The organism is Flavobacteriales bacterium, from assembly GCA_016779995.1.
GTDB lineage: Bacteria > Bacteroidota > Bacteroidia > Flavobacteriales > UBA7312 > UBA8444.
Genome location: JADHMO010000001.1, coordinates 346,029 through 403,699 on the forward strand (window position 1 = coordinate 346,029; position 57,671 = coordinate 403,699).

60 protein-coding genes and 1 other RNA gene (2 of these 61 cut by a window edge) are annotated in these 57,671 nt (G+C 34.4%); 34 read left to right on the plus strand and 27 right to left on the minus strand.

The window, feature by feature from the left end; translation table 11 throughout:
• From ISP71_01575 to ISP71_01605, 7 genes are all read left to right on the plus strand, one after another.
• Window positions 1-751, plus strand: the 3' portion of a protein-coding gene (locus tag ISP71_01575; GenBank protein ID MBL6662767.1) for a polysaccharide biosynthesis/export family protein. 5 nt of this gene lie to the left of the window's left edge; only the last 751 of its 756 coding nucleotides appear in the window; the start codon falls outside the window, past its left edge; it ends in the stop codon at window positions 749-751.
• A gap of 9 nt (window positions 752-760) precedes the next feature.
• Window positions 761-3,181 carry a polysaccharide biosynthesis tyrosine autokinase gene (locus ISP71_01580; protein MBL6662768.1) on the plus strand — a complete coding sequence of 807 codons (2,421 nt, stop codon included), beginning with the start codon at window positions 761-763 and terminating at the stop codon, window positions 3,179-3,181.
• Between the two features lie 15 nt (window positions 3,182-3,196).
• Complete coding sequence (locus ISP71_01585; protein ID MBL6662769.1) at window positions 3,197-4,402, plus strand: aminotransferase class I/II-fold pyridoxal phosphate-dependent enzyme; 1,206 nt, start codon at window positions 3,197-3,199, stop codon at window positions 4,400-4,402.
• Between the two features lie 63 nt (window positions 4,403-4,465).
• Window positions 4,466-5,890: a Na+/H+ antiporter NhaC gene (nhaC, locus tag ISP71_01590; protein MBL6662770.1), complete on the plus strand. Its 1,425-nt coding sequence runs from the start codon at window positions 4,466-4,468 to the stop codon at window positions 5,888-5,890.
• A 1-nt stretch (window position 5,891) separates the two neighbouring features.
• Window positions 5,892-7,037 carry a glycosyltransferase gene (locus ISP71_01595; GenBank protein MBL6662771.1) on the plus strand — a complete coding sequence of 382 codons (1,146 nt, stop codon included), beginning with the start codon at window positions 5,892-5,894 and terminating at the stop codon, window positions 7,035-7,037.
• Window positions 7,034-7,612, plus strand: a complete 579-nt coding sequence (locus ISP71_01600) for a D-sedoheptulose 7-phosphate isomerase (GenBank protein ID MBL6662772.1) — start codon at window positions 7,034-7,036, stop codon at window positions 7,610-7,612. The genes ISP71_01595 and ISP71_01600 overlap by 4 nt, the downstream gene beginning before the upstream one ends.
• A 3-nt stretch (window positions 7,613-7,615) precedes the next feature.
• The gene (locus tag ISP71_01605) at window positions 7,616-8,143 is read left to right on the plus strand and encodes an HAD family hydrolase (GenBank protein MBL6662773.1); all 528 of its coding nucleotides are present in this window, start codon (window positions 7,616-7,618) and stop codon (window positions 8,141-8,143) included.
• A gap of 2 nt (window positions 8,144-8,145) precedes the next feature.
• Here the strand turns inward: ISP71_01605 and ISP71_01610 are convergent, their stop codons facing one another.
• Window positions 8,146-9,093, minus strand: a complete 948-nt coding sequence (locus ISP71_01610; GenBank protein ID MBL6662774.1) for a glycosyltransferase family 2 protein — start codon at window positions 9,091-9,093, stop codon at window positions 8,146-8,148.
• A 1-nt stretch (window position 9,094) separates the two neighbouring features.
• Window positions 9,095-9,628 carry a DUF4199 domain-containing protein gene (locus ISP71_01615; GenBank protein MBL6662775.1) on the minus strand — a complete coding sequence of 178 codons (534 nt, stop codon included), beginning with the start codon at window positions 9,626-9,628 and terminating at the stop codon, window positions 9,095-9,097.
• 99 nt (window positions 9,629-9,727) lie between these two features.
• Here ISP71_01615 and ffs point away from each other — a divergent pair.
• The 3 genes from ffs to ISP71_01630 all read left to right on the plus strand — a co-directional run bounded on the left by ffs (window position 9,728) and on the right by ISP71_01630 (window position 11,140).
• An RNA gene (gene ffs, locus ISP71_01620) (signal recognition particle sRNA small type) lies at window positions 9,728-9,826 on the plus strand.
• A 35-nt stretch (window positions 9,827-9,861) separates the two neighbouring features.
• A complete protein-coding gene (fsa, locus tag ISP71_01625) occupies window positions 9,862-10,515 on the plus strand; it encodes a fructose-6-phosphate aldolase (protein ID MBL6662776.1) in 654 nt (217 codons plus the stop codon).
• 4 nt (window positions 10,516-10,519) lie between these two features.
• Entirely contained in the window at window positions 10,520-11,140 is a 621-nt protein-coding gene (locus ISP71_01630) for a threonylcarbamoyl-AMP synthase (protein MBL6662777.1), read from the plus strand.
• Here the strand turns inward: ISP71_01630 and ISP71_01635 are convergent.
• The 6 genes from ISP71_01635 to ISP71_01660 are packed head-to-tail and all read right to left on the minus strand — an operon-like array spanning window position 11,132 to window position 15,590.
• Window positions 11,132-11,707: a dephospho-CoA kinase gene (locus ISP71_01635; GenBank protein MBL6662778.1), complete on the minus strand. Its 576-nt coding sequence runs from the start codon at window positions 11,705-11,707 to the stop codon at window positions 11,132-11,134. The two genes, ISP71_01630 and ISP71_01635, sit on opposite strands and share 9 nt — an antisense overlap.
• A 1-nt stretch (window position 11,708) precedes the next feature.
• Window positions 11,709-12,692 (minus strand): hypothetical protein, encoded by a 984-nt coding sequence (locus ISP71_01640; protein ID MBL6662779.1) that lies wholly within the window; start codon window positions 12,690-12,692, stop codon window positions 11,709-11,711.
• A 28-nt stretch (window positions 12,693-12,720) separates the two neighbouring features.
• Entirely contained in the window at window positions 12,721-13,020 is a 300-nt protein-coding gene (gene yajC, locus ISP71_01645) for a preprotein translocase subunit YajC (protein MBL6662780.1), read from the minus strand.
• Window positions 13,021-13,512, minus strand: coding sequence for a DUF1573 domain-containing protein (locus tag ISP71_01650; protein MBL6662781.1), 492 nt, complete (start codon window positions 13,510-13,512; stop codon window positions 13,021-13,023). It abuts the gene before it with no gap.
• 36 nt (window positions 13,513-13,548) lie between these two features.
• Window positions 13,549-14,484 (minus strand): transcription antitermination factor NusB, encoded by a 936-nt coding sequence (nusB, locus tag ISP71_01655; GenBank protein MBL6662782.1) that lies wholly within the window; start codon window positions 14,482-14,484, stop codon window positions 13,549-13,551.
• Between the two features lie 17 nt (window positions 14,485-14,501).
• On the minus strand, window positions 14,502-15,590 hold the full coding sequence (locus ISP71_01660) for a Glu/Leu/Phe/Val dehydrogenase (GenBank protein ID MBL6662783.1): 1,089 nt from the start codon (window positions 15,588-15,590) through the stop codon (window positions 14,502-14,504).
• 135 nt (window positions 15,591-15,725) lie between these two features.
• On the opposite strand from ISP71_01660, the gene ISP71_01665 reads away from it, so the two are divergent.
• Window positions 15,726-17,483 (plus strand): ABC transporter ATP-binding protein, encoded by a 1,758-nt coding sequence (locus ISP71_01665; GenBank protein MBL6662784.1) that lies wholly within the window; start codon window positions 15,726-15,728, stop codon window positions 17,481-17,483.
• 59 nt (window positions 17,484-17,542) lie between these two features.
• Window positions 17,543-17,875, plus strand: coding sequence for a PUR family DNA/RNA-binding protein (locus ISP71_01670; GenBank protein MBL6662785.1), 333 nt, complete (start codon window positions 17,543-17,545; stop codon window positions 17,873-17,875).
• A gap of 3 nt (window positions 17,876-17,878) precedes the next feature.
• Here ISP71_01670 and ISP71_01675 read toward each other — a convergent pair whose 3' ends face one another.
• Entirely contained in the window at window positions 17,879-18,301 is a 423-nt protein-coding gene (locus ISP71_01675; GenBank protein MBL6662786.1) for a DoxX family protein, read from the minus strand.
• 195 nt (window positions 18,302-18,496) lie between these two features.
• On the opposite strand from ISP71_01675, the gene ISP71_01680 reads away from it, so the two are divergent.
• From ISP71_01680 to ISP71_01735, 12 genes are all read left to right on the plus strand, one after another.
• Window positions 18,497-19,279, plus strand: a complete 783-nt coding sequence (locus ISP71_01680) for a ParA family protein (GenBank protein MBL6662787.1) — start codon at window positions 18,497-18,499, stop codon at window positions 19,277-19,279.
• A 1-nt stretch (window position 19,280) separates the two neighbouring features.
• Window positions 19,281-20,180 (plus strand): ParB/RepB/Spo0J family partition protein, encoded by a 900-nt coding sequence (locus tag ISP71_01685; GenBank protein MBL6662788.1) that lies wholly within the window; start codon window positions 19,281-19,283, stop codon window positions 20,178-20,180.
• On the plus strand, window positions 20,181-20,693 hold the full coding sequence (locus tag ISP71_01690; GenBank protein MBL6662789.1) for a hypothetical protein: 513 nt from the start codon (window positions 20,181-20,183) through the stop codon (window positions 20,691-20,693). It abuts the gene before it with no gap.
• A gap of 10 nt (window positions 20,694-20,703) precedes the next feature.
• Window positions 20,704-21,366, plus strand: a complete 663-nt coding sequence (locus ISP71_01695; protein MBL6662790.1) for a 4-hydroxy-tetrahydrodipicolinate reductase — start codon at window positions 20,704-20,706, stop codon at window positions 21,364-21,366.
• A 155-nt stretch (window positions 21,367-21,521) separates the two neighbouring features.
• On the plus strand, window positions 21,522-22,646 hold the full coding sequence (lepB, locus tag ISP71_01700; protein ID MBL6662791.1) for a signal peptidase I: 1,125 nt from the start codon (window positions 21,522-21,524) through the stop codon (window positions 22,644-22,646).
• A complete protein-coding gene (locus tag ISP71_01705) occupies window positions 22,633-23,241 on the plus strand; it encodes a WbqC family protein (protein ID MBL6662792.1) in 609 nt (202 codons plus the stop codon). Before lepB ends, ISP71_01705 begins: the two co-directional genes overlap by 14 nt.
• 17 nt (window positions 23,242-23,258) lie before the next feature.
• Window positions 23,259-24,887 carry an acyl-CoA carboxylase subunit beta gene (locus tag ISP71_01710; protein ID MBL6662793.1) on the plus strand — a complete coding sequence of 543 codons (1,629 nt, stop codon included), beginning with the start codon at window positions 23,259-23,261 and terminating at the stop codon, window positions 24,885-24,887.
• 75 nt (window positions 24,888-24,962) lie between these two features.
• Window positions 24,963-26,906, plus strand: a complete 1,944-nt coding sequence (thrS, locus tag ISP71_01715) for a threonine--tRNA ligase (protein MBL6662794.1) — start codon at window positions 24,963-24,965, stop codon at window positions 26,904-26,906.
• 24 nt (window positions 26,907-26,930) lie between these two features.
• Complete coding sequence (locus ISP71_01720) at window positions 26,931-27,482, plus strand: translation initiation factor IF-3 (protein MBL6662795.1); 552 nt, start codon at window positions 26,931-26,933, stop codon at window positions 27,480-27,482.
• 22 nt (window positions 27,483-27,504) lie between these two features.
• Window positions 27,505-27,699: a 50S ribosomal protein L35 gene (rpmI, locus tag ISP71_01725; protein ID MBL6662796.1), complete on the plus strand. Its 195-nt coding sequence runs from the start codon at window positions 27,505-27,507 to the stop codon at window positions 27,697-27,699.
• Between the two features lie 72 nt (window positions 27,700-27,771).
• The gene (gene rplT, locus ISP71_01730) at window positions 27,772-28,119 is read left to right on the plus strand and encodes a 50S ribosomal protein L20 (protein ID MBL6662797.1); all 348 of its coding nucleotides are present in this window, start codon (window positions 27,772-27,774) and stop codon (window positions 28,117-28,119) included.
• Window positions 28,120-28,204: 85 nt separating this feature from the next.
• Window positions 28,205-28,396 (plus strand): cold shock domain-containing protein, encoded by a 192-nt coding sequence (locus ISP71_01735; protein ID MBL6662798.1) that lies wholly within the window; start codon window positions 28,205-28,207, stop codon window positions 28,394-28,396.
• A gap of 48 nt (window positions 28,397-28,444) precedes the next feature.
• On the opposite strand, the gene ISP71_01740 is transcribed toward ISP71_01735, so the two are convergent.
• The 5 genes from ISP71_01740 to ISP71_01760 all read right to left on the minus strand — a co-directional run bounded on the left by ISP71_01740 (window position 28,445) and on the right by ISP71_01760 (window position 32,625).
• Complete coding sequence (locus ISP71_01740; protein MBL6662799.1) at window positions 28,445-29,425, minus strand: tetratricopeptide repeat protein; 981 nt, start codon at window positions 29,423-29,425, stop codon at window positions 28,445-28,447.
• A 19-nt stretch (window positions 29,426-29,444) separates the two neighbouring features.
• The gene (gene recA, locus ISP71_01745; protein ID MBL6662800.1) at window positions 29,445-30,443 is read right to left on the minus strand and encodes a recombinase RecA; all 999 of its coding nucleotides are present in this window, start codon (window positions 30,441-30,443) and stop codon (window positions 29,445-29,447) included.
• A gap of 6 nt (window positions 30,444-30,449) precedes the next feature.
• Window positions 30,450-30,911, minus strand: a complete 462-nt coding sequence (gene bcp, locus ISP71_01750) for a thioredoxin-dependent thiol peroxidase (GenBank protein ID MBL6662801.1) — start codon at window positions 30,909-30,911, stop codon at window positions 30,450-30,452.
• A gap of 78 nt (window positions 30,912-30,989) precedes the next feature.
• Window positions 30,990-31,628: an endonuclease III gene (nth, locus tag ISP71_01755; protein MBL6662802.1), complete on the minus strand. Its 639-nt coding sequence runs from the start codon at window positions 31,626-31,628 to the stop codon at window positions 30,990-30,992.
• A gap of 400 nt (window positions 31,629-32,028) precedes the next feature.
• Window positions 32,029-32,625, minus strand: coding sequence for a sigma-70 family RNA polymerase sigma factor (locus tag ISP71_01760; GenBank protein MBL6662803.1), 597 nt, complete (start codon window positions 32,623-32,625; stop codon window positions 32,029-32,031).
• A 245-nt stretch (window positions 32,626-32,870) separates the two neighbouring features.
• Here ISP71_01760 and uvrA point away from each other — a divergent pair, with 245 nt between their 5' ends.
• Window positions 32,871-35,618, plus strand: a complete 2,748-nt coding sequence (gene uvrA / locus ISP71_01765; GenBank protein ID MBL6662804.1) for an excinuclease ABC subunit UvrA — start codon at window positions 32,871-32,873, stop codon at window positions 35,616-35,618.
• Here the strand turns inward: uvrA and ruvX are convergent.
• Window positions 35,595-36,008 (minus strand): Holliday junction resolvase RuvX, encoded by a 414-nt coding sequence (gene ruvX / locus ISP71_01770; protein MBL6662805.1) that lies wholly within the window; start codon window positions 36,006-36,008, stop codon window positions 35,595-35,597. The genes uvrA and ruvX overlap by 24 nt on opposite strands.
• A gap of 36 nt (window positions 36,009-36,044) precedes the next feature.
• On the opposite strand from ruvX, the gene ISP71_01775 reads away from it, so the two are divergent.
• The 6 genes from ISP71_01775 to miaA are packed head-to-tail and all read left to right on the plus strand — an operon-like array spanning window position 36,045 to window position 41,311.
• Window positions 36,045-36,863 carry a 2,3,4,5-tetrahydropyridine-2,6-dicarboxylate N-succinyltransferase gene (locus ISP71_01775; protein MBL6662806.1) on the plus strand — a complete coding sequence of 273 codons (819 nt, stop codon included), beginning with the start codon at window positions 36,045-36,047 and terminating at the stop codon, window positions 36,861-36,863.
• Entirely contained in the window at window positions 36,863-37,984 is a 1,122-nt protein-coding gene (locus tag ISP71_01780) for a glycosyltransferase family 4 protein (GenBank protein MBL6662807.1), read from the plus strand. The genes ISP71_01775 and ISP71_01780 overlap by 1 nt, the downstream gene beginning before the upstream one ends.
• Window positions 37,984-38,544, plus strand: a complete 561-nt coding sequence (locus ISP71_01785) for a threonylcarbamoyl-AMP synthase (GenBank protein ID MBL6662808.1) — start codon at window positions 37,984-37,986, stop codon at window positions 38,542-38,544. Before ISP71_01780 ends, ISP71_01785 begins: the two co-directional genes overlap by 1 nt.
• Window positions 38,545-39,963 (plus strand): HD domain-containing protein, encoded by a 1,419-nt coding sequence (locus ISP71_01790; GenBank protein ID MBL6662809.1) that lies wholly within the window; start codon window positions 38,545-38,547, stop codon window positions 39,961-39,963.
• Between the two features lie 3 nt (window positions 39,964-39,966).
• The gene (locus tag ISP71_01795) at window positions 39,967-40,461 is read left to right on the plus strand and encodes a hypothetical protein (protein ID MBL6662810.1); all 495 of its coding nucleotides are present in this window, start codon (window positions 39,967-39,969) and stop codon (window positions 40,459-40,461) included.
• Window positions 40,451-41,311, plus strand: coding sequence for a tRNA (adenosine(37)-N6)-dimethylallyltransferase MiaA (gene miaA, locus ISP71_01800; protein MBL6662811.1), 861 nt, complete (start codon window positions 40,451-40,453; stop codon window positions 41,309-41,311). Before ISP71_01795 ends, miaA begins: the two co-directional genes overlap by 11 nt.
• Here miaA and ISP71_01805 read toward each other — a convergent pair.
• The 9 genes from ISP71_01805 to ISP71_01845 all read right to left on the minus strand — a co-directional run bounded on the left by ISP71_01805 (window position 41,305) and on the right by ISP71_01845 (window position 50,295).
• Window positions 41,305-42,852 (minus strand): gliding motility-associated C-terminal domain-containing protein, encoded by a 1,548-nt coding sequence (locus tag ISP71_01805; protein ID MBL6662812.1) that lies wholly within the window; start codon window positions 42,850-42,852, stop codon window positions 41,305-41,307. The two genes, miaA and ISP71_01805, sit on opposite strands and share 7 nt — an antisense overlap.
• Window positions 42,853-42,875: 23 nt before the next feature.
• On the minus strand, window positions 42,876-43,688 hold the full coding sequence (locus ISP71_01810) for a hypothetical protein (protein ID MBL6662813.1): 813 nt from the start codon (window positions 43,686-43,688) through the stop codon (window positions 42,876-42,878).
• Window positions 43,672-44,607 carry a ribonuclease Z gene (locus tag ISP71_01815; GenBank protein MBL6662814.1) on the minus strand — a complete coding sequence of 312 codons (936 nt, stop codon included), beginning with the start codon at window positions 44,605-44,607 and terminating at the stop codon, window positions 43,672-43,674. Before ISP71_01815 ends, ISP71_01810 begins: the two co-directional genes overlap by 17 nt.
• The gene (locus ISP71_01820) at window positions 44,607-45,431 is read right to left on the minus strand and encodes a T9SS type A sorting domain-containing protein (protein ID MBL6662815.1); all 825 of its coding nucleotides are present in this window, start codon (window positions 45,429-45,431) and stop codon (window positions 44,607-44,609) included. The genes ISP71_01815 and ISP71_01820 overlap by 1 nt, the downstream gene beginning before the upstream one ends.
• 6 nt (window positions 45,432-45,437) lie before the next feature.
• The gene (locus tag ISP71_01825; protein ID MBL6662816.1) at window positions 45,438-45,752 is read right to left on the minus strand and encodes a hypothetical protein; all 315 of its coding nucleotides are present in this window, start codon (window positions 45,750-45,752) and stop codon (window positions 45,438-45,440) included.
• A 1-nt stretch (window position 45,753) separates the two neighbouring features.
• The gene (locus ISP71_01830) at window positions 45,754-46,683 is read right to left on the minus strand and encodes an aspartate carbamoyltransferase catalytic subunit (GenBank protein MBL6662817.1); all 930 of its coding nucleotides are present in this window, start codon (window positions 46,681-46,683) and stop codon (window positions 45,754-45,756) included.
• Window positions 46,680-47,213 carry a bifunctional pyr operon transcriptional regulator/uracil phosphoribosyltransferase PyrR gene (pyrR, locus tag ISP71_01835; protein ID MBL6662818.1) on the minus strand — a complete coding sequence of 178 codons (534 nt, stop codon included), beginning with the start codon at window positions 47,211-47,213 and terminating at the stop codon, window positions 46,680-46,682. Before pyrR ends, ISP71_01830 begins: the two co-directional genes overlap by 4 nt.
• 90 nt (window positions 47,214-47,303) lie before the next feature.
• Complete coding sequence (gene rpsA, locus ISP71_01840) at window positions 47,304-49,244, minus strand: 30S ribosomal protein S1 (GenBank protein MBL6662819.1); 1,941 nt, start codon at window positions 49,242-49,244, stop codon at window positions 47,304-47,306.
• Between the two features lie 262 nt (window positions 49,245-49,506).
• A complete protein-coding gene (locus ISP71_01845) occupies window positions 49,507-50,295 on the minus strand; it encodes a 4-(cytidine 5'-diphospho)-2-C-methyl-D-erythritol kinase (protein ID MBL6662820.1) in 789 nt (262 codons plus the stop codon).
• 102 nt (window positions 50,296-50,397) lie between these two features.
• Between ISP71_01845 and ISP71_01850 the strand changes: the two genes are divergently transcribed.
• From ISP71_01850 to ISP71_01860, 3 genes are read left to right on the plus strand one after another with little or no spacing between them, the layout of a single operon-like run.
• Window positions 50,398-51,354 (plus strand): acetyl-CoA carboxylase carboxyltransferase subunit alpha, encoded by a 957-nt coding sequence (locus ISP71_01850; protein ID MBL6662821.1) that lies wholly within the window; start codon window positions 50,398-50,400, stop codon window positions 51,352-51,354.
• Between the two features lie 2 nt (window positions 51,355-51,356).
• Window positions 51,357-52,832 carry a replicative DNA helicase gene (dnaB, locus tag ISP71_01855; protein MBL6662822.1) on the plus strand — a complete coding sequence of 492 codons (1,476 nt, stop codon included), beginning with the start codon at window positions 51,357-51,359 and terminating at the stop codon, window positions 52,830-52,832.
• 2 nt (window positions 52,833-52,834) lie between these two features.
• Window positions 52,835-54,091, plus strand: a complete 1,257-nt coding sequence (locus ISP71_01860) for an asparagine synthetase B (protein MBL6662823.1) — start codon at window positions 52,835-52,837, stop codon at window positions 54,089-54,091.
• A gap of 118 nt (window positions 54,092-54,209) precedes the next feature.
• Here ISP71_01860 and ISP71_01865 read toward each other — a convergent pair whose 3' ends face one another.
• The 3 genes from ISP71_01865 to ISP71_01875 form a co-directional block, all read right to left on the minus strand.
• Window positions 54,210-54,722 carry an ORF6N domain-containing protein gene (locus tag ISP71_01865; protein ID MBL6662824.1) on the minus strand — a complete coding sequence of 171 codons (513 nt, stop codon included), beginning with the start codon at window positions 54,720-54,722 and terminating at the stop codon, window positions 54,210-54,212.
• 116 nt (window positions 54,723-54,838) lie between these two features.
• A complete protein-coding gene (locus ISP71_01870; GenBank protein MBL6662825.1) occupies window positions 54,839-55,399 on the minus strand; it encodes an ORF6N domain-containing protein in 561 nt (186 codons plus the stop codon).
• A gap of 4 nt (window positions 55,400-55,403) precedes the next feature.
• Window positions 55,404-57,671, minus strand: part of the annotated coding region (locus tag ISP71_01875) for a hypothetical protein (GenBank protein ID MBL6662826.1) (this coding region is incomplete at its 5' end). 4,849 nt of the annotated region lie beyond the right edge of the window; 2,268 of its 7,117 annotated nt are in view.

A 57,671-nucleotide genomic window follows, 5' to 3' on the forward strand; every position in this document is an offset into this window, starting at 1 on the left:
ATTTCCTTTATACATATCAATCATTTCAATGTTACTTGTATCGTGTTCGTCAATGAATAAAGTCGTATTACTTGACCAAGACTTGGATAAAAATTCAAAAATCACAACTGCCAATTATCCAAAGCATAAACTACAAGAAGGAGATATCTTACATGTTAAAATTATAGGAGTTCAAGAAGAATCTTTTAATATTTTCAATATTGAAAATAACGCTAACAATAGTCAAACCACCTCAGCAAACCTTTTTCTTAATGGTTTTACTATGGATAGCCAAGGCAATATTGAAATTCCAATTCTTGGAAAAATTAATCTCAAAAACTTAACTGTTGAAGAAGCGAAAGAAAAGATTCAAACAAGAGCTAATGATTTTTTAGTTAACTCAACGGTGATAGTCAAGCATATCAATTTTGAAATTACCATACTAGGAGAAGTCAATCGCCCTGGAACTTATACGGTTTACAAAGATAACATCACAATACTAGAAGCTTTGGGACTTTCTGGGGATTTATCAGATTATGCCAATAGAAAGAAAATCAAACTCATAAGAGACAACAATATTATCTATGTAGATTTAACCAAAATAGAGACGCTATATTCACAAAATTTTGTGTTAAAATCTGATGATGTCATTTATGTCGAACCATTGAGAAATGTTCGTATGAGAAGCTCAAATGCTCAAATATATATTTCTGCTATATCTAGTATTGCTCTTGTTGCAAACATTGTTTTTGGTATTTTAAACTCTAACTAAAAGTTGTTCATGAATCATTCGCAAGCAAATAACGAAGAGAAAATAGACCTTAAAATTTTCATAGAAAGGTACCTTATTTTCTGGAAACAAATTCTCCTTTCCATTGTGATGTTTCTTATTGTTGGATTTATATACAATAGGTATTCAACAAAAATCTATAAATCTTCAACAACACTACTTATTAAGGAAGAAAGTAACGCCAGTCTAGGCTCAGATGATGTTTTTGAAGGTTTAGATTTATTCGGGGGACAAAAGAACATTAAAAATGAAATAGGTATTTTAGAATCTTTTTCATTAACAAAAAAGACATTAGAAAAACTCAATTTTAGAATTTCATACTTTCACTCTGGTAGTTTTAAATCGGATGATATTTATAAAAAAACACCATTTATTATTACCATTGATGAATATCAACCTCAATCAATAAATCAAAAGTTCTTTATTAAGCTAATCTCTGATAACGAGTTCATCTTAACCGCAAAATTCAATAATACTAAACTATTTGATGTAAGTACAGAGACATTTATTTCAAATAAAGAGTATGATTTTAACTACGAGGGTTCACACAAGTTTGATGAAAAAATAAACACTGACTTCTTCAGTTTTACCATTTCTAAAAATGACTTATCGCTTTTTAAAGAAGAAGATTGGGTAAACTATTTCTTTGTAGTTTCAAGCTACAACGACTTGACCGAAAATTATCTCAAAAGCTTAGAAGTTATAGAAATAGAAAAAGATGCCTCTATTTTAAAAATCTCTTTAGAAGGTTCAAATCCTGAAAAGATAAATGACTTCCTTAATAAATTTACCGAACTTTATTTAGCTACAGATTTAGATGAAAAAAATCAAATTACATCTAATACTATAGAGTTTATAAACGAACAACTAATTTCTATTTCAGACTCTTTATCTGATGTTGAAAGTAGCCTAGAAACTTTTAAAGAAAGAAATCCAAAAATAGAACTGTCGCAAAAAGAATACGGTGCTTTTTATCAAGTAGAAAAGCTAGAACAAGAAAAAGCTATTTTGGAGCTAAACAACAAGTATTATATCTCACTCGAAGAGTACTTGATTGAAAATAACAATGTTGATAATATTGTTGCCCCTTCTACTATGGGAATTGATGATCCGCTACTAAACAGCCATATTGTTGAATTAACTAAATTATATTCTCAACTTGATGTAGTGAGTGTAAATTCAAAACAAGAGCATCCGCTTGTTATATCTATAAAAAAGCAAATCAAAAGCACTAAGGAAAAATTAATTGAGAATATTGAAAATATCATCAGTAGTTCAGAGCTTACTCTTAAAGACATAAACTCAAGAATTGCTGAAATTGAAAATTTAATTGGTGATCTTCCACAAAATGAAAGAATACTTTTAAAAATTCAAAGAAAATTTAACCTCAACGAAAATATCTACAACTACCTACTAGAGAAAAGAGCTGAAGCATCTATAACAAAAGCAAGTAACATATCTGACCATAAAGTCATTGATATGCCACGATTAGAGTCTAACTTGCCAATTAAACCTAACACAACATTCATCTATATTTTTTCTATTTTACTTGGTGTTTTTCTACCAACTATAAGCATTAGTTTATACTTTTTATTTAACAACAAAATCATAGATAAAAAAGATATAGACCAAATAACCTCCATTCCACTAATTGGTAAAATTATGCATAATGATAGTGCTTATAACTTAGTTAATATCAATAGTCCAAAATCAGGAATAGCAGAGTCATTCAGATCTATAAGAACTAATATACAGTATTTGGCATCTGACAAAAAAGAGAAAGTCATTTGTATTACTTCAAGCGTTGGTGGTGAAGGAAAAACTTTTGTTGCTATGAATTTGGCCTCAATTTTTAGTATTACTCGTGGAAAAACAATTCTAATTGGCGCAGATATGAGAAAGCCAAAGATTTTTAATGACTTTAACCTATCCAATGACAAAGGGTTAAGCTCTTATCTAAGTAATCAAAACACCAAAGATGAAGTTATTCAAAAAACAGAATTTGAAAACTTAGACATCATTCTATCTGGACCAATACCCCCTAACCCGTCTGAATTATTAAGTTTAGATAAAATGAAAGACTTTATTGAAGAGCTAAAGAAAACATACCAACATATTATCATAGACACTCCTCCTATTGGATTAGTAACTGATGGACTAATTTTGATGAAGCATTCTGATGTAAACATTTATGTAGTAAGACAAAATTTCACAACAAAAGATATGCTACATAACTTTAACGAAACTGTCATTAAGAATAATGTAGTCAATATTAACCTCATAATAAATGATATTTCTAACGATAAATCATCTTATGGGTACGGATATGGATATGGAAATACCTATGGTTATGGTTATTATGCTGAGGATAAAATCCAAGAGAAAAAGCCATGGTGGAAAAAAAGTAACTAACACAAAACACATCACATGAAAAAGCACAAACCAGCTGACAGTATTCAAGACATTCAATACTTTGGTGAATATGGAGGTGTTAATCCATCTATTGCCGATTCTTCTACTTTTACATACTTGGCAGGTAAAACTATGGAAATGGTATTCGGAGGAGAACGTGAAGGCTGTTATTTGTATTCAAGACACATGAACCCTAGCACAGGATATCTTGCTGAAGCCATTGCTAATATGGAAAATACAGATGCAGCACATGTATCAGCATCAGGAATGGGTTCAATTAGTAGTACTATAATGCAATTGTGTAAAAGTGGTGATCATATTGTAAGTAGTCGAACTATATATGGTGGAACTTATGCCTTTATGAAAAACTTTTTGCCAAGACTACAAATTAGTACATCTTTTGTTGATACCACTAATCTAGACGCTGTTAAATCTGCTATTTGTGCCGATACTAAAATTTTATATTGCGAAACAATGAGCAACCCTTTGTTAGAAATTTCTGACATTAAAAAATTAGCTGAACTGGCTCATGCAAACAATTTAAAACTAGTAGTAGACAACACCTTTACCCCCCTCATTTTTTCTCCTGCTGAGCTAGGGGCTGATATAGTAATTCACTCACTAACGAAATTCATTAATGGAGCTAGTGATACAGTTGGAGGGGTTATTTGTTCTACCAAAGAGTTTGTAGGAGACCTCATAGACGTCAATGAAGGTGCAGCAATGCTTTTTGGTCCAACTATGGATGCTATACGAGCTAATGGTATCCTCAAAAACTTGCGAACACTACCAATAAGAATAAAACAACACAGTAATAACGCACTATTTCTTGCTAAAAAATTTAAAGAGCTAGGTTTAAATGTTCACTATCCTGGTCTTGAAAGCCATCCTCAACATGAGTTGATGAAGAAAAGCATGAATGCCGAATTTGGTTTTGGTGGTATGCTAGTATTAGACGTTGGTAGCATGAAAAATGCTTATCAAGTCATGGAGGAAATGCAAAATAATAACATAGGTTATTTGGCAGTAAGTTTAGGCTTTTACAAAACCCTATTCTCTGCACCTGGCGCAAGCACATCTTCAGAAATACCACAAGATGAACAAGATGAAATGGGTATTTCAGAAGGAATGATTCGAATGTCTATTGGCTTAGATAATGATATTGAACGTACCTTTCAAAAGATGAAAAAGTGTTTGATTAAGACTAATATTCTGAAATAAGACTAGAGGCAATAGTTGTTTCATACAATAGGATTATTATATTTACAGAAATAATTTCCCCTTATGAATCAATCTTTTTTTAGTGCGCTACTTCCCATTATTTTTTTAATAGCCTTACTTTCTTTTAATGTCTATCTATACGGTGATGATAGTTTAGGTGGTGCAAATCAATTAGCACTTTTGTTATCTGCCGCTTTTGCTGCCATAATGGGGCTAAAAAGTGGCACCTCTTGGACAAGTATTCTAAAAGGGGTTAGTAACAGTATAGCTTCAACTACACCAGCAATCATTATACTTTTACTCATAGGCTCACTAGCAGGAACTTGGCTAATAAGCGGTATTGTCCCTACTATGATTTATTATGGATTACAAATACTAAATCCCAAAATTTTTCTCGTAGCTGCAGCTATCATATGTGCTATAGTTTCACTAGCCTCAGGAAGTTCTTGGTCAACTATCGCTACTATAGGAATTGCTCTATTGGGAATAGGTAATGCTCTGGATATTTCAAACGGTCTTACAGCAGGAGCTATAATATCAGGAGCATATTTTGGCGATAAAATGTCACCCTTATCTGATACCACAAATCTCGCTCCAGCAATGGCAGGAACAGACTTATTTACTCATATCAGATACATGATGCACACGACTATTCCTAGCTTTTTAATAACACTTCTCATATTCTTATTCATTGGGCTTTCAATGGATAACACACAAAATTCTGACGATATTACAAACTTGTTAACGGCTATAGAAAGTAGTTTCAACATAAGTCCATGGTTGTTTTTAGTTCCTGTAATCGTACTATTACTTATTGTGAAAAAAGTACCTGCACTACCAGCCTTGTTCGCAGGTACATTATTAGGCGGGATTTTTGCAATTATTTTTCAACCCCATCTAATCGTAGAACTTTCAGGTATAGATACTAATTTCTTTCAAGCCAGTTATGTATCCGTTATCAATGCTATGGGCTCTGAAACAAGCATAAACACCTCTAACGAGATGATAAACGATTTGCTTTCTTCAGGTGGTATGTACGGAATGTTGAATACAATATGGCTAATAATTTGTGCTATGTGTTTTGGTGGGGTGATGGAAACTAGTGGTGCTCTGAAGAAGATTAGCCAATCTATAATAAAATATGCTGAAAGTACAGGCTCAGTCATTGCAACTACTGCTTGTACTTGTTTATTTTTTAATGTCACGGCAAGCGACCAATATTTAAGTATTGTAGTACCAGGAAGAATGTATGCCGATACATTTAAAGATAAAGGTCTAGCACCTGAAAACCTAAGTCGCACATTAGAGGACAGTGGAACTGTAACTTCTGTGCTAGTTCCTTGGAACACCTGTGGAGCAACACAATCTGCAGTTTTAGGAGTAGCTACAATGACCTATTTACCATTCTGTTTTTTTAATATTATTAGTCCATTAATGACAATATTATATGGATATTTAGGTTTTAAAATAAAAAAAATAAAAAGCTAATATGAAAATTGCAATCCTTGGCACAGCATACCCTTACAGAGGCGGAATTGCAGCTTTCAACGAACGCTTAGCCAAAGAGCTTATTGCTGAAGGACATCAATTAACCATACATACTTTTAAATTACAATACCCTAACTTCCTTTTCCCTGGTAAAACACAATTTTCATCAGATAAAAAACCTCAAAACATTAATATAGAAAGGCGAATAAACTCTGTAAATCCTATCAATTGGATTACAACAGGATTATCCCTTAGGAAAGAGAATTACGATGTAGTAATTATCCCCTTTTGGTTGCCGTTTATGGGGGCATCATTGGGCACGGTATCAAGACTTCTAAAATCTGAAAAAACACAACTTTTATGTATTGCCCATAACATAATTCCTCATGAATTACGCTTAGGAGATAAAATGCTTACCCGTTATTTTATAAAAAGAATAGACGGTTTTCTAGCCATGACCCAAAAAGTTTTGGATGACCTAAACGTATTTGATAAAAACAGTCCAAAAGTCCTTACGCCCCACCCTATTTACGATAACTTTGGCGAAATAGAACCTAGAGAAAAAGCGATTGAATCTTTAAAATTAAATCCAGATTATAGATACATATTATTCTTTGGCTTAATACGTGACTACAAAGGCTTAGACCTACTATTGGAAGCTTTTTCTGCCAATGAGATAAGAGAAAAAAATATTAAACTTATTATTGCTGGCGAATACTATTCTGACCAAGCCCCCTACAAAAAACTCATAGAAAAATATAACTTAGAACAGGATATCATTCAAGTCGAACAATTTATTCCTGACTCTGAAGTTCATTTGTATTTTAACGCTTGCGATTTGGTTGTTCAACCCTACAAATCAGCTACCCAAAGTGGCGTGACTCAAATAGCCTATCACTTTAACAAACCTATGATAGTCACAGATGTTGGCGGACTTAAAGAAATGTGTCCTGACGGTAAAGTAGGCTATGTTGTTTCACCACATGCTAATGAAATAAAAAAAGCTATTTTGAAATTCTTTAATGAGACCAACATAAATGAAATGATAGAAAATATTAACCAAATAAAGGAACAATATTCTTGGTCTATCTTTACAAAAAAATTACTTGCTTTAACAAGCTCTAAAAAGAACAACATACCATCATGAAACAAGACCTTATTAGAAGAAATATTAGTGATTCCATTACGGTTAAGCAAGAACTGTTACAAAATGATGCTATAATGGTAGATATTACCAAAGTGGCAGAATTGATTGTAGAAGCTTTCAACAATGGAAACAAGTTATTGTTCTGTGGCAATGGAGGTAGTGCTGCAGATGCTCAACATTTGGCAGCAGAATTTTCAGGCAGATACTACTTAAACAGACCTCCGCTACATGCTGAAGCATTACATACTGACACTTCTTTTATGACTGCAGTTTCTAATGATTTCTCATTTGATGAAGTGTACGCTAGACTTATACAAGGAATAGGCAAACAAGGAGATATTCTAATTGGCATGTCAACATCTGGTAATTCTAAAAATGTCATTAAAGCTTTAGAGGAAGCTAAAAAGAAAAACATAATTACAATAGGGTTCACAGGAAAAGCAAACGGAAATATGAAGCCTTACTGTGATTTTTTAATCAATATTCCCTCCGATGACACGCCAAGAATACAAGAATGTCACCTTATGCTAGGACATGCAATATGTGAATTGGTAGAAAAAGAATTATTTTCATAAAAAATGAATGTAGCAGTCCCCAAAATTGACACAAGCTGGACACTATTTTTAGATAGAGATGGTGTAATTAACAAAAAGTTAGAAGGGGATTACGTCAAATCTGTAGATGAGTTTGAATTTCTGCCAAATGCTCTTGAGGCTATTAAACTATTTTCAAGTCGTTTTCATAGAGTAGTTATAGTCACTAACCAACAAGGAATAAGTAAGCGTTTAATGACAGAAGACGACTTACATAAAGTACATCAATATTTACTTCAAGAAGTTCAAAATTTCGGCGGTAGGATTGATGCTATATATCATGCACCACAATTGGCAGAAGAAAATTCCATTATGAGAAAACCGAATATTGGCATGGCTCTACAAGCCAAAGAGGAATTTCCATCTATAGACTTCAAAAAAAGCATAATGGTAGGTGATTCTATTAGTGATATGGAATTTGCTAAAAACTCCAATATGTTTGCCGTTTTGATTGGTCAATCAGAAAAGTATTTTTGTACAGATTCGCTGATTAGCTTAAGTAAGCTCCTTTAGAACTAAATTTCTTCTTCTACATGATATTGATTTCTATCATGAGCATTTCTAGAAATCATCTCTCCAATAAAACCCGCTAAGAATAATTGTAAACCCATAACCATAGAGGTCAATGCAATATAAAAACCACTCATATCTGCAATATTGGTAGCTTTAACTTCAGAATACATATAGTATAGTTTCTGTCCCCCAAGAAATGAAAAAAGGACAAAACCTAGTACAAACATTAATGTACCCAAAACGCCAAAAAAGTGCATCGGTTTTTTACCAAATCGAGAAACAAAAGTAACGGTCATTAAATCTAGGAAACCGTTAATAAAACGCTCAATACCGAATTTTGTAACTCCATATTTTCTAGCTTGATGCTCTACTACTTTTTCTGTAATTTTTGGAAAACCTGCTCGCTTTGCTAACATCGGAATATAACGATGCATTTCACCATATAATTCAATGTTCTTTATAACATCTTTTTTGTATGACTTAAGGCCACAATTGAAATCATGCAGATATATGCCTGAAGCTTTACGAGCTGCCCAATTGTATAACTTAGTAGGAATCGTCTTTGTTATTGGGTCATATCGTTTCTTTTTCCAACCAGAGACCATATCCCAACCCTCCTCAGTGATTAAGCGATATAATTCAGGAATTTCTTCAGGACTATCTTGTAAATCAGCATCCATGGTAATAACGACATTTCCTTCAGCCTTTGCAAAAGCAATATTTAAGGCCGCTGATTTACCATAATTTCTTCGAAATTTTATGCCTTTAATATTTGAATTGGATTTGGATAAATTTTGAATAACTTCCCAAGAATCATCGGTACTACCATCATCAGCAATGATGATTTCATAAGTAAATGAATTAGAAGTCATCACTTTATCTATCCAAGTGCATAACTCAGGTAAAGATTCAGACTCATTATATGAAGGAACTACAACTGAAATATTCATATTATTCGGACATTTCTATAGGTTTGTCTTTTTTGATAAATAACGCAATAATAACAGATATTACTGAGTAAGAGAATATTTCTTGAATTAATGCTTTCCATTGATTATTAACAGAATATATATTGGTTTTTTCAATCTCATCAATTGAATTTTCAATGTTTTCATAAAAGGCATTACCTTCTGGCATTTGCTCAAGTGACATCATTAACTTTTCAATAGTAGCCTCTTTAATCAAAACAGCAAAATTAGAGTCAATAAAATTGAATAACAAAATAATGAACAGAGTGGAAATAAAAGAACCAGCAGCTGTGATTCCTAAAGAAACGCTAAAAGTGTCTTTGAACGAAATGTAACCACCAATGATTTTTCTAAAGTTTAAAACTAGGAAAATAATAACAGTAACATAAATAACTATCTTGGAAATTAATAAAGCAGGACTCATAAAAAAATCAACACCCAAAGAATAAGCAGCTGAATTTAAAATAATAGAAATAGCACCAAAAACTAAGCCATTTTTAAGGATATAATCTTTCATTATTTTGTTTTAAGGATTCTTGACAAATATAATTATTTTTTTGTGCTATTTTTTAAGGTAAAGTATTCGTAATAGATAGCATTAGTATATATTTGCAACGGGCAAGTCTTACGCAACCAGCTCCTGCTGAACTCCCCCAGGACCGGAAGGTAGCAAGGGTAAGTGGTTGAGCGGTGTGACGTAAGTAGCTTGCCCTTTTTTTATTATCTTTATTGAATATATTCCTTATCAATATGAGATTTTTCATCGACACAGCAAACTTAGACAATATCAAAGAGGCGCAATCCTTAGGTATTCTCAATGGTGTAACAACCAATCCTAGTCTGATGGCTAAAGAGGGGATAAAGGGAAGAGATAATATCTTTAAACATTATAAAACCATTTGTGAAATTGTTGATGGCGATGTTAGTGCTGAAGTGATATCCACTGATTTCGAAGGCATGATTCGAGAAGGTCAAGAATTAGCTCTATTAAACCCTCAAATAGTGGTTAAAATACCTATGATAGAAGAAGGAATAAAAGCTATTCGATATTTTAGTGACAAAGGAATTAAAACCAATTGCACTCTAGTGTTTTCATTAGGACAAGCACTAATAGCAGCGCAAGCTGGCGCAACATACGTTTCACCTTTTATTGGAAGACTAGACGACAATGGACAAGATGGTATTCAAATTGTTAAAAGTATCGTTGATATGTTTGAGAAACAAAATTATCAAACACAAGTTCTTGCCGCTTCTATCAGAAATAAAAACCACATTGAAGAATGCGCTAAAATCGGTGCTCATGTTGTTACGGCTCCCCTATCGGCTATAAAAGATTTAATATCACACAGGCTTACAGATATTGGATTAAAGAAGTTTTTAGACGATTACGCTAAGAATCAATAACAATATGCTCGTTAAAATACACCCCGACAACCCCAACCCTAGAGGTATCGCTCAAATCGTAGAATGTTTGAAAGATGGCGGTATTATAATCTACCCAACAGATACTATTTATGGAATAGGTTGTGATATCTTTCAACAAAAAGCCGTAGAACGCATAGCGAAAATCAAAAATGTAGACCTTAAAAAGCAAAATTTTTCATTTATATGCTCAGATTTGAGCCAACTATCTGACTATACCTTACCCATTAGCAGAAACACTTATAAAAGTATGAAGAGGGTGCTACCCGGTCCATACACTTTTATTCTAAAAGCAAATGGAAGTATTCCAAAGCTGTTTAAAACCAAAAAGAAAACTGTAGGGATTAGAATACCAAACCACAATATTCCCCAAATTCTAGTAAACGAAATTGGCAACCCTATTTTATCCTCTTCAGTTCATGATGAAGATGCAATTATGGAGTATAGTACAGACCCAGAATTGATATACGAAAGGTATTCTAATAAAGTCGATATCGTAATTGATGCGGGAATAGGCTCTTTGACACCATCAACCGTAGTAGATTATTCTTCTGGCAAACTAGAAATTGTTCGTGAAGGGCTAGGAAAAACCGATGAACTATTTTAACGCATTATGAACGCTTAATAGTTGTGGTATTACCAAACAAGAATTGTCATTTGTGATAGTATAATCTGAAAGTGATATTTTCTTCTCTTCAGCCCATTGATTACTCATTCTTTGCCTCACTTCATTTTCTGACAAATCATCTCTTTTTAAAATACGTTTAAGTCTTATTTCTTCAGGGCAAGAAATACAAATAATTGCATCTAAAGACTGATAAGTATTACTTTCAAACAAGATAGCAGCTTCCTTAATAACATATGGCCCACTTTGATGAATAGACCATTTTTCAAAAGCATCTTGAACATGTGGGTGCACCAAAGCGTTAAGCCTTTTTAAAACTAAGGCATCATTAAAAGCCAAGTTGGATAAATATTTACGATTTAACACATTATTAAGATACACCTCTTCTCCAAACTCAGCAATTAAGCTTTGCCTTAAATCAATATTCTTATTCATTAGTAACTTTGCCTCCTTATCGGCGTTAAAAACAGCTACTCCAAGAATCTCAAAACAAGAAGCTATTGTAGTCTTGCCACTTCCTATATTTCCTGTTAAGCCGATTCTTTTCATTTTATTTCTTAATTAAAAAATATTCAACTTTATCAGGCTTAACCCTCACATTTTCTACAAAATCGGCTTGTTTGACTAATTCAATTGGCAAACGTTTTTTGGTGTTATCAAAATTTACACTAGTTGCAAACATATCTTTTTTAACTAAATCAAATTTATCTAAAGAAACTAAATAATTTATAGTAACTTCATTCGGAAATAGCTTAATTTCATAACCCTTAGGAACATTTTTTATGCTTAAGGGTAATATCATTTCACCCTCAGTAAATTGCTCTACTTTAAGTTCCCAACTTACCTTACTTAAAGAATAATTTATTTCAGAATGATTGAGGGGTTCAATGTTTATAATTCCAGAAGAATTAGCGTTAATATCATCAATTTTTAAGGTTTCTGTACTTATTGAGCTAAAAACCTCAACAACAGCTTTGGGCCCTGATATTACTATTGTGGAAGGCTCTAATTTGATAGGTTCTTTTTGTCGAAATAAATCTTTAAAAGATAAATCTGTTTTTATTTGTATAGGAAGAACTCTTTCTGCTTTTTCGTCTAATAATACATCGATTCTGTTAGGCTGAACGTGTAACAATTGCATATTGGTAGGAAGAACTTCTTGAAGTTGTGAAATGGATTGTTTGCCTAGCCAATAATAGTTCCACTTATTGCCTTTCTTTTTAGGAATAAAAGTTGAAACCGAAAGCGGTAGATGTTTTCTGAAACTTAAACGATGAGCAAGTATGGTAAAACCTGGTGCTATCACTTGAAGATGTAAATCAACATTTTTATCCTCAATAAGTAATTTATCATCAGGCAAATCTACAAAAGCAGCCTCATAATGTACCGTTGTAGTATAATCTTTTGACAAGACTGTAAGAATCCAAAATAAAGTAGATAGAGCTAAAAGAAATAAGAAAATCGGAAGTTGCTTTCTCTCAATTCTTAAAACAACAATTAATCTATTGAATAGAAATGTAAGTTTGCTCAACATAAAAAAAGGGCCGAAGCCCCGTTAAAGATTATTCTTTGGCATTAGATAATTCAGCAGAGATTCCTGATTTATCAAATTTTAAAACAATGCTGCTCCCAACATCTATTTTTACAGTTTTTTCAGATACCTCTACTATTTTACCGTGTAAGCCTCCTGAAGTGATGACCTTGTCTCCTTTCTTAAGTTCTTCTCTGAATTTACGTTCTTGCTTTTGCTTTTTTACTTGAGGTCTTATCATAAAAAACCAAAAAACACCAAAAACTAGAACAAAGAAAATAAGCGGATTGCCTCCTCCTTCTGCGTTAAAAAAAATTGTAATAATATTCATTTATTTAGATGTTACTTCAGAAGTGATATTAATCACCTTTCTGTTTGGGTTAGTATTTGCTGTTAAAGTTATGGCTTTATTTTGTTTTCCGCTTCTTCCTGAACTGTTGAAAGTTACGTCTATTGATCCAGATTCACCTGGGGCAATAGGGTCTCTAGGCCAGTTAGGCACTGTACAGCCACAAGAACCTTTAGCGTTTGAAATAATTAATGGCGCATCTCCTGAATTGGTGAATTTGAAAGAGTATGATACTTTCTCACCATCTACGAGTTGTCCGAAATCGTGTAATTCTTTTTCAAAATTAAACTCTGGCATTCCTGATTTTTCGCTTGAAGACTCTGCAGTATTATCATTCATAACTAGATTAGATGAAAGCGATGGTTTTACTTCTTCTTTCTTGACAGGAGTTTTTGTGTTATCTCCTACTTTTTTGGACATATCGCCACAAGAGAATAAGCAAACCGATAGGGATATTAAAAATACTTTGTACATGTTAAAATTATAATTAGTTGATAGCAAAAATAGTAATTATTCGATTAAGCCTCTACCCATTTTTTTAATGGCTCCTTCTTTCTTAAGCTCAATTAATAAACTGTCCAAAATGCCATTAACAAAATTCTTACTATTTGGTGTGCTATAATATTTTGCAAGTTCAATATATTCGTTGATAGTAACTTTTACGGGTACACTAGGCATTTTCAATAGTTCAGATAGTGCCATTTGCATTAAGATTAAATCCATTTGCGCAACCCTTTCCAAATCCCAGTTTTTAGTTTTTGAAGAAATTAATTCTGAAAATTCATCAGAGTGAACTATGGAATGACGTAACAAATTAACCGCAAAGTCTTTTTCATCAGTATCCTTAAAAAGCTCAAACAATTCTATTGTATCATTATCAGATTCCTTAATTGTTTTTATAACCATACTACAAATGAAAGGAAAGTCATCTTCCCAAAAGATATCTTGCTCACTTAAAAAGTCTTGAAAGACTTCCATCTCTATTAATTCTTTGCTAAATAGCTTGACGATAAACTTTTTGTCCGAATCAAAGTCAACAGACTCCTCACTCATGTATGAAGTATACAATTCGGACTCTACCATTTTAAAATAAATGGCTTTTATCATATTTTGCTCATCAGCAAAAGATAATTTAGCGTGTCCTGCTTTATTAATTAAATCAGAATCATCTCTCAGTTTTTGTAAAAACAAATTGTTGATAAACTTCGTATTTGGATTTAAATCGTTATCAGATGGTAATTGTTTTTTTTTGGAGTCTTCTGAATAATTTTCAGCAAAGTCTCTTACCTCTAAAATATACATTAGTAAAAGGAGATATAACTCTTCTACTTTATTTAAAGATTTTAAAAATTGCTTTTCAAGAGCTGCAATTTCTACCCCATTTGATTTATTCCAAGAATAAACAAATTGTAAAACACGTATTCTTAAGTGACGTCGATTTAGCATAAATTTCTGTTAATTCTCTAGTTTTTAGCTTGTGCTATACGTTCCATAGCCAATTTTAGAGCTGCCTGATGTGTAGTTATATTTTCTTCTTCAGATTTAGAAAAAATTTCTAACGTAGTATCATAAATTTTACGTGTCTGAGCAATTGCTTTTTCTCTATCATATCCATTAATCTCAGAATAAACATTTATCAATCCACCTGCATTAATTAAAAAATCTGGAGCATATAAAATTCCTTTTTCTTGAAGCAAATTAGCGTGTTTAACTTCATCTTGAAGCTGGTTGTTAGCAGCTCCGGCTATAATTTCACATTTAAATTGTTCTATGGTGACATCATTGATTGTGGCACCTAAAGCACAAGGAGAGTAAATATCTACATCTAAATCAAAAATCGAATTATCTTCAATAGTTTGACAATTATAAAGCTCCGAAACTCGTTTTAAATTTGCTTTATTAATATCATTGATAAGGACATCAGCACCTTCTTCAGTAAGATGTTTCACAAGATTTTCACCAACATGACCTACGCCTTGTACTAGAATTTTTTTTGCGTTTAAATCATCTGAACCCCATTTGTGTTTGGCAGAAGCTTTCATTCCCATGTAAACGCCAAATGCTGTTACTGGCGAGGGATCTCCTCCTCCTCCCATCTCAACTGGTATGCCCGTAACAAAATCTGTTTCTTTTTTAACATGAACCATATCTATAGCACTCATACCAACATCTTCAGCAGTAATATACTTACCGCCTAAGCTGTTTACATATTCACCAAATTTACGCATCAAAGCTTCTGTTTTTTGCGTAGATGAATCGCCAATAATAACGGCTTTTCCCCCACCTAAAGATAGACCTGTGATAGCAGCTTTAAATGTCATGCCTCTAGAAAGTCTTAACACATCAATAATGGCATCATTATCGCAATCATAATTCCACATTCTAGTTCCTCCTAAAGCTGGGCCAAGTGTAGTATCGTGAATTGCAATAATTGCTTTTAGCCCTGTTTCTTTGTCATTACAAAACACCAATTGCTCATGATTCATTTGAGTCATCATCTCAATGACTTGAAAATCTTTAACAGAATCGTTGACATTCTTTACTTCCAACATAGCGTTATATTTTGATTAAATTAAACAGAAAGTTAATTAACTTTGTCACACTTTAATTACTATTCAAAAAAGGTAAATTTTGCGCTGTCAAAGCTACAATTTTATTTGTGCATTTAGATTAACAAGTTCAATTTTATGAAAGAGCTTAATTATCTATTCAAATTTTATAAAAAATACCGATGGCGTTTTGCTCTTGGCACATTTTTCGTAGTGACATCTAATATTTTTGCTTTGTATCCAGCAATATATACTAGAAAAGCATTTGACGCTGCCAAAGAAGCCATAGAATCTTCACAAAATAGCAATTACGATTTTTCAGATTTAACCTCAACCTTACTATATTTTGGAATGATGTTAATTCTATTTGCGTTATTGAAAGGGGTTTTTATGTTTTTTATGAGACAAACTATCATTGTTATGTCTCGATTAATTGAATTCGATATAAAAAATGAAATATTCAAACATTATCAGAAATTAGACAGAGCTTTTTATAAAAGAAATAACACGGGTGACATGATGGCTCGAATAAGTGAAGATGTTACTAAAGTAAGAATGTTTTTAGGTCCAGCTACAATGTATCCCATCAATATGATATCGCTGTTCATTTTTGTAATGTATAATATGTTTAGCATCAATATTAAGCTGAGTTTATTTGTTCTTGCGCCACTTCCAATAATGTCTATTACTATATTTTTCATTAGTAAAGTCATACATGCCAAGAGTGAAAAAGTACAAAGCCAACTGTCTACTCTATCGACACTCACTCAAGAGTCTTTTTCTGGAATCAGGATTTTGAAATCCTTCGTTAACGAAAGAACTAACTTTAGTATTTTCAAATCTGAAACTAACGAATACCTCAAACGTAATGTGTCCTTAGCTAAAACTAATGCCGCTTTCTTTCCCTTTATGCTTTTATTGATAGGCTTAAGCACTTTACTTACTATATACGTTGGAGGAAAAGAATCTATAGCAGGTAATATTACAACTGGAAACATCGCCGAATTCATTATATATGTCAATATGTTAACATGGCCTATGGCATCTATCGGCTGGGTTACCTCCATTATACAAAGAGCAGCAGCTTCCCAAAAAAGAATTAATGAATTTCTTAATACAGAGGCAGAAATTAATTCAGAAGACGGAAATGTACATAATATTGACGGTAAGATAACTTTTAAAAATATAAGCTTTGAATATCCAGACAGTGGAGTAAAAGCATTAGATAATATTTCGTTTAACATCGAAAAGGGGCAATCTGTTGCAATAGTCGGAAGGACAGGTTCAGGAAAATCAACAATTGTCAACCTCATTAGCCGCATGTATATGCCTACCTCTGGAAAAATTGAGATAGATGACCTTCCAATAGAAGAAATCAACTTAGCTAGTCTTCGCTCAGGAATAAGCTTAGTACCTCAGGAAGCTTTATTGTTTTCAGACACCATATCCAATAATATTGCCTTTGGTTCAAAAGAAGAACTAACACAAGAAGATTTAGAATTGGTTGCCAAAAAAGCAGCTATACACGATAATATCAAAAACTTCCCAAAAGGTTATCAAACTATGGTTGGAGAAAGAGGTGTTACACTATCTGGCGGACAAAAACAGCGCATCTCAATTGCTAGAGCATTAGTTAGACCTTCTAGCATACTTATTTTCGACGATTGCTTGTCAGCAGTAGATAATGAAACTGAAGAAAAAATACTCTCGTCTCTAAAAAAAGAAGGTCTAGAAAAAACAAGTATTACTATAAGCCACAGAATGTCATCAATACAACATACCGACAAAATAATAGTTCTTGATAACGGCAAAATTGCTGAAATGGGAACACATTCTGAGCTTTTCGAAAAAGGCGGGATTTATCACGAAATGTACCAGCAACAACTTTCAAATTAGAATTAAATTTGTGTTTTGCATTAAATTTCATAGATTTGAGAGATAAATCATGAAAAATTATGGAAGACTACAAAGACCAAGAAGAAATTTTTTCAAATATAGTAAGAGCAGGTAAAAGAACTTACTTTTTTGATGTAAGAGCTACTAGAGCAAACGATTACTACCTAACTATTACTGAAAGTAAAAAAATATTTAATGACGATGGTAGTCACTATTTTAAAAAGCATAAAATATTTCTTTACAAAGAAGATTTTGAGAAATTCAAAGACGCTCTCTCCGAAAGTATAGACTACATCTTCAAGAACAAAGGACAAGAAATTATTTCAGCTTCAAAAAACGAATCTGATGAAGGTGATTCGAGTTTTACCGATGTTAATTTTGAAGATATCTAAAACCTAAATTGTATATCCAAACACAAGTAAGGTAAGGATAGTAAGAATAAAGTAACTAACTAAAGATTGTGCTCCGACGTAATCTTTAGCTACTCTTTGTCCCAAGAACAACATTATCAATGCCACAGAAGCCAAAATAGTACCGTAAAACGCTAAAGTTATACTACCATCATAAAGTAAAAAAACAACCCCAACAAGATTTAATATACCTGATAAAAGCTCAACAACGGTTATCGTAAAAAATAAAACTGGCACAAAGTTTTTAAATGGTGAATTAGCAAAATGAGAGCTCAACCACTCCAAATTTCCTTTTTTGTCCACTACCTTATCAATGCCAGATTGTAAAAACAAAATTGCTAAAAAGGATACGGCTAATATCTGAACAATTAAAAACACTGTTTCTGTAGAATTTATGAGTAATGACATTATTAAAATAATTTAAATTATAGCTATTAACATTTTGCGCTAAATGTTAAAAAAAACACCTTTTTTTCTTCTTAGGCACTCAATTAATTAGGTTATTTTTGAATCGTAAATATAGTTAAATATGCTCGTTTAAACGAGTTTATCTGACCAACCCTTAAAATCAAATTAATTTACACTACAAATAAAACTAACAAAATGAATAAAATTATTGTAATCGCTAATCAAAAAGGTGGAGTTGGCAAAACAACTACTGCAATCAATCTAGCAGCATGCCTTGGCGTACTTGAAAAAAAAGTCCTACTTGTAGATGCAGACCCTCAAGCAAACTCAACATCAGGTGTTGGCTACGACCCAAGAGAAATTAAAGCAGGACTATACGAATGCTTAATTGATGATCTTAGTCCAAAAGATGCAATCGTTAAAACTGAAAGCCCAAATTTGGATTTACTACCTGCTCACATTGATTTAGTTGGTGCTGAACTCGAACTCGTCAATCAACAAAATAGAGAGTTTATTCTTAAAGGCATCTTAGAGCAAGTTAAATCTAGTTATGACTACATTATCATTGACTGCGCCCCTTCTTTAGGTATAGTGACTACAAATGCCTTAACCGCAGCAAACTCCATTATAATACCTATTCAATGCGAATATTTTGCTCTTGAAGGACTTGGCAAATTACTCAATACAATTAAAATTGTTCAAAATCGTTTGAACAAAGAGCTCGATATTGAAGGTCTTTTACTAACTATGTATGATACGAGATTAAGACTTTCAAACCAGGTGGTTGAAGAAGTAAAAACACATTTTCAAGAAATGGTCTTCGATACTATCATACAGAGAAATGTAAGACTAAGTGAAGCACCTAGCTTTGGACAAACTATCATTATGCATGATGCTAATAGTAAAGGTGCTATCAATTACTTAAATCTAGCAAAAGAGCTCTTGGAAAAGAATGAAACAGCACTTCAAAATCAATAAAATGGCAGAAAAAAAACGTGCACTAGGAAAAGGTCTATCCGCATTACTTAAGAATCCAGACACAGACATCACAACCAATGAAAGTATTGATGACACCAATCAAGTTGTTGGTTCGGTTTCTGAAATTAAAATAGAGCAAATTGAAGTCAATCCTTTTCAGCCTAGAACAGATTTTGACCAAGATGCTTTACAAGAATTAGCAATTTCCATCAAAGAATTAGGCATAATTCAGCCCTTAACCGTTAGAAAATTGGGTTACGATAAATTCCAATTAATTTCTGGTGAAAGAAGATTTAGAGCTTCACAGTTAGCGGGATTGAAGACAGTTCCTGTATATGTTAGGATTGCCAACGATCAAGCCATGTTGGAAATGGCATTGGTAGAGAATATCCAAAGAGAACAACTTAACCCCGTTGAAATTGCTTTAAGCTATCAAAGGCTAATAGACGAATGCAAACTTACTCAAGAAAAAATGAGCGAAAGAGTAGGTAAAAAACGATCTACCATTACGAATTACCTCAGACTTTTAAAACTCCCTGCTGAAATCTTGGCTGCTTTGAGAGATGAAAGTATTAGTATGGGACACGCAAGAGCATTGGTAAACGTCAAAAATCAAGACACTCAAATCAATATTTTTAGAGATGCCCTAAACAACGGTTTCACAGTTAGAGAAATAGAACAAATCGTTAAAGACTTTGGAGATAGCTCATACACTAAAACATCTAGAAATAGAAGCAAAACATTACCCAGCTTTGAGCATCAAAAATTGGCTAATGATATCAGCAATAAATTCGGAAAAGATGTCAAATTAAAAGTATCAACAAGTGGAAAAGGAAAAATAGAAATACCTTTCAACTCAAATGACGATTTACACCAAATTATATCTCAACTAGGTTTATAATTGAAAAATATAATATTATATACACTTCTATTTTTTTCATTTGTTGGTTTTGGACAATCAACGGAGGGTAAGAATGAGAAATCAGCTCATAAAGCCTCTATCCTTTCTGCTGTTATTCCTGGTGCAGGGCAAGTTTACAATAAAAAATATTGGAAAGTTCCCATTATTTATGCTTCCTTAACTACAAGTATTTATTTCATTTATGACAATCATAATAAACTAAAGACCTATCAAGATGCATACATTAGTCGTTCAAACGGAGGTGCTGACGAATACATTGACGTATATAACGATAGCCAACTCTTGACTATTGTTGATTATTATGAAAGAAATAGAGATGTATCCTATATTATTACTGCTGCTATTTATTTACTAAATATAGTAGATGCCAGTGTAGACGCTCATCTTTTCGATTTCGATATTAGCGAAGATTTAAGCCTAGAAACAAGTCCTCAGATTATTAACACCCCTAATGGTAAGACTCCCATTTTATCATTAAAAATGAATTTTTAACTTTGACCGTATGAATATTGCACTTATTGGTTATGGTAAAATGGGACAATTAATAGAGCAAATTGCTCTAGAAAAGGGACACTCTATATCTGTAATTGTCAATAGTAGTAATCCAATAGAAAATCAGGATTTTTCAAGCACCGATGTAGCTATAGATTTCAGCACTCCTAATAGTGCATACCACAATATCAAATATGTATTGGCTCAAAGAATACCTGTCGTTTCAGGAACAACAGCTTGGTTAGAAAATCTTGACGATGTAAAGCAACTAGCTCAAGAAAAAGCAACAGGATTTCTATATGCCTCAAACTTTAGCATTGGAGTAAATCTTTTTTTTGAATTGAATAAAAAGCTATCTCAACTGATGCAAAATCAGTCTGAATACAAAGCATCAATCAAAGAAATTCACCATACTGAAAAATTGGATATGCCTAGTGGTACAGCCCTAAGTTTACAGTCACAAATACCCAACACCATAGACATAAAAAGCGAAAGAACTGAAAATGTTCCTGGTACTCACATTGTCAACTATGATTCAGAAATAGATAGTATATCCATCACACACCAAGCTCATAACAGAATGGGATTTGCTCAAGGAGCACTCATTGCAGCAGAATGGATAATAGATAAAAAAGGTTGCTTTTCAATGAGTGACATTCTTAAAATCAATTAAAAATGAAAAAATTAAAACAACTCTTAGGTAAGTCTTTCAAAGTAGTAATGTTCATTGCATTTACCATTATTTGGTCCCTTTTGGTATATCTTATTGATGGCGAATGGCTGTACTTTTTCCCATTAATAGTTGGCGATGTGTTATTTTGGGAAACCATAAATTGGCAATTTTGGAAGAAAAAAGAAAAGAAAAAGAAGAAGCCAAAAAGTGAAATCAAAAGTTGGTTTAATGCTATTCTTTTTGCCGTCATAGCAGCTACAATTCTTAGAACCTTCCTAATTGAAGCCTACACTATACCAACATCATCGATGGAAAAATCACTTTTGATAGGAGACTTTCTATTTGTGAGTAAAGTAAGTTATGGTCCAAGAGTGCCTAACACTCCAATATCGTTTCCACTCGTTCATCATACCCTACCGCTTACAAAAAGTACGCCTGCCTATCTAAAATGGATACAGCTGGACTACCACCGAATGAAAGGATTTGGTCAAATAGAAAGAAACGACTGTGTAGTATTTAATTATCCTACCGATGATTTGCTATATCCTGAAAGACCAGTAGATAAAAAAGAGAACTACATCAAACGATGTGTTGGCTTACCTGGAGATGTTATTGAAATAAAAAACAGTGACTTGTATGTCAATGGTGAGCCACAAACACAAACTGAAAAAATGAAAAATCAGTTTAGGTATTATATCAAAACTGACGGCACTCTTTTTAGTCAAAAGACACTCAACAAATACAATATATATGAAGGACAGATACTTTCTAGAAAGGGTGATTACGAGCTCATACTGAACGAAAACAGCTTGGAAGCTATAAAACGCTTTACATACGTCAAAAAAGTAGAAAAGATAGTTGCTGAAAAAGGAATGAAATTAAATTCATCAGAGTTGATTTTTCCAGAAGACAAATTCAATTGGAACCTAGATAATTTTGGACCCCTTACTATTCCTGCCAAAGGCGTAACCGTCAGTATTGACACACAAAATATTGAAACATACAGAAGGGTTATAGAAATCTATGAAAAGAACACTCTTGAAATAATTGAAAATAATATTTACATAAACGGCAACTTAAGTAATAGCTATACTTTCCAGATGGACTATTATTGGATGATGGGAGATAACAGGCACAACTCCTTAGACTCTAGATACTGGGGATTTGTTCCAGAAGATCACGTAGTAGGTAAAGCCCTTTTCATTTGGATGAGTTGGGATAAGAATAAAAAAGGAATTAATAAAATCCGATGGAATAGGTTATTCAATGCAGTCCATTAAACCAATACTTCTACCCTGTCCCTATTTTGGTTCTATTGAGTATTTCTCAAACCTAATTTCAAATGAATACTTAATAGAAGTCAATGATTATTTCATCAAACAGAGTCTAAGAACACGATGCAAAATATATGGTGCTAATGGACCATTAACACTAACCGTACCTAAGGTTAGAAAAAACAGTTCAAAAACACTATTCAAAGACATTAAAATAAATTACGACTACCACTGGCAAAAGGAACATTGGGAAAGTTTAACAAGTGCCTATCGTTCTTCTCCATTTTTTGAATATTTCGAAGATGAACTTCAGACCTTATTTCAAAAAAAACATACTTACTTAAAAGACCTTAATTTAGAAATGATGACCTTCGTTTGCTCTAAAATTGGAATTTCAACAGCATTCAATTTAAGTGAATCTTACATTGACAATTCTTATTATGTGGACAAGAGATTGCATAACTTTGACCACATTCAACCTCCGAGATACATGCAAGTTTTTGAAAATAAATTCGGCTTTATTTCTAATCTCAGTATATTAGACCTACTTTTTAACGAGGGGAATAACAGTAAGTCTTACCTAGAATCTATTAACCGCTGAAAAATTATTAATGTCTTATGGATTTAGAATTTAATAAAAACGAAGATAAAATGAGACTTTTGATTTCAGAAATGACTCAAAAGTTCAATAAAGTTTCGCTTGGTGGTGGTAAGTCCAAAATAAAAAAACAACACGAACAAGGGAAACTAACCGCTAGAGAAAGGATAAAATTCCTTCTTGATGACGACAGTGAATCCATAGAAATTGGAGCTTTTGTGGGCGATGGTATGTATGAAGAATATGGCGGCTGCCCCTCAGGAGGAGTGGTTATTGTTATCGGCTATGTCAGTAAAAAACAATGCATTGTAGTTGCCAATGACGCCACAGTAAAAGCGGGTGCGTGGTTTCCAATCACTGCCAAGAAAAATTTACGTGCTCAAGAGATTGCCATGGAAAATAAGTTACCCATAATTTACTTGGTAGATAGTGCAGGTGTCTTCTTACCGTTACAAGATGAAATATTTCCTGACAAAGAACACTTTGGTAGAATATTTAGAAATAATGCAAAGATGTCATCAATGGGTATCACACAAATATCTGCAGTAATGGGCTCTTGCGTAGCAGGTGGAGCTTATCTTCCCATTATGAGTGATGAAGCATTGATAGTCAACAAAACAGGAACTATTTTTCTGGCTGGAAGCTACCTTGTAAAAGCTGCCATAGGAGAAGATATTGACAATGAAACACTAGGTGGCGCACAAACACATTGTGAAATTTCTGGCGTTACGGATTACAAGTCAGAAAGCGATAAAGATTGTCTTAAAACTATACAAAACATCTTCAGTAAAATTGGAGACTTTGAAAAAGCTGGTTTTAACAGAATTGAAACTGTAGAGCCTAAAAAAGATAAAAATGAAATCATTGGCATCTTACCTCCCAACAGAGATAAGCCCTACAACACTATAGAAGTTATTGAACGTCTAGTTGATAATTCTGATTTTGAAGAATACAAAAAAGGATATGGAGAAACAATAGTTTGTGGATATGCTAGAATTGATGGCTGGGCAGTGGGCATTATTGCCAACCAAAGAAAACTTGTTAAAAGTAAAAAAGGTGAAATGCAATTTGGTGGTGTCATCTACTCCGATTCTGCAGATAAATCAACCCGATTCATTGCCAATTGCAATCAAAAGAAAATACCACTAGTCTTTTTACAAGATGTAACTGGCTTTATGGTTGGCTCTCGTTCAGAACACTCTGGCATCATAAAAGATGGCGCTAAAATGGTCAATGCCATGAGTAATTCTGTTGTTCCAAAATTCACCATTATTATAGGCAATTCTTATGGAGCAGGAAATTACGCCATGTGTGGCAAGGCCTTTGATCCTAGATTAATCGTAGCATGGCCGAGCGCAAAAATGGCCGTTATGGGAGGCGAACAAGCGGCAAAAGTATTGTTGCAAATAGAAAAATCATCGCTCAACAAACAAGGGCAAAAAATCGATAAGAAGAAAGAAGAAGAATTACTTAAGTCAATTACAAATCGATACGACCAACAGACCTCACCCTACTATGCCGCGTCAAGACTTTGGGTTGATGCTATCATAGACCCAAGAGATACGAGAAAAGTTATATCAATGGGAATTGAAGCGGCAAATAACTCTCCAATTACCGAAACTTACAACCCAGGAGTTATTCAAGTTTAAAATATACCAATCACTCAGAAAATATATTCATTTGATTATATTTGCAGATTCTAGATTAGAGCATAGAATAATTTTATGATACAAATTACACTTCCAGACGGAGCGACAAGACAGGTTGAAAAAGGTACTACAGGCATGGATATTGCTAAAAGTATCAGTGAAGGACTAGCGAGAAATGTTCTTGCTTGCCAGATAGATGATGAAGTTTGGGATGCTAATCGTCCAATTGAAAAAGATTGTGAATTTAAACTACTCACTTGGAACGATGACCTAGGAAAACAAACTATGTGGCACTCTTCTGCACACTTGATGGCAGAAGCTCTTGAAGCACTTTACCCAGGTATTAAACTAGCTATTGGACCAGCAATTGAAAACGGTTTCTATTACGATATTGATTTTGGCAAACATTCTATTTCATCTGATGATTTTAGCAAAATTGAGGCTAAAATGGCTGAATTGGCAAGGCAGAAAAACGAATACGTCAGAAAAGAAATATCTAAACAAGATGCTATCTCTTACTTCCAAGAAAAAGATGATGAGTATAAGCTCGAACTTTTAGAAGATTTAGAAGACGGCAATATTACTTTTTACACTCAAGGTAATTTTACCGATTTATGTAGAGGACCACACATTCCAAACACCTCATTTATAAAGTCCACAAAACTATTAAATATTGCAGGAGCCTATTGGAGAGGTGATGAAAACAACAAACAGCTCACAAGAATTTATGGTATTAGCTTCCCTAAGCAAAAAGAATTATCAGCATATCTTGAGCTTTTGGAACAAGCTAAACAAAGGGACCACAGAAAGCTTGGAAAAGAATTGGAATTATTTTCCTTTTCTCAAAAAGTTGGACAAGGACTCCCCTTATGGCTGCCTAAAGGCGCTGCTCTTAGAGAACGGTTAGAAAACTTCCTTAAAAAAGCACAAAAATCTGCAGGTTATGACCAGGTTATTACGCCACATATAGGCAGTAAAGAACTTTACGTTTGTTCAGGCCACTACGCCAAATATGGTGCCGATTCTTTTCAACCCATTAACACTCCTGCTGAAGGCGAAGAGTTTTTATTAAAACCCATGAACTGCCCTCACCATTGTGAGATATACAAAACCAAACCTCGTTCATACAAAGACTTACCTATAAGATTTGCAGAATTTGGAACAGTATATCGTTATGAGCAATCGGGTGAACTGCATGGATTGTCAAGAGTAAGAGGCTTTACTCAAGATGATGCTCATATTTTTTGCACTCCTGAGCAAGTCAAGGAAGAATTTATAAAAGTTATAGACCTAGTCCTTTATATTTTCAAGACACTAAGCTTTGAACAATTTACAGCTCAAATATCATTAAGAGATGTCAATCAACCTGAAAAATACATAGGCTCAACAGAAAATTGGGAAAAAGCCGAAAAAGCCATTTTAGAAGCTACTGAAGAAAAAGGTATTGATACAGTTATCGAATATGGAGAAGCTGCATTTTATGGTCCAAAGCTAGACTTCATGGTTAAAGATGCTTTAGGAAGAAAATGGCAATTAGGAACAATACAAGTTGATTATAATCTACCTGAACGTTTTGAATTAGAATACATGGGGTCTGACAACCAAACTCACCGACCTGTAATGATTCATAGAGCACCCTTCGGCTCGATGGAAAGGTTTGTGTCCGTATTACTAGAACATTGCGCAGGTAATTTCCCTCTTTGGCTTACTCCAAATCAAGTTATGATTTTGCCGATAAGTGAAAAATATCACGATTACGCAGAAAATATTTTAAATCTGCTAAATAATTCCGATATTCGCGCCCTCGTTGACGAAAGAGCTGAAAAAGCCGGTCGCAAGATAAGAGATGCTGAAATGAGCAAATCACCATTCATGTTAATTGTTGGTGAAAAGGAAAAAGAAAATCATACAGTATCTATCAGAAGGCACGGTGGCGAAGATTTGGGAAGTATGAAAATTGAACAATTCATCAACATCATCAACGAAGAAATTGATACTTTGATAAGTAACTTTAAGTAGAATAACTAACAAAAACAGAATACAATCGCTTTAAGAAAAAGAAATAACAACTTAAGAAGAAAAACTGAAGCAGAACATAGAATTAACAAATTTATCACTGCTCCTGAGGTCAGATTAGTAGGCGAAGGCATAGAATCTGGAATTTTTCCTATATCAAAAGCATTGAATATAGCCGATGAGATGGGTTTAGATTTAGTTGAAATTTCTCCTAAAGCAGATCCACCTGTTTGTAAAATTATTGACTACAAGAAGTTTTTGTACGATCAAAAGAAAAAGCAAAAAATAATAAAAGCAAACGCATCGAAAACTGTAATTAAAGAAATTCGTTTCGGTCCTAATACAGAAGAACATGACCTTGCTTTTAAAACAAAACATGCATTAAAGTTCCTAGAAGAAGGCTCAAAAGTGAAAGCTTTTGTATTTTTTAGAGGACGAAGCATAGTCTTCAAAGAAAAAGGAGAAATTTTATTATTAAAATTTGCTCAAGCTTTAGAAGATTATGGAGTTGTAGAACAAATGCCAAAATTAGAAGGTAAGCGAATGACAATGTTCATCGCTCCTAAAAAGAAGAAGTAAAACCAAATTAAACGGATTTATCATGCCAAAAATGAAAACAAAATCTAGTGCTAAAAAGCGATTTAAGCTTACTGGTACTGGTAAAATCAAGAGAAAGCATGCTTTTAAAAGTCACATCTTAACTAAGAAAGAGACTAAACAAAAGCGTAACTTAACTCAAACTGGATTAGTACATGAGTCTGATGTTAAAAACATCAAACAACAATTGTGTCTATAATTAACAATTATTAACCAAGTATTTAGCTCAAAAGTTCTCAATGAGGCGCTAACTACTAAAAACTATTAAATTATGCCAAGATCGGTAAATGCTGTCGCAGCAAAGGCTAGAAGAAAGAAGGTTTTAAAAGCCGCAAAAGGTTACTTCGGCCGTAGAAAAAATGTCCATACAGTTGCAAAAAATGCAGTTGATAAAGCAATGCAGTATGCATACATTGGACGTAAACAAAAGAAAAGAAACTTCCGCTCACTATGGATTCAAAGAATTAACGCTGGTGTTAGAGAACACGATATGAGTTATTCTACATTTATGGGAGGTTTATCTAAAAAAGGTATTGCTTTGAACAGAAAAGTTCTTGCAGACCTTGCCATGAATCACCCAGAAGCTTTTAAAGCAATAGTGGACAAGGTTAAAAGCTAAATTTAACTTTTATAAATAATTAAAAAAGGTAAATCGTCTATGGTTTACCTTTTTTGTTACCTTTGCCGAAATAAATAAATTAATTATGAATACTGGAACAGTAAAGTTTTTTAATGATACCAAAGGTTATGGATTCATTAAAGAAGACGAAACAGATAAAGAGTACTTTGTACACGTATCTGGACTAGTCGATGAAATTAGTGAAAATGACAAAGTTACATTTGACTTAGAAGAAGGTCGTAAAGGACTAAACGCTACAAATGTGAAATTAGCATAAATAAACTAAGACTAACAAAAGAAAAAGGCTCCTTATAGGAGCCTTTTTTTATGGTAAAGACTGAAGTTCATCTTTAGCCTCTTTAAATTCAGGACTCAATTCCAAAACCATTTCGAAATCATTTCTAGCCAAGTCATTATTACCAACAAACTTATAAGCTAACCCTCTTGAAAAGAAAGCAGAAGCATAAGTTCTATTTTGAGAAATTACAAACGAAAAATACTGAATTGCAGATTCATAACTTCCCTCTACTAATGAAATATACCCCAAATTATAATTGGCATCTTTATTTAACGAATCTCGTCTAAGCATGCCATAATAAGATTGCTTAGCATTATAAAAATCACCTTGATTTTGGCAGTACATACCCAAATTATACCAAGAACTTAATAGGCTAGAATCGGCTATAAGTGCATTTTTAAAATAGTATTTAGCAAGGCTATCTCCTTTAAAAGAATAGATAAAAGCTAACTGCTCATAGGATTCAACATAATTAGGGTTTTGCTCAACAGCAGTCTGAAATTGAGATTGTGCCATTTCAAGGTCTCCCATATCCTTGTAGTTCAAGCCTTTAAAAAAGTAAGCCTCTGCATCAAAAGGGTACGAAGGTAAATATGTATTTATATCTTTCAACGACTGTGAATAATTCTGAAGAACGTAATACAGCTTTGCCCTTAACAGTAACATGGGCGGAAATACGGTGTAGTTATCGGAAATTAAAGCTAAACTCTTTGAAATGTAAATAGGGTTTGATGGATAGAGCTCAAAATACAAATCGGCTAAGTCGTAACGATAATTTAGGTTCGAAGTGTCTATTGCAAAGAGTTGTTGTTGGTCAATAATAGCTTTTTCAAGCTCACCACTCTCAATAAAACGATTTCTCCTTTCTATCAACAATGCCGTATCATTGGGCTGCTCCAATAATGCCAAACTTAAGTCAGTAATTGAAGTTGGCTCGTTAGAAGGTGTATTTCTTTCTGAACAAGAAAAAAGAAAAATTACTGAAAAAAATATGAGCAGCCTAAACATATCAGCAATTAGCTAATACTTAGTTATTGATATGCTCTTTAATCTTTTCTTCAAGCTGATCAGACAACTCTGGATTGTCTTCCAAGACAAGTTTAACTGCATCTCTACCCTGACCTAGCTTATCGTCATTATAGCTAAACCAAGAGCCACTTTTCTGAACGATATCTAAATCTACAGCCTTATCCAATATTTCACCAGATTTTGAAATTCCTTTACCGTACATGATGTCAAACTCGACTAATTTGAATGGAGGAGCTACTTTATTTTTAACCACTTTAACTCGTGTTTTATTTCCAATAGCACCATCAGCATCTTTTATAGCAGTACTTTTTCTTACATCTAAACGGATAGAAGCATAGAACTTTAAAGCGTTACCACCAGTAGTAGTTTCTGGATTACCAAACATTACACCGATTTTCTCTCGCAGTTGATTGATAAAAATACACGTACATCCTGTTTTGCTGATTGTTCCCGTTAATTTTCTTAAAGCTTTAGACATCAATCTAGCGTGAAGACCTACGGAAGTATCTCCCATTTCCCCTTCAATTTCACTTTTAGGAGTAAGAGCTGCCACAGAATCAACAACTAGAATATCAATTGCTCCTGAACGAATTAGGTTGTCAGCTATTTCTAACGCTTGTTCACCATTATCTGGTTGAGAGATTAGCAAATCATCAATATTAACGCCCAAACTAGCTGCATAAGTTTGGTCAAAAGCATGTTCTGCATCTATAAATGCTGCAATACCACCTTGACGTTGAGCTTCTGCAATAGCGTGTATAGCTAATGTGGTTTTACCTGAAGATTCAGGTCCATAAATTTCAATGACTCTACCTCGAGGATAACCCCCTATTCCAAGAGCGATATCCAAACCTAATGAACCTGTAGGTATTGCGTCTATATTTTCGACTGGCTTATCGCCTAAGCGCATTACAGTACCTTTTCCGTAAGACTTTTCCATCTTATCAAGAGTAAGTTGTAGGGCTTTTAATTTTGCTTCTTTTTGTTTATCACTCATAGCTGTTTACTTATATGTTTCTAAAATTTGTGCTGTATGTTCTTTAGTCTTTACCTTAGTAAAGATGCGCTCAATATGTCCATTTTCGTCAATAACAAAGGTTGTTCTATGAATACCTTCATACTCCTTCCCCATAAATTTTTTAGGCCCCCAAACATCATAAGCCTTAATGACTTCTTTTTTTGTATCAGAAAGCAAATGAAAAGGTAATTCATTCTTGGCAATAAACTTTTGATGTGAAGAACTATCATCGGCACTCACTCCAAGAACATCATATCCTAAATCTAAAAGTTCGGAATAATTATCTCTCAGGTTACAACTTTCAGCAGTACAACCAGGAGTGCTATCCTTAGGATAAAAATACAGGATTAACTTCTTGCCTTTGTAAGTGTCTAAAGTTAACAGCCTATCATCTTGATTAAGGACGCTAAAATTTGGAGCTTTATCACCTTCTTTTAAACTAGTCATTTTTGAATTTTTAAGCTTAACAAAAGAGCAAAAAAAACTCAGAAATAGCAAAATAATAAGACTGCATTTATTAACAAATTATCTATTTTTTTGAAAAAAATCACATATTTCTGTGATACCGCATTCTTGACATTTAGGTTTTCTAGCAAGACATACATAACGGCCATGAAGAATAAGCCAATGATGAGCAATATTAAGTTTGTCTTTAGGAAAATATTTTACCAATTGCTTTTCGGTTTGCAATGGGTTTTTGGCATTCTTACTAAGCCCTATTCGCTCTGACACTCTAAACACATGGGTATCTACTGGCATAGTTGGAATATCATATAAAACAGAAGCTACTACATTAGCTGTTTTTCTACCCACACCAGGTAATAATTGTAGGCTATCAACAGAATCAGGCACCTTACCATCAAAATCATGAATCAGCATATTAGCCATCTTGTGCAAATGCTTTGATTTATTGTTTGGATAACTTATTGATCGGATATAATGAAAAATCTCATCTGGCGAAGACAACGCCATAAGCTCAGCGTTAGGAAAAGCAGAAAATAAAGTAGGAGTTACCATATTAACACGTTTATCTGTGCATTGCGCAGAAAGAATAACCGCTACCAATAACTCAAATCCATTGTTGTATTGCAGTTCTGTTTCGGCTACAGGCATATGTTTGTCGAAGTAATGAACAAATAATTCAAAGCGTTGTTTTCTATTCATACCCAAAGGTAAAAAAAAAGCCCTTCTTAATTTCTTAAGAAGGGCTGGATAAAGTATGTTATTAACTAATTCAAAACCAAATTAATTCTGTCAATATATTTAGATGGCTTTGATGAAAATCCTCTTGCATAAGACTTAATTTTTGCAAGACTAAAATTAGATGGTGTCAACAATAATGGTTCAGAATCAAATAGGTTCATTGATGATTTTAATTCATTATAAGCGTCGTATAAATTCGAATCATTAACTAATGCTTCTTTTAATAAAATCGACTCTTCTGAGGTCATCTCGTTGTACAAAAATCTAATTAAATCATTCTGAGTAAAGGTTTTATACATATGGTAGTTTTTAAAATTATACTACCACAACGCAAGACCTTTTCTAAATATTGCACAATCAATTAATTAATTATTAAATCAACATTATTCTCTTCTAATAACTTACGAATATTTATTAGTGCATAACGCATTCTTCCTAGAGCTGTATTTATACTAACACCTGTCTTTTCAGCAATTTCTTTAAAGCTTAAATCTTCATAGTGTCGCATAATAAGAACTTCCTTCTGTTCATTTGGCAATTCAGCAATAATACGACGTAATAGTTGGGTTTGTTCATCTTCCATCATATCGTACTCTTTAGATTGATTACCATTCCCAATAACATCAAAAATGTCAAAGTTCTCTAAACTTTTAGATTGTGCTACCTTAGGCATCCTTTTGTTTTGTCTAAAGTAATCGATAACAAGATTGTGAGATATACGCATTAACCAAGGTAAAAACTTACCCTCTTCGTTATACTTACCACTATTTAGTGATTTAATGACTTTGAAAAAAGCATCTTGAAAAATATCTTCAGCAAGTTGGAGGTTTCTTACTTTAGAATTGATAAAAGCCAAAACTCTAGACTGATGTCTATTGACTAACTCGTCAAGAGCAAGTGGGTTACCTTTAATGTAAGATGAAACTAAATCTTTATCGGAGACTTTGTGTAATAACATATCTAACAATTTTAAATTAATACTAATTAAAAAGTAGATATGTATCTATAGGCAAATGATTAAAATTACACTTTGAAAAACCAATTCGTTTGGTCTTTTCTTGCTTCAAATATAAATGACTTTTTGTAAAATTCCAAATGATAAAACCGTAAATTTGCAAACTTCGAAAGAAACAAAAACTAATAACGCCTTTAATTCAAGTGCAAAAAGACAATCAAAAATACATCACTATATCGGGAGCAAGAATGCACAATCTCAAAAATATTGATGTATCCATTCCTAAAAGAAAGCTTATTGTTATTACTGGTGTTTCAGGCTCAGGAAAATCTTCACTAGCTTTCGATACTTTATTTGCAGAAGGACAAAGAAGGTATATCGAAAGTCTATCATCCTATGCTAGACAGTTCCTTGGAAAACTACAAAAACCAGATGTCGATAAAATTACTGGCATATCTCCTGCTATTGCCATTGAACAAAAGGTAAATACCCAAAACCCAAGATCTACAGTTGGCACATCTACAGAAATCTATGACTATTTAAAACTATTATTTGCTAGAATAGGAAAAACTATCTCTCCTATTTCTGAAAAAGAAGTCAAAAAACATCAAGTAAGCGATGTAGTAGATTACGTAAGTCAACAAGAGCTTAATGATAAAATTTTAGTCTTATTCAAACTTAATCTTTCTAACAGTTCAATAGAAGACAGCTTGAAGAAATTAGGCTTAAAAGGATTTTCTAGAATAAAAGTAGATTCTGAAATTATACGATTGGATAGTATTACGAACTACTCAGAAATAGATGCGTCTAAGACTGTTTATGTAGTCATTGACAGACTTGTTGTAAATCTAGATAACGATAATTTAAATCGATTAGCTGATAGTGTTCAAATCGCTTTTTTTGAAGGTAACGGAGAGTGTGCCATTGAGGTTGTTGGTAAAAAAATTAAAGAATTTTCTAATCGTTTTGAGTTAGACGGCATTTCTTTTGAAACCCCATCAGAACATTTATTTAGCTTTAACAACCCCTATGGCGCTTGTAAAATGTGTGAAGGTTTTGGCTCTGTTTTGGGTATTGATGAAGACAAAGTCATTCCTAATAAATCAATTTCTATATACGAAGGTGCTATCAATTGTTGGAATGGTGAAAAACTTAGCCGCTGGAAAGAACGCTTCATACTTAATGCTGCTAAATATGACTTCCCCATTCATCGCCCCTACAACGAACTCCAAGATGATGAAAAAAAGATTGTCTGGAATGGTGCTAAGGGTCTTAAAGGTATCCGTCAATTCTTTCAATTGTTAGAAAAAGAAAATTATAAAGTTCAAAACCGTGTGCTAATTGCTAGATACAGAGGTAAAAATACTTGTCCTGAGTGCAATGGAACTAGACTAAGAAAAGAAGCTTTATATGTACAAGTAGGTAAGAAAACTATCAATGACATTGTTCATTTACCTATTAGTCAATTACTTAATGTAATAAGCTCAATCAAGCTATCAGACACAGAAATGGTAATAGCAGAACGTCTTATAAAAGAAATTAAAAATAGAGTGCAATTTTTAGATAATGTGGGGCTAGGCTATTTAACATTAAACCGTCTATCTTCTACCCTTTCAGGCGGAGAATCGCAACGTATTAACTTAGCTACTTCATTGGCTAGTAGTTTAGTAGGATCCTTGTATATCCTTGATGAACCTAGCATAGGGTTACATTCAAAGGACACTCAGAAATTAATTAGCATTTTACATTCGCTAAAGGAATTGGGAAATACTGTTGTAGTGGTCGAGCACGATGAAGAAATAATGATGGCAGCAGATGAAATTATAGACATCGGTCCGCTGGCAGGTAAAAATGGTGGAAACGTTATTTACCAAGGAAAACTCAATGACATAGGCAATCATTCCGAAAGTCTTACCGCCAAATACTTAACTAATACTGAACGCATCGAAGTCCCTACTCATCGTAGAAAGGTAAATTATTCAGTATCCATCAATGGAGCAAGAGAAAACAACCTAAAAAATATTTCGGCAACATTTCCTCTAGAGTGCTTGACGGTAGTTTCAGGTGTAAGTGGCTCAGGTAAAAGTTCATTAGTCAAACAAATATTATTCCCTGCTATTCAAAAAAGCATTCAAGGCTATACCTCTAAAATTGGAGCTCATGATAGTGTAGATGGTGATTTGAAACGCATTCAACATATTGAATTTATCAACCAAAACCCCATAGGTCGCTCATCTAGATCTAACCCAGTAACCTACCTCAAAGCTTATGATGAAATAAGAAATTTGTTTGCAAGGCAAGAACTATCTAAAACAAGAGGCTATAAAAGCGGACATTTTTCGTTTAATGTCTCTGGTGGAAGATGTGAAGTTTGTGAAGGAGAAGGTGAAATTACTATTGAAATGCAGTTTATGGCAGACGTGCACTTAGAGTGCGAAAGTTGTAAAGGACAACGTTTTAAAAACGAAACTTTAGACATTAAATTTGCTGACAAAAATATTTCAGAAATTCTTAAAATGACTATTGACGAAGCCATTAGCTTTTTTGAGGAAAATGATAACTCGAAGATTGTCTCTAAACTGTTACCTCTACAACAAGTCGGTCTAGGCTACATTCAATTGGGGCAATCATCAAATACACTCAGTGGCGGTGAAGCTCAACGAATAAAACTTGCTTTCTTTTTAAGCAAAGGACATAAATCAGAAAAAACTATGTTCATTTTTGATGAACCTACAACTGGCCTACACTTTCACGATATCAAAAAACTTCTGAATTCCTTTAACGCTCTGATTGAAAATGGTCATACTATCATTTGTGTAGAACACAATTCGGACGTTATAAAATGTGCAGATTGGCTCATTGACTTAGGACCTGAAGGCGGAGAAAATGGTGGGGATTTATTGTTTCAAGGGATACCAGAAGACTTAATTAAAAACAAAGCATCTTATACCGCTCATTTTTTGAAAGAGAAATTACTTTCTTGTGTCCAAAAATGATTGAAGAATAAGCGTTGCACTTATTTTATCAATCAAAGCCTTATCCCTTCTTTTTTGTTGTTTTAGACCAGCATCTATCATCGTTTGAAAAGCTATTTTAGAAGTAAAACGCTCGTCAACTCTTTCTATTCTAACCTTTGGAAAAGCTTCCTTTAATCGTAAGACAAAAGGCTCAATAAACCGAGCACTTTCAGACGGCGTATTATCTAAGTTTTTAGCTAAGCCTACCACAAAGCATTCTACGTCTTCTTTGGATAAATAATCTTTTAAAAAAGACATCACTTCCTTAGAATTTAGAGTGGTTAAGGCAGAAGCAATGATTTGTTCATTATCGGTTACTGCAATACCAACTCTTTTTTGACCATAGTCTATTGCTAACAATCTTGACATAGTGCAAAAATAAAGCATTTAACTATCTTTGCTCTTATGATTGAACAACAAAAATTAATAATCGAACAAGCTTGGGATAATCGTGAACTTTTAAACGATAGCAAAACTCAAGAAAGTATTCGTTACGTCATCGAAGAATTAGACAAAGGACGTCTTCGTGTTTCAGAGCCTGTTGAAGGAAAATGGATAGTCCATGAATGGATTAAGAAAGCAGTAATATTATATTTCCCCATTCAAAAAATGGAAACCTTGGAGGCTGGACCTATGGAATTTCATGACAAGATGAAATTAAAAAGCAATTATGCTGATTTAGGTGTTCGTGTTGTTCCTCATGCTGTAGCTAGATATGGTGCTTTTTTAGCTAAGGGAGTTATTATGATGCCTTCCTATGTAAATATTGGTGCCTATGTAGATAGCGGCACTATGGTAGACACTTGGGCTACCGTAGGCTCTTGTGCTCAGATAGGTAAGAATGTTCACCTTAGTGGTGGTGTTGGTATCGGTGGGGTTTTAGAACCCTTACAAGCCTCACCAGTTATAATAGAAGATAGCGCATTCATTGGCTCACGATGCATTGTTGTTGAAGGGGTTAAAGTAGAAAAAGAAGCCGTTTTAGGAGCAAATGTTGTTTTGACCGCCTCTACAAAAATCATTGATGTTACTGGAGAGCAACCCATAGAATATAAAGGCATAGTACCTGAAAGATCTGTTGTTATTCCTGGAACATATCCCAAAGCATTTCAGGCAGGTGAATATGGTGTCCCTTGTGCCTTAATCATTGGAAAACGCAAAGAAAGTACCGATAAAAAAACCTCTCTCAACGATGCTTTGAGAGAATACAAGGTAGCCGTATAATGAAAGTAGGTTTTGACGCTAAAAGAGCCTTTTTCAACAACACTGGATTAGGCAATTACTCTAGAGATACTATTCGTATTCTCGGACAATATTTTAGCAATAACGAGTACCACCTTTACACTCCAAAAGAAATAAAGAACGAGCGTTTATCATTTTTAGAAGATAAAAAACAGTACTACACCCATTCGCCAAAAGCTTGGTTTGATAGAATGTTCAGTTCTGTATGGCGTACCATAAAATTAAAAAACGATTTAGTCAAAGATGGCATTAGCCACTTTCACGGACTAAGCCACGAATTGCCCTATGGCATACAAAATACCAACATTAAAACAGTAGTCAGCATTCACGACTTAATAGCTATTCGTTGCCCTCAGTACTTTAAAAAAGCGGACCGTATTTCCTATGTCAAAAAAAGTCAATACGCCTGTCAAATTGCTGATAAAATCATTGCCGTAAGTCAGCAAACTAAAGAAGATATAATTCGTTTTTTTAACATTGAAGAAGATAAGATTGAGGTTATTTACCAAGGTTGCAATAAAGTCTTTCAAGAAGAACAAAATGCAGATTTTAAAGCCAGTGTTAGCACAAAACATCAACTACCAAAAAAATACCTTTTGTATGTAGGCACTATTGAAGAACGTAAAAACCTATACAATCTTCTTAGGTGCTTAAAAGAATTACCAGACCACCAACTTGTAGTTATTGGCAATGGCAAAGCATACAAAAACAAATGCCTAGATTTTATTAATGAAAATAAAATGAACGATAGGATTAAGATATTAAGCGATTTATCATTAAAAGAAATGGCGGCTATATATCAGCAGGCCGATATAATGATTTACCCCTCATTTTTTGAGGGTTTTGGCATACCTATTTTAGAATCTCTTTTTTGTGGTGTTCCCGTCATTACCTCACAAGGCGGTTGTTTTGCTGAGCCAGGCGGAAAATACAGCTCTTACATTAACCCCAACGATATTAAGCAAATGAAAAGTGAAATATTAGATATAAGCACTAACATTTCTAGAAGAGAGAAAATGATAGAAGAAGGAAAAAAACACGCTCAAAACTTTACCGATGATAAAATTGCAGAGCGACTTATGAATTTATATCAAAACATTTGATGAAAGAAGATATTCAAAACTGCCTTAACACTTTGAGAGAAGGAGGTATTATTTTATACCCAACAGACACCGTTTGGGGAATAGGTTGCGATGCTAGTAATCCACAAGCCATTCAAAAAATATATGATTTGAAAGGGCGTACTTCCTCAAAAGCCTTAATTACACTTGTTGGTTCGGAAGTGATGCTGGAAAGAACAGTCATAAATATGCCTGAAATTGCTTGGGATTTAATAGAGTCAGCAAACAGACCACTAACTCTAATTTATGATCAGGTAAAAGGTATTGCCCCCAACGCCATTGCAGAAGACGGCTCGTGCGGAATACGTTTAGCAAAAGATACTTTTTGCCAACAATTAATTCAAAGATTGGGTAAGCCTATCATCTCTACTTCGGCTAATGTTAGCGGTGAAGAAACGCCCAAAGATTTTAGGTCTATTAGCGATACCATTTTGAAGGGCGTAGATTTCGTAGTAAATTACCGACAAAATGAAGCAATCAGTCAAAAATCTTCTAATATCATCAAATTAAAAAAAAACGGAGAGATTAAAATCATTAGATAAGTGAACCTTAAACAACACATACAACACCCTATCTTTTCTATAGTTTCTCAAGCAGCTGATGAACTAGCTTATGAAACCTATGTCATAGGTGGTTTTGTAAGAGATGCTATTCTTGATCGTACTCAACCTACCGATATTGATTTTGTATGTGTTGGTAGTGGGATTAAATTGGCCAATAAGGTCAGTGAATTAGTCGGAAATGATACTAAAGTGCAAGTATTTAAAAACTTTGGTACAGCTATGCTCCGATATCAAGATTTAGAACTTGAATTTGTAGGAGCTAGAAAAGAGTCCTATCGTTCTGATTCGAGAAAACCTATTGTAGAAGATGGTACATTAGAAGATGACCAAAATAGACGAGACTTCACCATTAACGCTTTAGCAATTAGACTAAATAAAGAACATTTTGGAGAACTTATAGACCCTTTTGATGGACTAAAAGACTTAGAGAATAAAATCATTAGAACACCATTAGAATCAAATATAACCTATTCTGATGACCCTTTAAGAATGATGAGAGCTATTCGCTTTGCTACTCAATTGAATTTTAACATTGAAGAATCTTCTTTACAAGCTATCAAAGATAATGCTAATAGACTAGAAATAATTTCTCAAGAACGCATTACTGAAGAACTAAATAAAATAATACTTTCATCAAAACCTTCTATAGGCTTTAAATTGTTATTCAACACCGAACTACTCCATCAATTCTTTCCTAAAATGGTTGAATTACAAGGAGTAGAAATTATTGACAATAAAGGGCATAAAGACAATTTTTATCATACCCTTCAGGTACTAGACAATATCTGTGAAAATAGTGATAATTTGTGGCTTAGATGGGCTGCTATTTTACACGATATTGCTAAGCCAGACACCAAGAAATTTGAAGAAAAACAAGGCTGGACTTTTCATGGACACGAATTTTTAGGCTCAAAGATGGTGCCAAAAATTTTCAAACAATTAAAATTGCCTTTGAATGAAAAGATGAAATACGTTAAAAAGTTAGTACGACTACATCTAAGACCCATCGTATTGGCACAAGAAATAGTTACAGACTCAGCAGTAAGACGATTATTATTTGATGCCGGTGAAGATATAGATGACTTAATGACCTTATGTGATGCCGATATCACTTCCAAAAACCCTGAAAAAGTAAAGCGTTACCTAAATAATTTTCAACTTGTCAGGCAAAAGATTAAGGACGTTGAAGAACGTGACCAGATAAGAAATATGCAACCCCCTATTAGTGGTGAAGAAATAATCGATATTTTTGATATTAAACCAAGTAAAGAAATTGGCATATTAAAAAATGCAATTAAAGATGCTATATTAGATGGCATCATTGCGAATGAAAAAAAGGAAGCCTATCAATTCTTAATTAAAAAAGCTGAAGAAATTGGGCTTAAACCAAAAAGATAAATAATGACTGTAAAATTAAATGTTGTTCTTGATCACAACGACGATGTATTTAGAGAGATTCTCATCAACACAGAAAATACGCTAGAAGATTTACATAAAGTAATAGTATCTGCTTTTGCACTAAAGCCTGAAGAGATGGCTGCCTTTTATTTAACTAATGAAGAATGGGAACAAGGCGAGGAAATTCCACTCATCGCTATGGAGCCTAATTCTAGAGAAATGCAAAACATTAGTGTTAACGATATATTTCAAAATACAGAAAAACTGCTCTATGTTAATGACTTCCTAACGCTATGGCGATTCATGATTGAAGTTGAAGAAATTGACGAAACCAAAGAAGTTGAAGAAGCTGAAATCTTGCTATCATTTGGCAAGATGCCTGACCAAGCACCGTCAGTTCAGTTCATTTCTGATGAGGAAAGTTGGTCTGAAGACGAAGATGTTTATGACGATACGCTAGACGAATTTAATGAGTTCGAAAACTATGATGACTACTAAGAAACTCTTAGTAATTTATGGTCCTACGGCTGTTGGCAAGACTAGTCTAGCCATCCAATTAGCTTTACAGCACAATACCGAAATTATTTCGGCTGACTCAAGGCAATTCTTCAAAGAAATGAAAATAGGTACTGCGGTACCTGAACAAGAAGAATTAGATGCCGTAAATCATCATTTCATTCAACATAAAAGTATTCACGACAACTACAATGTAGGACTGTTCGAAAAAGAAGCTATATCTAAAATTGAACAACTTTTTAAACCTCATAACACTTTGATAATGGTAGGCGGTTCTGGATTGTATATTGATGCCGTTTGTAATGGCTTGGATACTTTTCCAGATATTGACGAAAATCTTAGAAAAGAGCTGAGACAAAAGTTTGAGGATTATGGTCTACAATGGCTACAAGATGAAGTAAAAAAAATCGACCCCATTTTTTATGCTAGTTCAGATGTGAATAACCATCAAAGACTACTTAGATGTTTGGAAGTATGTAAACAAAGTAGCCAAACATTCAGCAGTTTTAAGAACAAACAAAATAAGATACGACCATTTGAAGTTGAATACATTTCTATAAAAATGGATAGAGAAAAACTCTACCAAAGAATAAATGATAGAGTAGATTTAATGATGGAAAAAGGCTTGTTACAAGAAGTGGAAAGTTTGATTAAATTCCAAGATTTGAATGCACTAAAAACCGTGGGCTATTCCGAACTATTTCAATATTTAAATAATGACATCTCTCTAGATAGAGCCATAGAACTTATCAAACAAAACTCTAGAAGGTACGCTAAAAGACAAATGACTTGGCTTAAACGCTATCCCATCAACTGGCTAGAAAATCAATAAAAGACAGATACCGTACCTTTGATGTTATCGTGTCCATTTTTAAGAATTATCGAATAAAAATAAACGCCCTCTTTGACAAAGAAACCTGAGGAATTTTTTCCGTCCCAAGCCTGTTTGTAGCCTAAAGATTGATAAACCTTAGCACCCCACCTGTTGTAGATGATTACTTCTGTATTTTCGTATAAGAATGAAGGATTAACTACCCAAGTATCATTGATATTATCCCCATTTGGACTAAAAGCATTAAACAAACAACTGTCTAAAACAACAGGAACTTCAATTTCTTCAATCAATTGACAGCCGTTATTATCCGTAATAGTCAACTGATAAGTTTGGGGACTAAGACCGCTAATACTAGATGTTGTTTCATTAGTATTCCATAAATATTCGTAGGGAGAGGTTCCTCCACTTACGGAAGTTTCTAGGGAAGAAAAATCTTGGTCAAAACAGTCGATTTCTTCTATTAGATTAGATTCTATTTCATTGATAGTCAAATCAAATGAAGATGAACAATAAGCCTGATCAATAATAGTACAAGTATACGAGCCAGGACATAAGCCTCCCTCATAAACGGAATCCGTTTGATTGCCTTGAATATCTCCGTTCAAAGTCCAAGAATAACTGAATGGTCGAACTCCGCCAGATTCCACTTTCATTGTAGAGGTTTCCTGTTCTATAAAGCCATCTATTTCATCAATAGTAAACTCTAAAGTATCTAAACACATAGTATCTGCTGTGGCATCAAAGACAATGAGCTCATAATCCCCAGCACATAGTGCATAAGATACACAAGATTCGTTAGTAACAACGGTATCCTCATTAAGAACAAAACTTATTGGCAAAACGCCACCTTGAACACATACACGAAAAGAGTCTTCTTGTGAACTTGAAATGATATTTAAAGGGTCAGGGCCTTGTACTATTTCTATTGGATTATCACTCCCTACTGTAAATACACAGCCGTACGAGTCCTGTAAAGAAACAGAATAATAACCCGCATTTAAATCTTGTATGCTATAACTTGTATCGTTAGAATTTTGAAAATAAGTAGGCTCAAATTCTCCAAGTGCATTTACTTTACCTAAACTATAGGGTGCAGTTCCTCCACTAATGTTATTTATATAAATGTTTCCAAAGGGGATACAAGATTGTGGGTTGTCAGTAGTGTAATCAAAATACAAGGGTGTTGGGTCTTGAAAAGAGAAGGTATCTGAAAAAGTAATATTATTACTTAAAGAAACAACTGTCAACTCATAAAAACCTGCATAAATTAATGAATCTAATGCTAAAAAACCAGGTGATTGACTATTAATCGATGAATAATTGCCTTCTTCTAAAATTATACCATCTTTAATTAGTGTAACAGAGTAAGCAGTATCAACAGGATTGGTATTAATTGTAAAATAAGTAAATGAACCTTCGCATTTAAAGGTATTTGTACTTGGTACTAAGTTGTCCTGATTAAAAGTAAGTACCATTGTATTTTGAGCATATAAAAGCCCAAATGGAAGTATTGCTATTAATAAAACGAGCTTTTTCATATTCGACAAAGATAGTATTTTTATCATTGATTAGCTTTATGAAATAATGCCAAAGCTGCTATGGGTTTTTCTAGAATAGAAGTAACCGAAATATTAAAATTTTCACAACTTCTTTTTATCTCAGTATGAAAATAAAAAGCAACAGAACCACATAACGACAAGGATGTGATATTATGAGGCAATAAGCATACTTCAACCCATTCGTCAAAGCTTTGTTTAATCATTTGAGCTATTTGAGGGTGTGTTCTATTTCTAAACATTAGCTTAGCAAAAGATGCCAAGTAACGATTAGGAAAAGAATGAGAATATAAATCATTTAAAATTGTTGCTTTATCTAATCCTATTTTAAGAATTAAAGCCTTATCCAATTTATCGCCTAAATAAGCCTTTAATAAACGTTTCCCTAAAGCATTACCACTTCCTTCATCTCCAAGAATATACCCCATACTAGTAGAAAAAGGCAAAACAGTATCTCCATTATACATAGCCACATTAGAACCTGTTCCTAAAATACCTATTACCCCTTCGTTTTTTTGCAACAAGGAACGGGCAGCCGCCAATAAATCAGAATAAACCATAACATCAGCACAACTAAAAACAGATTGCAATACAGTATGCATCTTTTCAGATTTTTCGGAAGAACCACAACCAGCACCATAAAAATGAAGTACTGTAATCTTATCAAAAGGAACATCTAATTGTGATAATGTATCTCTAATAATATGCTCATCAACGATGTAGGGATTCAATCCTATACACTGATGCTGTGAAATACTTTCACCATCTAACAAACGCCATTCTGTTGTGCTACTACCACTATCAGCTATCAGAATCATATTCACGTTTTAATTCAAACTTTTCACCTTCTATAGCTAAATAGGTATCTGGAAAAACAGCTTGTGCCTCATCTAACAAGGGGCTTAAATCAAAATACCTTTGAGAATAATGACCTATAATGAGTTTGCCAACTTGAGCCTTAGAGGCAATAGTTGCTGCTTCTTTGGCTGTAGAGTGCATGGTTTGTCTTGCTCTTTCTTTCAATTCATCTAAAAAAGTCGCTTCGTGATAAAGCATATCTACACCTTTTATCTGTGGTATGATTGCTTCGTGATAGGAAGTGTCACTACAAAAAGCAAAAGAACGAGATAATTGAGCACCTCGCGTCAACTCTTTATGAGGAACTACGGTACCATCAGCAAGTAAGTAATCTCCTCCAGCTTTAATAGCAGGAACGGCCTCAAGAGGAATAGTGTATTCTTCTATTTTTTCTTTTCTCATTCGTCTAGGTTTAGTCTTTTCTTGAAATAGAAAACCACAACAGGGTAAAGAATGGGAAAGTGGAATAGTATGAACAGTTAGGTCGTTACTTTCCATTAACAATTCTGGTTCGTCAAAACCAAATTCATGAAAAAATAAAGGAAAACGTAATTCTGTTTTAGATGCCGCCAATTGAATATAAATTATTTCTTTAAGCTCAGCAGGAGCATAAATATTCAATTCTTTCTCACGACCTAATAAATGCATAGTAGAAATAAACCCTATTAGACCAAAGTAGTGATCCCCGTGAAGGTGAGAAATAAAAATATGTTGAATGCTTTGCATTCTTATTTTGTATTTCCTCAATTGTAGTTGAGTACCTTCACCACAGTCGATTAAAAAAAAACGCTCAGCTACGTTCAGCAACTGAGCGGTAGGTTTTCTATGGATTGTAGGGATAGCTGAATTACAGCCTAATATTGTTAATTCAAATGACATTAATTCTTATTGATTATCATTTTTTTAGTTATCATTCCCTGAGCGTTACTCAAAGTGTAAAAATAAATACCAGAAGATAAAGCCGAAGCATCAACATCTATTTTATTGCTACCGTAATTAGCATTTATTATTCTATGGTCTTGTACTTCACCTAATAAATTGACAACAGAAAAAAGGTATTCTCCTTCGCTAGTAGAGTTAAATTCTATGCTAGTTCTGTTAGAAAATGGATTGGGTGAGTTTTGAGATACAGAAAACGATACCTTATCATTTTCATTAATAGAAACCATTTCAGACTCAACAACTAATCTATATCCGTCAATGTTTTCATAGTCACCCAACTGCTCATACAAAGATACTGTTCCAATAACAGAGACATTAATCCAACCGTCAATGATTAAACTCAATTCATGAGTACCTAATTCATCTTCACCAGGTGTGCCAAATAAGGTTACACAAGCAATATCATTACCCATAAAAACAGAGTCTGAATTAGAAAGATAAGTGGACATTGAGGAGGGTAGTCCAGTAACACCAACTAATTTAATACTATCGATTTCTAGTGGTGCAATATTTACAGGAAAACCCAAAACATCAATTTCATAAGGGTCACCCATTACTTCACCAACTGTTGCTGGTGTTTTGATTTGTATGTGCTCTTCATAATAGGTGTCTAACTGTGCAATTGGTAGGTTTTGAATGGTATCAGGCCATAATCCAAAGGTTGAATCCTGCAAAGAGGCATCAGGCACACAAGGGCTTTGTTGTGCAAGGACAGTTAAACTTGATGTAAATAATAGTGTAATTAGTAAACTTTTCTTCATAATATACTAGATGTTAAGTGAGCGTTCAATATCTTCCATTTCAATAATGTCAAAAGCTTCTTGCAGTGTTGGCACTACTAAGAATTCATCGTGCAAAAATTGATTTGAAATCATAACGAACGAATTAGTTTGAACAAGATTTTTACCAAATGTAGTAAACTTTGTTAAATGTTCGGTATTTAGATTTGAAACTTCTGTGAGGTCTAATATAAGGTGTTTACAGTCTTGACTAAAAAGTGAGTTGATAAAAGTCATATCATCCTCAATCTCTGACAACTGAATTATCAAGCAGTTTTTCTGAATATGGTGACGGTATGACATCTTATTTTTTAATGCTATTGGCTAACAAATACAAAACAGCCATACGTATAGCTACACCATTTTCTACTTGGTGTAGAATAATGGCTTGTTTAGAATCTGCTACATCGGAAGTTATTTCTACACCTCTATTTATAGGACCAGGATGCATAACGGTAATGTGCTTAGATAGAGAGTCAAGACGTTCTTTATTCAATCCATACATCATACTATATTCCTTTAGAGATGGAAAGAACTTTGTGTCTTGACGTTCCAATTGAATACGTAACATATTAGCAACATCACACCATTCTAAAGCAGTCATTAAATCTGGTTCGTAAGCAACTCCCAATGACTCTATATACTTTGGCATAAGGGTTGAAGGGCCACATACTTTAACTTCAGCACCTAACATTTTTAGACAAAATATGTTTGACAATGCTACACGAGAGTGAAGAATGTCCCCAACAATAACCACTTTTTTACCGTTTACATCACCGTACTTTTCTCGTATAGAATAAGCATCTAAAAGTGCTTGAGTAGGATGTTCATGAGCACCATCTCCAGCATTGACTATTGGCACATCTATATGATTAGCTAAGAAGGTAGAAGCACCTGCATCAGGGTGACGCATAACTATCATATCTACTTTCATGGCTAAAATATTATTAACAGTATCAATTAGCGTTTCTCCTTTTTTAACCGATGACGATGCAGCCGAAAAATTAAGTGTATCTGCTGATAGACGTTTTTCGGCTAACTCAAAAGACAATCTTGTTCGTGTAGAATTTTCAAAAAACAAATTAGCAATAGTGATATCTCGTAAAGATGGAACCTTTCGTATTGGTCGATTGATAACTTCTTTGAAATTATCTGCAGTTTTGAAAATAAGGTCTATATCTTCTTTTTGAAGATTTTTAATTCCTAAAAGATGTTTGACACTTAAAGTACTCATTCACTTTTTAAAATTACACGTTCGTTATCTCCCCATTCCACAGATACCCTTTCGTCAGCAACTACATCAATTGTACACCCTACATAATCGGGTTGTATGGGTACATGACGACTCAATCGTCTATCGATAAGTACTAGCAATTCGATGGATAAAGGACGTCCATAATCCAATAAAGCGTCTAAAGATGCTCTAACAGAACGACCAGTATATAATACATCATCTATCACCACAACCTTCTTACCTTCCAAAGAAACATCTAAAAAGGTACTACTAGCAACAAGGGGACCTTCTCTCCTTCTGAAGTCATCTCTGTAGAAAGTGATATCGAGACTACCTATTTGCAGTTCAAACTTAGAATTTATGGACTCTAAACAGGTTTTGATACGCTGACAAAGCTGTACGCCCCTAGGTTGGAGTCCAATCAAAATAGTGTTAGAAAAATCGTCATGATTTTCAACCAACTGTTGACATAATCGGTTGATTATGATTTGAATTTGTTGGTTATCGAGTATGCTTTTGGGCTTGCTCATTTCAAAAAGCAAATATAAATTATTTATTCATTCTATGGCATAAAAAAAGACCCTATGAAAATAGGGCCTTTCTTAATAATTATAGGAAGATTACTTCTTCTTTTTAGTAGTATCTTTTTCCATGCTCTCTTTTAAAGCTATTAGCTCGTCCATATCTCCTAGAGTACTTTTCTGTTGAGATTGCTGAACTTTAACGACGTTTTTCTTCGTATTTTTAGCTTCTTCCATCTTTACTTCTTTGAAAATCACAGTATGTGAAACAATGATTTTCTGAGAATCTTTGTGGAATTCAAGTACACGGAAGGTCAGTTTTTCACCTACTGCTACCTTAGAGTCATCTTCTTTAGCAAGGTGTCTTTTAGGAGCAAATGCCTCAACGCCGTGAGTAAGGATAATGCTAGCACCATTTTTAGTGATATCTTTCACTTCACCTTCGTGCTCAGAACCTTCGTTGAATACACTCTCGTATCCATCCCATGGATTGTCAGACAATTGTTTTACACCAAGACTTAACTTTCTTGCTTCTAAGTCCAATTCAAGAACTTGAGCTTCGATAACTTCACCAACCTTAGTAAAGTCTGACGGATGCTTAATTTTCTTTTCCCAAGATAAATCTGAGATATGGATTAGACCGTCAACACCTTCTTCTAACTCTACGAAAATACCGAAGTTAGTGAAGTTTCTTACTGTTACTTTTTGAGTACTTCCTGTTGGGAATTTCTTAGCGATTTCTGCCCAAGGGTCTGGTTGTAACTGCTTCATTCCAAGAGACATTTTTCTTTCCTCTCTATCAAGAGTCAATACTTGTGCCTCTATCTCTTGTCCTACTTTCAAGAAGTCACTAGCACTTCTTAGGTGAGTAGACCACGACATTTCTGAAACGTGAACCAAGGCTTCAATACCCGTTTGTACTTCAACAAAAGCACCGTAATCAGCAACAACAACAACTTTACCTTTGATTTTGTCACCAACAGCAACTTTTTCGTCAAGAGCATCCCAAGGGTGAGCTGCTAATTGCTTTAACCCTAACTGAATTCTTTTCTTGTCGTCATCAAATTCAAGGATAACAACGTTAATTCTAGAATCTAGCTCTACGATTTCATCTGGGTGATTTACTCTACCCCATGATAAATCCGTAATATGGATTAATCCGTCTATACCTCCTAAGTCAACAAACACACCATAAGAAGTAATGTTTTTAACCATTCCTTCTAGTACTTGTCCAACTTCAAGTTTAGACATGATTTCTTTCTTTTGCTCTTCTAAGTCAGCTTCTATAAGTGCTTTGTGAGATACAACTACGTTACGGAATTCGTGGTTAATCTTAACTACTTTAAATTCCATTTTCTTACCAACGTACTCATCGTAATCACGTATTGGCTTAATGTCAATTTGAGAACCTGGCAAGAAGGCTTCAAGTCCTAAGACCTCAACAATCATACCACCTTTAGTTCTGCACTTAATAAATCCTTCAAGGATTACATCATTATCGTGTGCCTCGTTTACTCTTTCCCAAGAACGTAATACACGAGCTTTTTTGTGAGATAGTATTAACTGACCTTTCTTATCTTCTTTTTTCTCTACAAGAACCTCAACAGTATCACCAACTTTTAAATCTTCGTTGTATCTGAATTCGTTTCTTGAGATGATACCGTCAGACTTGTAGTTAATGTTTACGATAACTTCTCTATCTGTAATAGAAACTACAGAACCATCAAGTACTTGCTCTGAATCAATCGTACTTAGTGCTGTTTCGTAATCTTTTTCAAGTTCTTTTCTAACGTCATCAGTATATTCTACATTACCCATTTCGTAGATTTCCCAATCGAAATCTTTATCTTCTTCTGGGCTTGTCATTCTCTCAACTTTTGCTGGAGCTTTTTCTTCAGAAACAGGAGTTTCCTCTTCTGCTTGTGCTTCAGCTTCTTCTACTTGTGGAGTTTCATCAGCGACTGTTTCAGCTACTTCTTCTACTGCTGTTGTTTCAGTTACTTCTTCTACTTTTGGAGTTTCTTCAACTACTTCTTCCATAACCTTTTTAGCAGTTGTTTTTTTGGTAGTCGTTTTTTTGGCTACTGGTTTTTTTTCTTCTGACATAATGTATGTCCAATTTGTATTTCACATTTCAGCTAGAGGTAATGCGAACTTTATGTGAAAGATTATTTAACTTAAAAAATACCTTTTTTACCTCTTCTAGTCGCAAAAGGGCTGCAAATGTATAAAAATTATAATGAAATAACACCTTTTTGACATAAGATAGGCTTCTCGAGAAAAAAAATCAGCATTTAAGAGGCTATAATACTTGATGAAAAAGTTGGTAATTGTCAAATTCCAATTGAGGCTTTTCAGAGAAGATACCATAAATAGACGAACCACTACCACTCATTGAGGCATACAAAGCACCTGCTTGAATTAGTGATTTTTTTATATCCAACAACTCGGGGTATTGCGGAAATATACTATCCTCAAAGTCATTTTTCAGCCTCCATTTTTCAATAGGTAATTTTATTTCTTCTTCAAGAGATAATGTAGGTGTTTGAGGCACAATAGCAGAAAAGGCTTGTGCTGTAGAAACAAAAACATCTGGCTTAACAACTAACAGATGATAATTAGACAAATCTAAGTCTGTAGGATTTAAAAGCTCCCCTATCCCATTAGCTAAAGAGGGTGTATTGTCAATAAAGAAAGGACAATCAGCACCTAACTGAGCTGCCATTTTCTTAAGCTCATCTTTTTCTAAACCCAACTCAAAAATGGTATTCAATGCCATTAGAGTAAAAGCAGCATCAGAAGAACCTCCACCAAGACCAGCGCCGATAGGAATATTTTTATGTAAATGGATAGAAACTGGAGCAATATCATAGTGACTTTTCATAAGCTCATAAGCCCTCAAACACAAATTGTCTTGACCTGGAATAGACAGTCCTGTACTCTCAAAACTTAATTGCTTTGAAGGTATGATTTCCAAGATATCACGCCACGATATAGGATAGAAAATGCTTTCTAAATTATGATAGCCATCAGCCCTTTTAGAAGTGATGTTTAGACCTATATTTATTTTAGCATTAGGAAAAAATAGCACTGTTAATAAATTTAATTGTCAAAATACAAATGTAATCACATAAATTTTTCTAAACTTGAATTTCCTTTTTATTTATTAAAAATTACTAAATAGACTAGAGTAATGACTGAGATTGAATACTTGGATTTTGAAAAACCAATTGAAGATTTAATGCTTAATCTTCAACAAGCTGAACAATTAGGTAGAGAAGGAATAGAGGTAAAACAGACTATTTCGGATTTAAAGAAAAAATTAGAAGCTAAAAAGAACGAAATATATTCTAACCTATCGGCATGGCAAAGGGTACAACTTTCTCGTCATCCACAACGCCCTTACACACTAGAGTATATAGAAGAAATTGCTGACGATTTTATCGAACTTCATGGCGATAGAACGGTGAAAGACGACAAAGCTATGATTGGTGGCTGGGCAAAAATCGATGGTAAAGTATTTATGCTGATAGGTCAGCAAAAAGGAAAAAATACCAAAATGCGTCAGCTCAGAAATTTTGGCATGGCCAATCCTGAAGGTTATAGAAAAGCCCTTCGATTGATGAAAATGGCTGAAAAATTTAATCGTCCTATAGTTACATTTATTGACACCCCAGGGGCATACCCAGGCTTAGAAGCTGAGGAAAGAGGACAAGGAGAAGCCATAGCTAGAAATCTCATAGAGATGATTCAACTCAAAGTTCCCGTTATTTGCATCATCATTGGCGAAGGTGCTTCTGGCGGTGCACTAGGAATTGGTATTGGCGATAGAGTGTTAATGTTAGAAAATACGTGGTATTCCGTTATTTCTCCCGAGTCTTGCTCTTCCATTTTGTGGAGAAGCTGGGATCATAAAGAAAAAGCTGCTAATGCCTTAAAATTAACCGCCCACGATATGCTAAAAAATGGACTTATAGATGGCATAATAGATGAGCCAACTGGTGGCGCACATAGAAATGTTCATTATATGTACGATAGCATCAAAAAGAATATTTTAGACATCACCAAAGAATTAGAGTCTAAGAGTCCTGAAAATAGAATACAAGAAAGAATAGAAAAGTTCGGAAGTATGGGAGCGTTTAAGGAGTAAATATGCAGGAGAATAAGAAAAATAAAAAAAACAATATCAAGCCAATGGTCAGCAAGTCCATTGACGGCAAACTACCACCACAGGCATTAGATTTAGAGGAAGCGGTTTTGGGAGCATTAATGATAGATAACGATGCCCTATCCAACGCTATAGAATTACTTAAGCCTGAGAGTTTTTATAAATACCAACATCAGAAGATATTTTCTGCTATTGAAGATTTATTCAATTCAGCCAAAAAGGTCGATATACTAACCATCGTTGAAGAACTCAAAAAAAAGGGCGAACTCAAAGAAATTGGTGGTCCTTCTTTCGTTACTAAACTAACCGAACGTATCGCCTCCGCTGCCAATATTGAAACACACGCTAGAATTATTGCTCAAAAATTTATACAACGTGAGCTAATTCGTATTTCTAGCCAAACCATAAAAGATGCCTATGACGATACTTCTGACGTTTTTGATTTACTAAATGCTGCCGAGCAAGGTTTGTACGAAATTTCAGAGGGTAATATTCGTAAGAACTACGATAAAATGAGTACCCTTATTCTTCAAGCCCTAAATCAAATTGAGGAAATAAAAAATAAAGAAGACGGCTTAAGCGGTGTTCCTTCTGGCTTCTCTGAATTGGATAGAGTTACTTCGGGTTGGCAAAAATCAGATTTAGTCATTCTAGCTGCTCGTCCAGGTATGGGAAAAACTGCTTTCGTATTATCGATGGCACGAAATACTGCCGTTAAATTTAATATACCAGTGGCTGTATTCTCATTAGAGATGTCATCTGTTCAGCTAGTCAATAGACTTATTGCCAGTGAATCTGGTATTCCTGCTCAAAAATTAAGAAAAGGAAATCTAGAAGATCACGAATGGATACAATTGAACCAACAAATTACTCAACTTTCAGAAGCTCCTTTATTTATTGATGATACACCCGCCCTTACCATTTTTGAACTTAGGGCAAAATGCAGAAGACTAGTCAAAAATCACGGTGTTCAGCTAGTGGTCATTGACTACTTACAACTGATGCACGCTGGTAACTCCAATAAGAGCGGCAACAGAGAGCAAGAAATTAGTACCATATCTCGTTCACTAAAAAGTATTGCTAAAGAATTGAATGTGCCTATCATAGCCCTATCACAATTGAGTAGAGCGGTTGAAACTCGTGGTGGTGACAAACGCCCTATGCTGTCTGACCTTAGGGAATCTGGTGCTATTGAGCAAGATGCCGATATTGTATGCTTCATCTACCGTCCCGAGTATTACGGTTTTACGGAATGGCCAGACACCACACCTGGACAAGACCCCGATTGCCAAGGACAAGGGGAAATTATTGTAGCCAAACACCGTAACGGCTCACTAGAAAACATCAAACTTCGATTCATTCCTCAACTGGCAAAATTCACTGACCTAGACTCCTTTGGCTTTAAAGGTGATGATGTGCTACCTTCGAGTATGAACGACGATAATGTAGCGCCTTTCTAAAAATGAAAAAGCATCTCGTTTTAATTCTTACGCTTTGCTTTCAACTCAATGCTTGGGCGTCCTACCTACTTATACCTATGGACGATACACAGACTAACCACCTCAAAGCGTATGGCATTGCCTACTGGGTGTTAGAAAATCAGCAAGAAGTGGATTGGCTACTCAATTACAGAGGGGGGAGTTTTTTGATAAAAAACCAATCACTGATAGAAAAGGAGTGTAAAATAAGAGGTGTTTCTTATCAAATTATTGCCGATGTACAATCTACCCAAATACTAAGGGAAATATCTAGTCCAGAAGTCAATCAAGATGTGGTAAAACTAGAAAAAGTACCCAAAATTGCCGTTTACTCACCCAAAAGCAAATTGCCTTGGGACGATGCCGTAACACTTGCACTGTCTTATGCCGAAATCCCTTACGACTTGGTATATGACGAAGAAGTGATTGGCGGCTCTCTCCCTCTTTACGACTGGTTGCACTTGCACCATGAAGACTTTACTGGTCAGTACGGAAAATTTTATGCGGCCTATAAAAATGCCGAATGGTACAGAAAACAAAAACAAGATTTTGAGCGTTCTGCTCAAAAAATGGGCTTTCAAAAAGTTTCTCAAGCCAAATTAGAAGTTGCACTAAAAATTCGTGAGTTTACTGCTGGTGGTGGTTTTCTCTTTGCCATGTGCTCAGCTACCGATACTTACGATATCGCTTTGGCGGCTAAAGATGTAGATATATGCGAATACATGTTTGATGGCGATGGTGCTGACCCCCAAGCCCAAGAAAAACTGAATTACGACAACACCTTTGCTTTTAAAGATTTTTCTCTAGTTAATAATCCTAATAAATATGAGTACTCTAGCATAGATGCTACAGGAACTAGAAACTTAAACCAATCTTTGGATTTCTTTACTTTATTCGAATTTTCTGCTAAATGGGACCCTGTACCAACGATGTTGTGCCAAAACCACGAGCAAGTTATTAAAGGTTTTATGGGGCAAACTACTGCTTTCAAAAAGGAATACATCAAGTCTGATGTGCTGATAATGGGCGAAACCTCCTCAGTCAATGAAGCGAGGTATATCCACGGTAAATTTGGTAATGGTACTTGGACATTTTACGGTGGTCACGACCCTGAAGACTATCAACATAAAGTTGGTGACCCAAAGACTGAACTAGAATTACACCCTAATTCACCGGGTTATAGACTTATTTTAAACAACGTCTTATTCCCTGCTGCTAAAAAGAAAAAGCAGAAGACTTGATTAGTTTTACTAATGCTCTTAAGCTTTACACTTACTTAGATTGTACCGACATCCTCTAAACTCTTCAGCGTAGCCGAATCATACTTCGTAGTCGTAATAAGTGAAGTGCCTATGCAAATCAATCAATATCAAAACCTATCCTTTTTCTATTCTTTTGTTTGTCTGTTTTTATCTTCTCAGAAATTAAATAATCTAGTGCTTGAAAAACATCCTCAAAGCGAGAATCCGTAGTGTCTTCTAAATTTTTAATTTTATCTAATAAAGCGTCATAATTTATTCCCTGTTTACGCATAGCTACAAAGGTTCGCATTATAGAGATGTTTACCTTAATGGCTTTTGTAGAACGTAAAACTGAACTCAACATAGCTACACCTTGCTCAGTAAAAGCATAGGGAGCTCTTCTTCGACCTCCGTGTTGCTTAGTTGATATCACATTTTGTGATATCAAGTGTTGAACTTCTTCTTGACTCAATTGAAACATAAAATCTTCAGGGAAACGCTCTAAATTACGCTTAACTGCTTGATTGAGAACTCGTGTTTCAACTTCATACAAATTGGATAAATGAAAGTCCAATAATACTTTTGTATTTCTAAGATTTACAATAAGGAATTTATAATTCTGTATTTCCATTTTTATTGCAAACTAGGCTCTTCACTCACTTGGATTGTACTGACAACTTCTAGACTCTTCAGCAGAGTCGAGTCATACCAGAGTATAACCTTTAGTATTTTAATATCTATTCTTGTTTAAGCTTGTTTTTCTATTTCGTTTTCTTTCTTTCGTTTAGTGGTGTGTTTGAGTTTTAAAACCGCAAAATTCAATTCAATAGTCGTTTCTGACTCTAAGGTTTGTAAACTTTCGTCCATAAGCTCTGCCATAAGTTCCCCGCTTTTCTTTAGTAAACTATTCTTTTTTTCTTCTGTAGCTGAACTAATTGATGTCACCATTTGCTGTAAAGCTCTTAGCTTGGCAAAGGTTTCGATGATTAGAAATGTAGCCTGAGTGGCCTGTTTACTTTTCAAAATCGTTGCCAACATATACAGACCCTTTTCAGTAAAGGCTTTGGGTGGCACTCTTGTTTTTGAATAATTTGCGGTCGAAAATTTCGACCGCAAATTGTTCCATTCACTTTCAGATAATACAATGATATAATCTGAAGGAAACTTATCGATATTATTTTTCACTGCTTCATTAATGCGTTTGGTTTCTACACCAAAGAGATGTGCTACATCACGGTCTATCAGCACTTTTTGCTGATTAATATCGATGAGTTTTTCTTGAATATGTAAAATAGATGTCTTTTCCATTTTTCTAATCAATAATAAACCAACCACTTGAAGTAGCTACTAAAGTCATAGACTGGTAGCCTATGTTTAGAGTACGTGTTGCTTGACCATCAATAGTACTAGATGTTGGCGATAAAGTAATGTTATTACCTGCTGCCGAAGTACGCTTAATTTTCAATTCATAACCTTCAGGGAATTCTCCCGCACCAGTACCAATAGCTGGTATAGTAACGGTCATGTTAGCACCCGGAGTGACGAGTAAAACATCGGTATCGCTATTCACAGAACCAGAAGACGTTAGCGTTTGAATAGTATGAGTAGCCGAACCTTGTGCTACTTTCTTCAGAACACCTGTGGCGTCCACAACAACAACTGAATCGGTAGCAGCACCTAAGGGTAAACTTCTTACTCGAGCACCACCATCTACATCCAATCGCTGACTAGGTACAATATTAGCACCAATTCCAAAATTACCTGCTCCAGTGAGTACAGCAGAAGTCTGTTGAGTACTTCCATCGGTATTGGTCCAGAATTTTATAGCCCCATTAGTACCACTAGCCGCTGAACCTGCTACTAAGTCTAATACGCCAGTATTGGCAGTAGCATTGTTTCCGTGTAAGTCTATACTCGCTCCTTTACTATCGTTATAACTTTCGTCATCACCAGCCGTGATTCTCAATCGAGAATGGGTCGTCCCATCTATTCCTAATACTGCTGAAGAAGAAATACCGGGAATAGCAAAAGCACCAGGGTTGGCAAATAATAAACGCTGATCGCCTGACTTAAATCTTGCTGCCTCTACATTATTAGTTTTGAAGACTAAGTCTTGAGCATCTGTAGTTCCTACAAAATTAGTTCCTGCTGTTGTACCTGCATTACCACCTAATTCCCAACTACCTGAACTTAAATCAGATAAAGCTACTGCATTACCATCTTCGATACGTAAACTGTCACCATCTATACTAATAGTCTGGTCGTCACTACCAACCGAGGAAGAACTTACTTTTTTCAATAAACCGTCACTATCTACAACTACTATTTCATCTGTGGAAGCACCAGCATCCATTGCTGTAATTTTGGCATTACCCTCCACATGTAATTTGGTATCTGGAGAATCCGTACCCACACCAAAATTATTCTCAGAAACATCCGCAAAAATTAAGGTTGAAGTAGCAGTTGTAAATGTCTGACCAACTATCTCAAACTCACAAGCATTGAAAATATCATCGCCTCTAGAAGTGTTAGCCCCATTAGGGAAAATATAACGCACTTCATCAGCTACAATATTAGGTACTACCGCAGTAGTCCAAGCCGATGGGCCAGAAGCTGCCGCTATGGTAGAACTGGTATAAACTAAAGTACCCCCATTGTATAACCTAAACTCACCACCTCCAGTTCGTAAATTCCAAGTACCTGTACCAGACGATTGAGCTTGAATACGGACTGAAGTAATGTAATAGCTCGTTCCGAAAGTATAGCCAAAGCCCCAATCTTGACCAGCTGTAGTACGATCGGAATGAAAAGACCATATCCCAGTCTCAGTAGCATTATTGAACAAGGAAGCATTACTACCATAAGCTGTACCATCTACCCCAATTGCAGCATTATAATACGCAAAGTTTGCATTGTTAAAAGCCTCGTAGTTAGTTACAATCTCTTGAACAGTACCAGTAGGTGTAACATCCTCACCAACAACTTGAACATCACCAGCTCTACGAGCCAAATTAGTAGTATCCTCACCATCAACTGCCCAAGCATCACCATCGGCATCTTTTAATGGGCTCAAATCTAAGGTCTGATTGGCTACACCATCATCTTCTAAAGAAATATTCAACATAGTATCGCCTACTAAAGTCAGTACATCTATAGTCTGATCATCAGTACCTAAAGAAGATAAAGCTACTGCATTACCATCTTCAATACGTAAACTGTCTCCATCAATATAAATAGTTTGGTCGTCTGTGCCTGTACCATCTTGTAAAGAAGATAAATCTACCGTATTCGGTGCTACACCATCGTTTTCTAAAGATAAATTCAAAGTAGTGCCAGAAAGTGTAAAGGCATCAACTGTTTGGTCATCAGTACCCGTTCCATCTTGTAAGGGAGATAAATCTACAGTGTTACCACCTTCAATAGTTAGGTTTGTTCCAGCAAAAGTTAATTGTTGGTCGTCTGTTCCTGTACCATCTTGTAAAGACGATAAATCTACCGTACTTGGTGCAACACCATCACTCGATAAAGATAAACTCAATGTTGTGCCAGAAAGAGCAAAAGCGTCAACGGTTTGTATCTC

What these genes read in the sequence shown, in the direction of transcription:
- ISP71_01775 (MBL6662806.1), top strand. Translation starts at nt 36,045, where the DNA reads ATGATTGAACAACAAAAATTAATAATCGAACAAGCTTGGGATAATCGT.
- miaA (MBL6662811.1), top strand. Translation starts at nt 40,451, where the DNA reads ATGACTACTAAGAAACTCTTAGTAATTTATGGTCCTACGGCTGTTGGC.
- ISP71_01630 (MBL6662777.1), top strand. Translation starts at nt 10,520, where the DNA reads ATGCTCGTTAAAATACACCCCGACAACCCCAACCCTAGAGGTATCGCT.
- ISP71_01695 (MBL6662790.1), top strand. Translation starts at nt 20,704, where the DNA reads ATGAATATTGCACTTATTGGTTATGGTAAAATGGGACAATTAATAGAG.
- pyrR (MBL6662818.1), bottom strand. Translation starts at nt 47,213, where the DNA reads ATGAGCAAGCCCAAAAGCATACTCGATAACCAACAAATTCAAATCATA.
- rpsA (MBL6662819.1), bottom strand. Translation starts at nt 49,244, where the DNA reads ATGGAAGAAGTAGTTGAAGAAACTCCAAAAGTAGAAGAAGTAACTGAA.
- ISP71_01635 (MBL6662778.1), bottom strand. Translation starts at nt 11,707, where the DNA reads ATGAAAAGAATCGGCTTAACAGGAAATATAGGAAGTGGCAAGACTACA.
- ISP71_01710 (MBL6662793.1), top strand. Translation starts at nt 23,259, where the DNA reads ATGGATTTAGAATTTAATAAAAACGAAGATAAAATGAGACTTTTGATT.
- ISP71_01810 (MBL6662813.1), bottom strand. Translation starts at nt 43,688, where the DNA reads ATGATTCTGATAGCTGATAGTGGTAGTAGCACAACAGAATGGCGTTTG.
- ISP71_01600 (MBL6662772.1), top strand. Translation starts at nt 7,034, where the DNA reads ATGAAACAAGACCTTATTAGAAGAAATATTAGTGATTCCATTACGGTT.
- ISP71_01870 (MBL6662825.1), bottom strand. Translation starts at nt 55,399, where the DNA reads ATGGAAAAGACATCTATTTTACATATTCAAGAAAAACTCATCGATATT.
- ISP71_01830 (MBL6662817.1), bottom strand. Translation starts at nt 46,683, where the DNA reads ATGAGTACTTTAAGTGTCAAACATCTTTTAGGAATTAAAAATCTTCAA.
- recA (MBL6662800.1), bottom strand. Translation starts at nt 30,443, where the DNA reads ATGAGTGATAAACAAAAAGAAGCAAAATTAAAAGCCCTACAACTTACT.
- ISP71_01595 (MBL6662771.1), top strand. Translation starts at nt 5,892, where the DNA reads ATGAAAATTGCAATCCTTGGCACAGCATACCCTTACAGAGGCGGAATT.
- dnaB (MBL6662822.1), top strand. Translation starts at nt 51,357, where the DNA reads ATGCAGGAGAATAAGAAAAATAAAAAAAACAATATCAAGCCAATGGTC.
- fsa (MBL6662776.1), top strand. Translation starts at nt 9,862, where the DNA reads ATGAGATTTTTCATCGACACAGCAAACTTAGACAATATCAAAGAGGCG.
- ISP71_01685 (MBL6662788.1), top strand. Translation starts at nt 19,281, where the DNA reads ATGGCAGAAAAAAAACGTGCACTAGGAAAAGGTCTATCCGCATTACTT.
- ISP71_01615 (MBL6662775.1), bottom strand. Translation starts at nt 9,628, where the DNA reads ATGAAAGATTATATCCTTAAAAATGGCTTAGTTTTTGGTGCTATTTCT.
- ISP71_01795 (MBL6662810.1), top strand. Translation starts at nt 39,967, where the DNA reads ATGACTGTAAAATTAAATGTTGTTCTTGATCACAACGACGATGTATTT.
- ISP71_01815 (MBL6662814.1), bottom strand. Translation starts at nt 44,607, where the DNA reads ATGTCATTTGAATTAACAATATTAGGCTGTAATTCAGCTATCCCTACA.
- ISP71_01585 (MBL6662769.1), top strand. Translation starts at nt 3,197, where the DNA reads ATGAAAAAGCACAAACCAGCTGACAGTATTCAAGACATTCAATACTTT.
- ISP71_01580 (MBL6662768.1), top strand. Translation starts at nt 761, where the DNA reads ATGAATCATTCGCAAGCAAATAACGAAGAGAAAATAGACCTTAAAATT.
- ISP71_01780 (MBL6662807.1), top strand. Translation starts at nt 36,863, where the DNA reads ATGAAAGTAGGTTTTGACGCTAAAAGAGCCTTTTTCAACAACACTGGA.
- ruvX (MBL6662805.1), bottom strand. Translation starts at nt 36,008, where the DNA reads ATGTCAAGATTGTTAGCAATAGACTATGGTCAAAAAAGAGTTGGTATT.
- yajC (MBL6662780.1), bottom strand. Translation starts at nt 13,020, where the DNA reads ATGAATATTATTACAATTTTTTTTAACGCAGAAGGAGGAGGCAATCCG.
- ISP71_01640 (MBL6662779.1), bottom strand. Translation starts at nt 12,692, where the DNA reads ATGTTGAGCAAACTTACATTTCTATTCAATAGATTAATTGTTGTTTTA.
- bcp (MBL6662801.1), bottom strand. Translation starts at nt 30,911, where the DNA reads ATGACTAGTTTAAAAGAAGGTGATAAAGCTCCAAATTTTAGCGTCCTT.
- ISP71_01865 (MBL6662824.1), bottom strand. Translation starts at nt 54,722, where the DNA reads ATGGAAATACAGAATTATAAATTCCTTATTGTAAATCTTAGAAATACA.
- nusB (MBL6662782.1), bottom strand. Translation starts at nt 14,484, where the DNA reads ATGCTAAATCGACGTCACTTAAGAATACGTGTTTTACAATTTGTTTAT.
- ISP71_01660 (MBL6662783.1), bottom strand. Translation starts at nt 15,590, where the DNA reads ATGTTGGAAGTAAAGAATGTCAACGATTCTGTTAAAGATTTTCAAGTC.
- ISP71_01665 (MBL6662784.1), top strand. Translation starts at nt 15,726, where the DNA reads ATGAAAGAGCTTAATTATCTATTCAAATTTTATAAAAAATACCGATGG.
- rplT (MBL6662797.1), top strand. Translation starts at nt 27,772, where the DNA reads ATGCCAAGATCGGTAAATGCTGTCGCAGCAAAGGCTAGAAGAAAGAAG.
- nth (MBL6662802.1), bottom strand. Translation starts at nt 31,628, where the DNA reads ATGAATAGAAAACAACGCTTTGAATTATTTGTTCATTACTTCGACAAA.
- ISP71_01680 (MBL6662787.1), top strand. Translation starts at nt 18,497, where the DNA reads ATGAATAAAATTATTGTAATCGCTAATCAAAAAGGTGGAGTTGGCAAA.
- ISP71_01670 (MBL6662785.1), top strand. Translation starts at nt 17,543, where the DNA reads ATGGAAGACTACAAAGACCAAGAAGAAATTTTTTCAAATATAGTAAGA.
- ISP71_01675 (MBL6662786.1), bottom strand. Translation starts at nt 18,301, where the DNA reads ATGTCATTACTCATAAATTCTACAGAAACAGTGTTTTTAATTGTTCAG.
- ISP71_01805 (MBL6662812.1), bottom strand. Translation starts at nt 42,852, where the DNA reads ATGAAAAAGCTCGTTTTATTAATAGCAATACTTCCATTTGGGCTTTTA.
- ISP71_01850 (MBL6662821.1), top strand. Translation starts at nt 50,398, where the DNA reads ATGACTGAGATTGAATACTTGGATTTTGAAAAACCAATTGAAGATTTA.
- rpmI (MBL6662796.1), top strand. Translation starts at nt 27,505, where the DNA reads ATGCCAAAAATGAAAACAAAATCTAGTGCTAAAAAGCGATTTAAGCTT.
- ISP71_01760 (MBL6662803.1), bottom strand. Translation starts at nt 32,625, where the DNA reads ATGTTATTACACAAAGTCTCCGATAAAGATTTAGTTTCATCTTACATT.
- ISP71_01785 (MBL6662808.1), top strand. Translation starts at nt 37,984, where the DNA reads ATGAAAGAAGATATTCAAAACTGCCTTAACACTTTGAGAGAAGGAGGT.
- ISP71_01735 (MBL6662798.1), top strand. Translation starts at nt 28,205, where the DNA reads ATGAATACTGGAACAGTAAAGTTTTTTAATGATACCAAAGGTTATGGA.
- ISP71_01605 (MBL6662773.1), top strand. Translation starts at nt 7,616, where the DNA reads ATGAATGTAGCAGTCCCCAAAATTGACACAAGCTGGACACTATTTTTA.
- ISP71_01740 (MBL6662799.1), bottom strand. Translation starts at nt 29,425, where the DNA reads ATGTTTAGGCTGCTCATATTTTTTTCAGTAATTTTTCTTTTTTCTTGT.
- ISP71_01860 (MBL6662823.1), top strand. Translation starts at nt 52,835, where the DNA reads ATGAAAAAGCATCTCGTTTTAATTCTTACGCTTTGCTTTCAACTCAAT.
- ISP71_01650 (MBL6662781.1), bottom strand. Translation starts at nt 13,512, where the DNA reads ATGTACAAAGTATTTTTAATATCCCTATCGGTTTGCTTATTCTCTTGT.
- nhaC (MBL6662770.1), top strand. Translation starts at nt 4,466, where the DNA reads ATGAATCAATCTTTTTTTAGTGCGCTACTTCCCATTATTTTTTTAATA.
- ISP71_01610 (MBL6662774.1), bottom strand. Translation starts at nt 9,093, where the DNA reads ATGAATATTTCAGTTGTAGTTCCTTCATATAATGAGTCTGAATCTTTA.
- thrS (MBL6662794.1), top strand. Translation starts at nt 24,963, where the DNA reads ATGATACAAATTACACTTCCAGACGGAGCGACAAGACAGGTTGAAAAA.
- ISP71_01820 (MBL6662815.1), bottom strand. Translation starts at nt 45,431, where the DNA reads ATGAAGAAAAGTTTACTAATTACACTATTATTTACATCAAGTTTAACT.
- ISP71_01825 (MBL6662816.1), bottom strand. Translation starts at nt 45,752, where the DNA reads ATGTCATACCGTCACCATATTCAGAAAAACTGCTTGATAATTCAGTTG.
- ISP71_01705 (MBL6662792.1), top strand. Translation starts at nt 22,633, where the DNA reads ATGCAGTCCATTAAACCAATACTTCTACCCTGTCCCTATTTTGGTTCT.
- uvrA (MBL6662804.1), top strand. Translation starts at nt 32,871, where the DNA reads ATGCACAATCTCAAAAATATTGATGTATCCATTCCTAAAAGAAAGCTT.